Here is a 57,671-nt window from a genome sequence, read left to right on the forward strand (position 1 = left end):
AAAAGCGGGCGACATTGGTGAACTGGTGTTTGTTGAAGCCATTTACGACCGCCACAGCGCACAGGGAGCGTGGCAATATTCGATTCCGCCCGATGCGTCTCCCCAAACGGTCGACTGGGATACCTATCTGGGTAGTGCGCCCAAACGCCCCTGGGACCCACTCCGCTTTTTCCGGTGGCGGAATTATATCGATTACGGGACGGGTATTGCCGGTGATTTGTACGTCCACCTGCTAACCTCGCTCCACTGCATCACCGGCTCCAAAGGCCCTACGCGGGTATACTCTACGGGTGGTACACGCTACTGGAAAGATGGCCGCGACGTGCCGGATATTCAACTGAGTATTTACGATTACCCCAAAACAGCCGAACACCCCGAATTTAACCTGACGACCCGCTCGAATTTCGAAGATGGTGGCGGTGGTAATTACCTGGTTCGACTGGTAGGTACCGAAGGCGACCTGTCGCTGGGTTTTGATAGTCTGACGGTTCACCGGAACAAATTCCCGAAAGAACCGGGCATGTCGATTGACAATTTCCCGAAAGACCAGAAAGAGCTGTACATCGCTGAATACAACAAACTGTATCCGCAAAAGCCCGAACTGATTGGCCCGAAGGAGTTTAAATACTCGTTCCCGAAAGAGTATAAGGGCGACCGCTACGAGCACTTTGTCAATTTCTTCAACTCGATCCGAACGGGTGCTCCGAATGTAGAAGATGCCACCTTTGGCTTACGCGCCTGCGGACCGACCCAGTGTGGCAACATGAGCTATTACCAAAAGAAAATTGTTAGCTGGGACCCGATCAACATGAAAATCAACGGGGCGGCTTAATCGAAATTAATTATCAGACAATGGCCTTCGGCTTCCTGACTATTGGAAAGCCGAAGGCCGTTTCTTTTTTGTCTGTTTAAGCCTGCTACGACCAGAAGCGTACCGTCGGCTAACCAGGTACGCTTGTATAATTACGCCGAAACTCGTTGGGAGTCATACCGATATTTTTCTTGAAGAACTGACTGAAGTTAGGCTGATCGGCAAAACCAATACAATACCCAATATCCTGCAATGTCCAGTCGGTTTGTAGTAACAGCGCTTTACTTTCGTCCAGCAGGCGATTTTTGATGTGCGTACTAATCGGCTGGCCTGTATGCTTTTTTAGCAGTGCATTCAGGTGATTCGGATGCAGTTGAAGCAGTTCGGCAAACTCTTTAGCCGTCCGTATCCGCAATGGCTTATTATAATTGATACTGGCCGTTTCGGTTTCGAGCAGATGAAAGAAGTCATGTACGTGCCGATAGTCGTCCGAAACCGCATCCGGCTCGGGAAAATTAGCTTCCTTCATGCTCTCGATCATGATCAGTTGCAGATAGGCCTGCATGGCATCTTCAGCCAGATTCCCACCTGTTACCGACTCTTCCTGCAGTTTTCGAAACAGATTGTTGACGGTAGAAGCGGCCCCTGGTTTCAGACGAATAACACTCCTGTTCGGATCGGAGAATAGTCGGTATTTATCCATGACCGATCTCAACAGTGGATGCAGATCGACATAGCGCTTCTTGAACAGACAATAGTGTTTTGTCCACCCGTCAGATAAGTTTCGCCAGGAGATAATCTCATTAGGATGCATAAACACAATACACGACTCATCAACGTAGTAGCTGTGCATACCCATACTAAATACGCCGGAACCACCGGTAACGAACATGACCTTGTAGAAATCCCGTCGATTGGGCGACAGGTAATTACTACAGACACTGTCTTCTGCGGCCCGGATGTTCCAGTTGGCGTAATAATGCCGTTCAACCGGTGTTACGGTTGGAAGGTCTGCCAGGAGGGTAATTTGCTTGCTAGCTGCCGTTGATCCAATCATGCGTTTGCGTTATAAGGTTGCCATGTCGATAACGAACCGATACTGAATATCGCCTTTAAGCATCCGGTCATACGCCGTATAGATATCCTTCATGTCGATCAATTCAATATCGGATACAATATCATGTTCGGCACAAAAGTCCAGCATTTCCTGCGTTTCGGGTAGTCCTCCGATCATTGATCCAACCAGACTTTTTCGACCGGGAATCAAACTGAAGGCACTGATGGCCGATGGTGTTGGCGGTGCACCTACGCAGATATGTACACCATCGGTTTTAAGTAGGTTCAGGTACTGGTTGTAATCGTGTTCGGCCGATACCGTGTCCAGAATAAAATCAAAATAACCCGTTACTGACTCCAGTTGAGCAGGGTCGCTGGTTACAACAAATTTATGGGCACCAAGTTTCCGGGCATCAGCCTCTTTCTTAGGTGATGTACTAAGAACAGTCACCTCAGCTCCAAAGGCCACACCAAACTTTACGCCCATATGCCCTAAACCACCCAGCCCCAGAACGGCCAGTTTATGCCCTTTTCCGACTTTCCAATGGCGTAGGGGCGAATAAGTTGTGATACCTGCGCACAACAGGGGGGCTGTAGCTGCTAAATCCAGCTTTTCGGGAATACGCAGAACAAAATCTTCGTGAACCACAATGGTGTTGGAATACCCGCCATAGGTTGGTGTTTTCTTATCCTGCTCCAGTCCATTGTACGTTTGCGAATGGCCGTTGGTACAGTATTGTTCCAGACCATGCTGGCAATTGTCACACACCCGGCACGAATCGACCAGACAGCCCGTACCTGCCAAATCGCCAACCTTAAACTTTGTTACGTGACTCCCAACAGCCACTACGCGCCCAACAATCTCGTGGCCTGGCACCATTGGAAAAATTCCCCCACCCCACTCGTCTTTGATCTGGTGGAGGTCAGAATGGCAAACGCCACAGAAGTCAATATCAAATTGAACATCATGAGGGCCAACCTCCCGGCGTTCAAAATTCCAGGGGGCCAGATTCGTATCTTTCGTTTGAGCAGCGTATCCTTTTGTCGCTATCATAGGTTTGTAAGGGGATGAAGTTCGTATAAACAATTCATTTTATTCACCTTACAAAGTTGACCGATACTTATCAGCTACTTTATAGCCATGTCAAAGCAAATTATATGAAAATCAAAGATGGCGACTAGAAGGACTTAGACCTTAATTATGCAAAAATCCAATTCTACCATATATTTATAGGCAATACAACCAATCATCAAAATATACTTTCTTAACTCACATGAACTTCTTCACAAAAACACTTCTAACCTTTTTTCTGATACCAGGCCTGCTGTGGGCGCAGGGAAAAGGCCAAAAAGCGGCCGATAGCAAGCTGGAGTCGCTTAAACAGGAAGCCATAAAGGCTGTTGAGCAGCGTAAAGACCAGGCCCAGCAAATCAACGACATGCTGTTCAGCTTTGCTGAACTGGGTTTTCAGGAAGAAGAATCGTTAACGTATCTGACCGGAATCCTCGAAAAAGAAGGGTTTACCATTCAGAAAGGAATCGCGGGTATGCCCACGGCCTGGATTGCTACCTGGGGCTCAGGCAAACCTGTTATTGCCATTGGCTCCGATGTCGACTGCATTCCCAAAGCCAGCCAGAAACCCGGCGTTGCCTATAAAGACCCCATTGTGGAAGGGGCTCCCGGCCATGGTGAAGGTCATAACTCCGGCCAAGCCCTGAACATTGTGGCCGCACTGACGGTGAAGCAGTTGATGGAAAAGAATAAGCTGTCGGGCACACTTATGCTCTGGCCAGGGGTTGCCGAAGAGTTGCTGGGAGCCAAGGCGTTTTACGTTCGCGATGGCTACTTCAAGGATGTCGATGCCTGTATTTTTACCCACGTAGGCGACAACCTGAGCGTAGCCTGGGGCGACATTGGCTACAATGGCATGGTCTCGGTCAAGTTCTCGTTTGAAGGCCAGGCGGCTCATGCAGCAGGTGCCCCCTGGCGTGGTCGAAGTGCCCTCGATGCCGTTGAATTGATGAACATCGGCTGGAACTTCCGTCGCGAACACCTCGAGCTAACCCAACGCTCGCACTACGTAGTTTCGGATGGTGGCGACCAACCCAATGTAGTTCCCTCTAAAGCATCGGTCTGGTATTACTTCCGCGAACGCTCCTACCCCAAAATCAAAGCCCTGTTCGATAAAGGCATCAAAATGGCTGAAGGCGCTGCGTTGATGACCGACACTAAGTTCACCTACGAAATTCTGGGTTCGGCCTGGCCGGGCCATTTCAACAAGCCCATCGCTGTCGATATGTACCAGAATATCAAGCGGATTGGATTACCGACCTGGTCGCCCGAAGATCAGATGCTGGCGAAAGCAACCCAAAAAGAACTACAATCGCCTAATCTGGCGGGTCTCGATACGAAGCTCGATACACTAGGTACACCCATTGCCAGTGCGCCAACCGTAATGATGGGAGGGCAAAATATGGTGCCCCTAACCGGCGGTTCCGACGATATTTCTGACATTTCATGGTCGGTCCCTACGGTTGTGCTGGTCTATCCATCCAATATTCCGGGTTTACCCGGCCACCACTGGTCAAACGCTATTTCGATGGCAACGCCGATTGCACACAAGGGTGTAGTGGCTGGTGCTAAAGTAGAAGCGATGACCCTGCTGGATATGCTCCTAAAACCCGAACTCATTCAGCAGGCGAAAACCTACTACACCGACGAACAAACGAAAGAGACTAAATACGAACCCCTGATTTCGTCGAAGGAGATTCCGGCCATTTACCTGAACAAGAAAATTATGGCCGAATTCAAGCCAAAGCTGGAGAAATTCTACTACGATCCGTCAAAGTATAAAACCTATCTGGAGCAACTCGGCATCAAATATCCAACCCTCCGCGACGATCAACGGGCAGAATTGGAAAAGAAAAATACAGGAAAATAGGTGAATCGTTTTCTATACTTCCGACGAAGCGGAGCGATCAGCTTTGTCGGAAGTACAAAAAATTGACGATAGTTTACTCTACCACTATACTCCCTCGTCCTACACCCGGTTTGCCATCGACAGTTGCGCCTTCTACCCGTAGACGGACGGTTGTTTTCGCATCGGAGGTAAAAAATGAGAGCGTCGCCTTGCCTTGTGCATCAGTTTGAATCATCGGTGCCCAATATAAAGTTGTTCGGTAGTCGGGTCGGACATGCTCTGGCTTCTGGACATCGTATCGAGGAGCGTAAAACTCCCGAACAGGCGCGTACCCAGGCAATTTGGCGATTAATGTTCCGGGCGTTACATCTTTCGTATAATCATAATTCGGCGCTCCTCGCTTAGTCAGAATCGAGATGACACCGCCCGAAGCCCGTGAACCATAAATAGCCGCCGATGCGCCTTTCAGAATATCGACCCGGTCGACGTCCTGCACCGAAATCCCCATGATAGCCTGCAAATCCATCGGCATACCATCCAATACGAAGAGCGGATCGACCGGACCGTTGAAATTAGCTGCTCCCCGAATCTGTACACGGGCATTAAAGCCAGAGCCTATCACATTTACACCCGCAACCCGGCCCTGAATTACATCCAGAATAGTCATTCGCCCCGACGTATTCATTTGGTCGAATTTGACGCTGGCATCGGGCGTACCGTAAATAACCCGCGAATCGAACTCTTTCTCTTTCCTGGCTTTAACCGTTACAGCCTGCAAGAGTACTTCTCCATTTCGGCGAATCTGCTCTTCAATTTGCTGGTATTCTTTTGTTCGCCGGATAAATTCCGCCAGCTGGTCCTGCCGAAACTCCAGTGGATTATAGGGCACTCTGGTCAGGGTTACTTTAGGCGTCAACAGTTGATCGAGCGTAATAGACACCGAACGGTTCGCCTTCCCTTTTATGCCCTGAATCATAACGGTTGTGGTGTCTGTAAAATCGAGATTATAGGCCCCATAACGCCCTGTCCCATCGGTTTCACCAACCAGGAAATCACGAGTGCTGTCCCGTCGTATCAGCATAAATGTCAGATTGACGGGCCCACTAACGTCTTTCTGATTTGGGCGAAGCACTTGACCAGTCAGGGATAGCCCACCTTCGGCAGAGTATTTCATAGGAGGAATCGTACCCGACAGCACATCGTTCCAGGCAAATCGTCGCCAACCCTGCGTCATCAATAGTAAGTCCAGGTGTTGCCAACGATCCGTATGGCGTGGATCGAAATAGTAGCCGGGTTGTTCAATCGTACCCGTCAGATCAGATGATAAAAGCAGATGTGACATGATGGTGGCACTATTTGAGTCCGCTTCGGGGGCTAATCGGGTATCTACAGCCGCCATTGACAGATTGGCTGATACAGGCTGCCCCTGCGCATTAGTGGTATTGATGGTCAGTTCAACTTTTTCCCGGTTTTTATACGACTTCCTATTGGGCGTGATCGCCACTGTAATCTGGTCATTTTTAGGGCTAAAAATCAGGCGTTCGCAAATGGGCTTCTGCGTTTCATCGAATAGCGTCAACTGTGCGATACCTTCAGGAAACTCCGCTTTTGCCAGTTGAACGACGGCCCCTTTCTTACTCAGTGGAATCCGGGCAACCTGGATAATCTGACCACGTGTTTGCGCAAAGAGCGTCAGGGCATTGGTAGGGTCCGTACTGGTTTTATTATGGCGTATATACACTTTGAGCTGGTCTTTGTTGCTCAGGTTATCCACCTGCATGACGGCCCCCTGTGCGTGTACTGTCGGGAGTGCGTACGATTCCATTTGCCCATCGGGCGGTTTGACAAAGGCTGTGTATACTTGACCCTTTTCGGGTTTGAACGTGAAGTAGCCCATACCCAGGTGCGTACTGTTAAACCCAATCACCGTATCTTTTTTAGCATCGAGTACAAAACCTTCAACGGTTCTGCTTCGCCCTTGTTTATCAACGGCTTTGAAGGCAACCCGGCTCTCGATACCCTCTACCAGTTGCCCGCCTTCGGGTAGAAACTGCACATCAAGTTTCCCGGCATCAGTTTTTGCTTGGGTAGCGATGGAGCCATCGGTCCGGAGTATCGTCAGTGTCTTGTAGAAGTAATAGTCTTCGGGTTCATTCCGCATAAAACCCGTATAGCCTCGTAGCTGGTAGCTCCCGGCGGGTATCGAATCGGGCACGAAAAGTTGGCCCGGCGCGTAGCCATTGGTAGCTCGAAGTTGCGTTCGGAGCCGTACCTGACGGGCTACTGGATCAACCAAATCAACGTAGAGTACCCGGCTTACGGTATCGGCCTCGTGATTGGTACCATTGACCAGATACCCCTTCAGCCAGATGGTCTCACCGATCAGGTACGCGTCCCGGTCAGTATGAATATAAACTTTCTCCGTAGGCCGAGCCCGATTATAGGCGCGAAACAACTCAATTAATCGTTTACTAAATTCATCGTCGGCCCATTGAAAGGCAAAGATCGATAAGGCCGATAAGCCAACAAACAGGATGATTGAACGAGAAAAGGCTGGATACATAAAATAGATTTCAGGCAGTTGTACCTTATTAACGAATCAAAGTCACTAATTTAGTAAAATACCCTCTCTACCATGACTACGCCCAGCCCCAAAACAGCTTTAGTGATCGGTGCCACCGGCCTGATCGGTAATCTTCTTACCCACCGCCTGGTCGATTCATCTTTTTACTCAAATGTTAAAGTACTGGTTCGCAAGTCATTAAACTGGCAACACCCGCGTTTACAGGAAGTCATTTTCGATTTCGATCACCCCAATGGCTTACTGACCCAGGCCGATGATGTTTTTTGCTGTCTGGGAACCACTATTAAAAAAGCAGGATCGAAAGACGCGTTTCGAAAAGTAGACTATCAGTATCCACTCGATATTGCCCGACTCAGTTTAGCCAGTGGAGCCAGCCAGTTCGCTATTGTTACGGCTCTGGGTGCAAAGGCCGATTCTTCAATCTTTTATAATCGGGTCAAAGGAGAAGTTGAACGCGACCTGACGGCGCTGAACTTTCCTACGCTCCTTATTTTCCGACCCTCACTCCTATTAGGCGATCGGTCCGAATCCCGATTGGGTGAACGCATTGGCGCAGGGGTTATGCGGTTGTTTGGCCCCTTGATTCCGTCAAAATACAAAGGCATCGATGCCTCGAAAGTCGCCAACGCCATGCTGGAAACAACTCAGCAAGGATTGACCGGAAAGCATGTATTCGAATCCGATGACCTACAGAAATTTTAGCATTCCTACTTCAGCCCATTCAGATTTGTATGCAGGAGCCGTTCGGCTAGTTGATTGAGTAGTGAGTCTGGGCCTTGTACGTGAAACGTGGTATGGCGATGGCGCTGTTTGGCTCCGGGTGCCAGACTAGCCGCTGGAGACGAAGATTCCAACTCATAAAAATGACCCATCTGTGGCTGGCCGGGCTTCATTGGTCCGTCGTTATAGGCATTCAGCACATCGCCCGAAAAGGGGTCTTTTTGTATTTCCCAGGCCGAATTTACATACTGATGGTCGGCTGGGTTGAAGTCGTACGTCACGAGCGTCAATGTTTTCGTGGCTGCGTCATAACTCCCGACCCAATTGGTAGCACGAGTGGGCGAAACTCCGATTTTACTCCGGTAAGCAGCATCGGCCTTAAAAAAAGCAACCGTTTTGTCCATTTTTAATCGATCAGCCGGGACTTTCCCAAAATACGCATCATTGACAGGCTGGCCCTCTCCTTCCCGATAGGGCACAATGATCGTAGACGTAGGCGAAGCATTCATCATGCCCAATATCCAGATCGACGGCATACCCACTTGTGCCGTCCAGGCCTGATTTCCCTTATTGACGATTGAGTTATCAGACTGAATACCAACTACTTTCAGCGAATCGCTATGAATGGACAGGTATCGTTCGATGTCGGCTTTATCCAAAAGCTTAACGGTCCGTTCAATGCCAATGTCGAGTCGCGTGCCAGAATAGTTCGTCAGTGATACTGTTCGGGTGAACGTAGCCGATGTTTGTGATGAATCAACAACAGCAAACGATTCGGAGTCGATGGCGGCCGGGGTTTGCCAATGATCACCGTCGAACGGATCACCTTTTTTAAAGTATAAGGCAAATTGCCCACCTTCGGGGCCTAACCAGAAACGGTCTTCGCCCCCGAACGCATTCATATGAGGCAGCAGTTTACCCGACTTGATCAGGTCATAATTAATCCAGCCGTAGCTGGTTTCGCCATCGGCCGTACTGGTCATGACCCGTCCCTGGTAGGCCGGGCAAATCAATGCACTGGCCTTACCTAGTCGCAACTCAATAAGGTCGGGATGGTGGTCCCGTAAAAATTGGCGGTCGTTAACGTACAAATTTGGGGTTGTCACTTGCGAACTCGTATCAATTTGATTGGATGATTCGTCGTTGGTTGTCTTTCGGCCCGAACAGGCGAGAACGAAACTACTCAGTATCAGAAGTGCGATTTTGTGCATACAATAACGACGAACCGACGGAAAATAACGAACTTAATCGAGTATTTTTCGTAAATACTCTCTCTATAAATAACCGTGGCACTCTAATCTACTTTCGTGAATACTGTACAGATACGGCCTGCCCACATAACCGACGAAGCAACTATTTATCAGTTTATCTGCGACCTGGAGGAAACAACGCTGGACCAACCTTCTTTTCAGGGTGTTTATCGACAAAATCTGATCAATCCAGCCATTCATTACTTAGTAGCCGAACAGCAAGGAAACGTAGTTGGGTTTGTCAGTTGCCATGTCCAAATGCTGCTTCATCATGGTGGTAAGGTTGGTGAAATACAGGAGCTTTTCGTTCAGCCATGCGCTCGGAATCAGGGCATTGGCCAGCAACTGGTAGCCGCGTTGAAAGCAATTGGTGTGCAGGAAGAATTCGTCAACCTGGAAGTAACCACCAATCAAAAACGTACCGATACCATCCGGTTCTACGAACGTGAAGCCTTCCATCATACTCATATTAAGTTAGTTTACCCTATGCTAATGCGACTTATTCTTGTTCTCCTGCTTTTCAGTTGCTCTGCTCTACCCGTTTCTGCTCAGTCAACGCCTAAAAACGAAGCTCGTCTGGAACAAAAGCTCCAGTCGGCACTCGCTGGCTTCCGGGGTAATGCAGGTGTGTACGTATACCATATTCGTACTGGCAAACGTGTCTCGATTAATGCCGATACCCTATTCCCCACGGCCAGCATGATCAAAATTCCCATTCAATGTGGGCTGTTCGACAAAATTCATAAGGGTGAGCTTAGCTACAACCAGGAACTGGTTTACAAAGACTCGCTTCACTATGATGATGGCATTGTGGGGTCATTAAAAGACGGCGCCAGGATTACGCTCAGTAAGGTAGTTATGCTGATGGAAACGATCAGTGACAACACAGGGAGCCTCTGGTGTCAGGCATTAGCTGGTGGAGGAACGGCTATCAATACCTGGCTCGAAACCAACGGCTTTCACCAAACGCGTGTAAACTCCCGAACACCCGGTCGGGAAGCGAACCGGGGCCAGTACGGCTGGGGCCAGACGACCCCACGCGATATGGCCAACTTACTGCTTTACATCCGACAGGGTAAAGCTGTAAGTCCTGATGCCAGCGATGAAATGTACCGAAATTTAGGTCGTCAGTTTTGGGATGGCGATGGCTTATCTCAACTTCCACCCGATGTAAAAGTGGCCACTAAAAATGGAGCTGTCAATCAGTCCCGGTCTGAAGTCGTTCTGGTTCACGCGCCCCACGGCGATTATGTCTATTGCGTAATGACGAAGAATCAGCAGGATCAAAGCTGGGAACGAACGAATGAAGGCTATGCCCTATTACGTACTGTAGGGTCGATTGTATGGCATCATTTTGAGCCTAAATCAACCTGGAAACCCGCCGACGGTTACGAAAAATGGTGGTAAATTGGTTTTAAAAACAACCCATGCCGAAGCTCTATACATTCGACGAATATGTTGCGCTTGAACGTTCTGAAGGGATTCGCTATGAATACTGGGATGGCGAAGTGGTGGCTATGGCTGGCACCACAAAGCGACACAATCGTATTGTACAATCTCTATCAAGACTATTATATCCAATTGCCCAACAGAATGGCTGTGACGTCTATGCAGAAAATGTACGTCAGAAATTGAAAACCGGACAACGGTACGTTTACCCTGACATCATTTACACCTGCGATCCAGTCGACCTGGAAAATGATATGGGCATTTTATTAAAGACTATTTACGAAGGCATTATACTTGACTCTGAGTAAAGCCCCCTTCCAATTCACACTCATATAAACGATAAAAGCCGCTCATCTGAATCAGACAAGCGGCTTTCTGTTTTGGGCAAGTTAGATTAGTTCAAAAATTTCAGACGCAGGTCGTTCAATTGACTACGAATCGACTCATCGATTTGCTGATCGCCAACGCGCAGCACGTAACCACCAACCAGTTTCGAATCGATTCTCTCGTCCAGTTCAACCAACTGGCTTCCGGTTGTTTTGGTAACCATTGCCTTGAACTGCTTCCGCAGCGCATCGGTCAGGGGTACGGTTGTAACGACAGTGGCACGCTCAACACCTTTGAGCCGATCATATTGGCTGATAAACTCTTCAGCGATGGCGTCCATGATTGGTTCCCGATTCTTTTTAGCGATGATCTGGAAAAACGACATCGTTACTGAATCAACATGACTGGCGAAAACCGCATTCAGAATAGCGCTTTTCTTTTCAGCCCGAACAATTGGGTTCTTCAGCATTAACAGAAGCGGACGGCTACCGTCTAACGTTTTTTTGAAGAACTGCATGTCTTTATACATAGTCTCGGTCAGGCCTTTTTCCTGCGCCAAATCCAATAGTGATTTGGCATACCGAGCAGCTACTGTTGCAATGGCCATGATCGAATTAGTTTAAGCTTGAGGTTGCGACCAGGTCGTTTACCAGTTTCTCCTGTGCTGATTTGTCGCTCAGTTCTTTACGAAGTACTTTTTCTGCAATATCGAGCGATAGAGAAACAACCTCTTTCTTCATCTGCATAACCAACGCCTGACGTTCATTTTGCATGGTTTCGCGAGCCTGCTCCAGAATCCGCTTACCTTCGGATTCGGCTTTATCACGCGACTCAGCAATCAATTTGTCGGCCGTTTCTTTAGCTCCGCGCAGAATAGCTTCACGCTCTGAGCGAGCCTGTGCCAGCAGCTTTTCATTGTCAGCCTTCATGGCTGCCATTTCCCGGCGAGTTTTTTCGGCCAGGTCAAGTGCCGACTGAATGTTTTCTTCACGTTCTTTCAAACTGGCCAGAATAGGCTTCCACGCAAACGAGCGCAGGATGAAAAACAGGCCCCCAAAGGCAACAATCTGCCAGAACAAAAGGCCAATATTAGGAGTAAGAAGTTCCATGGTTTGTTTTTTGTTTCAAGTTAAACCGGCACACTTAACGGCTAATCCGAAAGGTGTGCCGGAATAATGTACTACGCTATACCTATACGGGATGCAGAAGCCTAATGCTCCCACGCGCTCAGGTGTAGCGGTTTGTAGCTCTTACGAGTTAGCTACAAGGAAGCTGATAACGGCACCGAACAGGGCAACGGCTTCGATCAGAGCCGCACTCACGATCATAGCACCCTGAATTTTACCAGATGCTTCCGGCTGACGAGCGATACCTTCAGTAGCTTTACCACCGATTTGACCGATACCGATGCCAGCACCGATAGCAGCAAGACCAGCACCGATAGCAGCACCCATTTTAGCAATACCGGCGCCACTAGCAGCCGCCTGCAACAAGATAGCAGATAACATAACTTTGAACTATTTATAAACTGTGAAACAAAAATTGCGAATTAAGCGACTGGCTCAATGATGTGTTCTTCATCATAACCGATACCATGATCCATATCGTGGTTATCTTCAATAGCCGAACCGATATACATGGATGTCAGCAAGGTGAAGATATACGCTTGCAGAAACGCTACCAGTAACTCAATGAGGTTCAGGAAGAGGGTAAAGACAATCACTACCGGACTAAGACCCCAGGCAGTACCAGCTCCACCTAGTTGATTGGCGACAAAAATCAGCCCCAGCAAACTCAGGATAATAACGTGCCCGGCTGTAATGTTGGCAAATAACCGGATCATCAGTGAAACAGGCTTTACAAACAACCCGATAATTTCGATGGGGATGATCAGGGGTAATAACCACCAGGGGACACCCGATGGAAGAACAAGGTGCATCCAGTAATGCTTGTTACCACTCAGGTTCACGACAAAAAAGGCAATCACAGCCAGCACCATCGTTACAGCAATATTACCTGTGACGTTAGCCGATCCGGGTAGCAGACCCAACAGATTGTTGGCCAGAATAAAGAAGAAGACCGTCAACAGGTACGGCAGATACTTAGCGTAACCATGACCCAGGTTTGGCTTGGCCACCTCATCACGAATGAACAGAATCAGCGGTTCAATAAACCGTTGGATACCCGTAGGTTTGCCACCCCGATTTTTGGCAAAGCTGCTTTTCACCGCACCGAGAATCACAACGAGCAATACTACACTTAACAGTAATGAAGCCACATTCTTGGTAATGGAGAAGTCCCATACTTTTACCGACTCATCGGCCTTGCCTGCTGTATCGATACGGTGAACCTGACCCGTTTTATGGTCGATATGGTAGCCATTATGCGCTTTACCCTCTTCGAAATCCTTCGATGAGAAAACCTCCAGACCCCGATCGGCGGTGTAGAGAATAACCGGCAAATGCAGTTTCAAACCATGAGCAAATTCCCAACCATGTTCGTCTTTAATATGGTGCATAATCATCTCACCCATATTGAAGCCTTCTTCGGATTTGCCATGTTCGACAACCGTCGTTTCGCCTTCGTGATGTTCGTCGTCTTGTGCTAACGCAGGAACTAACGAACTAAAAACCAGAGCACTAAGTAAAAATATTCGCTTAAAAAATGAACCAGACATATGAGGAAAAACCACGTTTTCACGAATTGCGTCGCAAGTTACGACGAGACAGGATGATTTCAAAGCCGAGGTAACATAAATAAAGTACCAGAAAGGTAATGACGAACAGGTTTCGATCAGGTAGGCCACGATACAGCATTAGCCCAAAAAACAACATGCTTAGCACGAGCCGCAACACAGTAGCGATCAACGGCATCATGGCAAATATTCGGTCAGTGCGGTGATAACCAAATGCATGCAAACGGCTTGTAATGACCGACACGCTTAAAAAGAAAGCAATCAGCACACGCCACTCGGCAGTGATCCAGGGCAGATGCCAATAATGTTCACCTACGAAGAATCCAATTCCTAGTATCAGACTTAATACTAAATAGGGGCGCATAAATCAGGATTGTTTGGGTAGTCCCCGAATAAGTAGATAAATCGATCCGGCAATACTAACCAGCGCTAGTATTAATGTCCAGATAGGCGTATGATTACCCTGTCGTTCATCGAGCCACGACCCCAGCCATACACCTGCCCCAATGGTTATGAGCATTTGTAGGCCCAGGCCACTGTACTGTAAAAACGACGTGGTTTTGTCCGTAGCTTTTTTCAACGGATCATTCTCCCGAACGGGCTTTCCAGCAGCGTTGGGATCGGGTTGTTCGGGGGTGTTTTCCATAGGAATCGAGGCAGGCATGCTATTTGCCGTACAAAATTCGTTAATTTGGCCTAACGTTCCATATTGCCCAACCAACCTGTAACGTTTTAATACGAGTAACCACGTGTTATTATCGAATGTCCCGCTGCTTTTATAGTCGTCTCTTCCTATTTCTTACGGTCGTTGTTTTGCTGACCGGCGGGCTGGTTTCCTGTTCGCAATACAGTACAAAAGCCATACCTAAAGGGTATCATAATTTGACGGCCCATTACAATGCCTATGTGATCGCCCGCGACGAAATCGATCAGGCCGAGCAGTTTCTGTTCAAAAAACGCCAGGAAAATTATAACCAATTACTTCCCATCTTGTTGCCTGTCGATTCGATGCTCGTTCAGCCGGTAAAACCTCAGTTGGATGACGCTATCAAGAAAGCTTCCCTTATTCCCGAACGGCACCAGAACAGTAAATGGCTCGACAATGCCTATAATCTCATTGGTCGAGCTCGATTGCTGAAACAGGACCTGCCCAATGCTATCGAAGTATTTAAGTACGTAAACACAAAAGGAACCAACGAAGACGACAAACATACGGCACTTGTAGGGCTTATGCGCGCTTATGTCGAAGCCAGCGATTATGTCAATGCCTTAAATGTGGCTGAATACCTTCGCCAGCAACCGCTAAACAAAACGAACACGCGCGATTTTTACCTGACTAAAGCCTATTTGCATGAACGACAGGGTGAATATCTGACGGCGGCCGGTATTCTGGAAGCAACTTTCCCCGTCTTGAAAAAAGGGGAGTCTACAGCACGGCTTCATTTAATAGCTGGTCAGCTTTACGATTTAAGTGGGCAACCGGCCAAGGCGGTTGAGCAATATCGGCAGGTACTCCGGTCGAGACCATCTTACGACCAGTCGTTTTATGCTAATTTATATGCCATTCAAAGCAACGGTCTGACTGGTGATCAAAAACGAGTAGCGCAATCGACGGAAACGTTTGACCGGCTATTAAAAGATCGCAAAAACGAAGACCTGAAAGATAAAATCTATTTCACGATGGGGCTACTCGAAGCTCGTCGGGGCAATACGGACAAAGCCATCAAGTTATACAGTCAGTCGATTCAGACAGCCGGTTCTGCGAATGCACAGGTTCCGTACACCTATCTCGAAATTGGTAAGCTGTATTTTGACAAAAAAGCTGATTACACCCATGCGAAAGCGTATTACGACAGCGCCCTGGCGTTAATGCCAAAGCAATCGGCCGACTATACCGCTTTGCTGAACCGTAAAAAAACATTAGATGAGTTCGTCCAGTACAAAACGACCATTCAAACCGATGACAGCCTCTTGCATCTGGCCCAATTAGATCCGGCAACATTAGACAAAGTACTGGACAAAGCCATCGATCAACGGGAAAAAGAAGATAAAGCACAGGCAGCATTAGCCCAGCAAATCATTGACAAAGCTACAAATGGGAACATCAGCGCTGTTCCGGGAGCCACCAACTCTAATTTACAGCCTACTGAACGCTGGGCTTTATACAATCCCGTTGCTTTAAGCCAGGGGCGACAGGAGTTTTCGGTTCGCTGGGGTAACCGGCAACTTGAAGATAACTGGCGCCGTAGCAATAAAGAAGCGTCCATTGCGCTTCCCGGAGCTAATAGCCCCGTTGTTGGTGCTTCGCCTGCTAACTCCATTAACCCCAATGCGCCGTTAGCACAATCTGAAGCAGCTCAGGCAACAGCCGCTACGACTGGTATTTCAACTAGCCGAAAAGCCCAAAAAGAGGCCATGATAGCGAAGATACCGTTCAGTAAAGAAGCACAACTCGCAGTCAATCAGCGGATTGAAACAGCATTATACAAACTTGGAAAGCTATATAAGCTTCAATTCAACCAGCCTGCCGATGCCATTCCTACATTTGAACAATTGCTGACTCGCTATCCAAACACACTTCAGAAACCGGAAGTATATTATTTATTGTACCTTAGTAACGAGCAACTCGGCAAAACTTCGAACTGGAAAGATAAACTGTTGGCAGAGTTTCCGAATACGTCTTACGCCCGACTGACCGGCCGCGCTGCTGCCCAAACCAGTGATTCAGAAGCCCAGGCATTGAAAGCATATACCGCTATTTATGAGCTTTATCAAGCTAACAATTTAACCGAAGCTCTGGCCCGTGCCGATGCGTCGATAAGTAGCTTTTCGGGTTCTCAACTGGAAGATAAGCTAGCGTTGTTACGGGTTATCCTGATTGGCAAAGTGCAAAATGTGGAAGCCTATAAGCGAGCACTAGCCGAGTTTATTCGCGATTATCCGGCCAGTCAGTTGCTACCACGTGTCAAAGAAATGCAGACAGCAGCCGAAAAAGTAACGGCAAAACGGCAATAAAATCGGTTTAGGGTATTTGGCGTATGATAGGCTCACGCAGTAACTATTAACGTGTCAGCCTATCACATGCCAAATACCCTAAACCGTAAACCCATATATTTCACTAATGATTGAATTCACCTCTGGTCCTTACCGGAAAATTATCCGAAATCTCTGGCGGTTTACTTTGATTGGCATAGCTATGCTAATCTTCTACGTAGTTGCGGTTAGCTACAACTTCCTGTGGCTTTTCGGAGGAATGCCAAGCTTAAAAGCCCTCGAAAACCCCAAAAGTGAGGAAGCATCCGAAGTATATACCTACGACCGTAAGCTATTAGGCAAATATTACGTCGAAAACCGGACGCCCATCGAGATTTCGCAGGTATCGCCTAACGTAACGTCAGCGTTGCTTGCTACTGAAGATGCTCGTTTTATTAAACACTCTGGTATTGACCCGCGCTCCCTGTTCCGGGCTGTAGGTGGCTTTCTGACCTTTCGGGATGCTTCAAGTTCGGGCGGAGGTAGTACGCTGACCCAGCAAACAGCTAAAAACCTGTTCGATACTCGTCAGGAGGAGCTACGGGGCGTTCTGGGCAACATACCGATTATCGGTCTGATCATCGCCAAAACAAAGGAGTGGATTCTGGCTGTACGGCTGGAACGGAATTATACCAAACAGGAGGTCATGATGATGTACCTCAATACGGTATCGTTTGGCAACAATACATACGGGATCAAAACAGCGGCCAAAACGTATTTTAGTAAAGAGCCCTGGAACCTAAACGTCGAAGAAGCGGCTATGCTCGTTGGCATGCTCAAAAACCCGACGCTCTACAATCCCCGAATGTTTGAAGAGCGGACTCGCGAACGTCGTAACGTCGTATTGGGGCAAATGAAAAAATACGGTTTTCTCAATGATGAACAGCTTTTTACATATAAACGGAAGCCTCTGAAACTTGATTTCAGCGTCGAAAATCAGAATACGGGGATGGCTGCTTATTTCCGATCCGTCATAAAAGATGATTTAAAGAAATGGATACGGGAATATAACGAAGAGAATCCGGGGGCTGAACTGGATTTGTACACCAGTGGCCTGAAAATTTATACGACCATTGATTCTCGGATGCAGACCTATGCCGAAGAAGCAGTTATGGCTAATATGCGCGATCAGCAGAAGAAGTTTTATGAACACTGGCGCGGTCGAAACCCCTGGGTACAGAAAGACCAAAAAACAAAAAAATACGTTGAAATGCCCAAATTCATCGAGGGTGTAGCGCGTCGGACTATTCGTTTTAAGCAGCTTAAGGCAGCTTACGGCGATGATGAGAAAGCGATTTGGCAGGAAATGCGCAAACCCATCAAGATGAAAGTGTTTGTATACGGCGGAGGTCGGAACGAAAAAGACACGACCATGAGCCCCCTGGATTCAATTCGGTATTATAAACGACTGCTTAACACAGGTTTCATGTCGATGGACCCGCGTAATGGACATGTCAAAGCGTGGGTGGGCGGTATTAATTTTAAATACATGAAGTTCGACCACGTTCGACAGGGCCGTCGGCAACCGGGGTCAACCTTTAAGCCTTTCGTTTATCTAACTGCCATGGACCAGGGATTCGTGACGCCCTGTAGCCACCTGACTGACCAGCCAACAACCTTTGCACATGGCGAAGATAATAACGGTGGCCCTGCCTGGACGCCTAAAAACTCAACTGGACGCTATAGCTATCAGAGTTTATCGTTACGGGAAGCGTTAGGCCAATCGATCAATACGGTCAGTGCACAGTTGATCAAGAAAACCCGGGCCGAAGAAGTCATCAAATACGCCCACGAAATGGGTATCGAAAGCAAAGACTTGCCTGAAAACCCAACGCTGTGCCTGGGGACGGGAGATGTTTCTGTTTACGAAATGGTAGCAGCCTACTGCGCCTTTGCCAATGGCGGTATGCGCGTACGGCCCATGATTCTTACCATGATTACGGATAAGAATGGCAATGTTTTAAAAAATTTCTCGGTCGATGCCAAGCAAGTAATCAGTGCAAACCGTGCATACGAAATGCTGTATCTGATGCGGGGAGCCGTTGAAGAACCTAATGGAACGGCACAGCGGTTGCGAACCCAGTATAAATTGCTGGAAGGAGGCAACGAAATTGCGGCCAAAACCGGAACGACATCCAATTACTCCGACGGCTGGTTTATGGGGATGACCCAACATTTGGTATCAGGCCTGTGGGTTGGTGGCGACGACCGTTCTATTCACTTCCGGGACATCTCGTTAGGCCAGGGTGGTCGGTTAGCTATGCCAGCCTGGGGCATGTATATGCAGAAAATCTATAAAGACCCTACCTTATCTCAATATCGCCCAGAACCATTCCGCAAACCAAATAACTTTAAAATCGATTGTGGAGGCTATCACATTGATTCATCGCAACGGTACATTCCGCCTAAAGTAGTACCAGAAGATGAAGATGAGATTTTGCAATGATTGATTGAGTATTACACAGAGGTCCACAGAGAAAGCCCAGAGATACACAGAGAATATAGTTTAGCTCTGTGTATCTCTGGGCTTTCTCTGTGGACCTCTGTGTAACAATTTTGTGTACGTCAACCTTTACTGGTTCTTTTTTGTTTTAAACTACGGCCAGTTACCTTTCACAACCTTTTATATGCCAGAATTTGATTATAAACAGGAATTAACAAAAGTACCGCACGAACCCGGTGTATATCGTTATTTCGATGCCACGGGCGAGGTTATTTATGTAGGAAAGGCTAAAGATTTAAAAAACCGCGTCAGTAGTTATTTTACGAACTCGAAAGGGCATGACCGCAAAACTTTGCGCCTGGTCAGCCAGATTCGGAAAATCGAGTTTACCATCGTTCACACCGAATTTGACGCGTTGCTACTCGAAAATCAGCTTATCAAGCGCTATCAGCCCAAGTATAATATTCTGCTGCGTGATGATAAAACCTACCCATTCGTTTGTGTAACTAACGAGCATTTCCCACGTGTACTCACAACCCGACAGATTGATCGAAAGCTGGGAACATATTATGGTCCCTTCGCCAATCTGAAGCCGATGTACACTGTGCTGGATATGTTCAGCCAACTGTTTACAATCCGCACTTGCAACTATAATCTGGCTCCTGAAAATATTGCGGCTGGCAAATACAAAGTCTGCCTGGAATACCATATCGGCAATTGCAAAGGCCCCTGCGAGGGACGCCAAAACGAGGCCGATTACGAAAAGGACATTGAACAGATTCACCACATCCTGAAAGGAAATCTGAAACCGGCCCAGGAATACTTTAAAGGTCGCATGCTGGAATCAGCCAGCGAATTAGCCTTTGAGCAGGCTCAGAAATACAAGGAGAAAATAGATGTATTACAGCGGTTCCAGAGTAAATCAACCGTTGTCAACCCAAAAATTGCTGATGCTGATGTATTTTCGATTGCTTCTGATGAGTTGTCGGCCTACATCAATTTTATGAAGGTTGTTAATGGCACTATTGTACAGACACATACCGTAGAGGTCAAGAAAAAACTCGATGAAGCTGATCCTGATTTGCTGGCTATGATGATCGTTGAATTTCGGGAGCAGTACGGAAGTCAGGCCAAGGAGATCATTACCAATATCCCGTTGGATGTTGATTTAAAAGCGGAAATCACAGTTCCCCAGATTGGCGACAAGAAAAAACTGCTGGACATGTCGTTGAAAAACGTACTGTATTTCCGACGTGAACGCCAGGAACGGGTAGCAGCCGAGGCTACAGCGAACGCCAGCAAAAAAGATCGGGTCCTGATCCGACTCAAACAGGATTTACAGTTGAAAACCATTCCAAACCGAATCGAATGTTTCGATAACTCGAATATTCAGGGAACGAACCCCGTGTCGGCCATGGTCTGTTTTATTGGTGGTAAGCCAGCCAATCGGGAGTATCGCCATTTTTCCATAAAAACTGTAGTTGGCCCGAACGATTTTGCCAGTATGTATGAGGTCGTCACACGTCGATACAGCCGTGTTCTGACTGAAGGCACCGATATGCCTGATTTAATTGTCATCGATGGTGGTAAAGGGCAATTGAGTGCCGCCTGCGATGCGCTGAAAGCGATGGATTTATATGGCAAAGTACCCATTATCGGTATTGCCAAACGGCTGGAAGAGATTTATTTTCCCGAAGACAATCTGCCACTTTACATCGACAAAAAATCTGAATCCCTTAAACTAATTCAACGCATCCGCGACGAAGCCCACCGATTTGCTATCACCTACCACCGGGATAAGCGCAGCCGGAATAGCCTGATTAGCGAGTTAGAAAATGTAGAAGGTATTGGTAAAAAGACAGCGGCTAAACTGCTGAAGCATTTTAAAGGAGTCAAAAAAATTAGGGAAGCGAATTTTGATGAAGTTGCCGAAATTGTTGGAAAAGATCGTGCTCAAAAACTGAAAGAATATTTTGAAACAATTGAGCAATAAACGTAAGTCGGCAGGAAAGCCGCTCTGGATTTAAAATAGTAGGCGGTTTTCCTGCCACCTTACACAAACAAAAAAAGCGGCTGTACAGCCGCTTTTTTTGTTTCCGTTATGCTTAGTATTCCCAGAGGCCATGTTCAGTTTCCATCAGTTCATACTCTGTTTGGTACGACTTAATCAGGCCTTCCCGATCACCATACATACCAATTAAGTCCTGATCGCCTGGGTTAGCCACTTTTGTGATACGACCATAGAATAAACGCAGGTCGAAAGCATCAGCCAGATTTTTGTGTTGGGCCTGGTTTTGTGGGTTATACCAGATAAATTTCTTCGGATCGCTGCGGAACAGTTTATCAAGATCCTTGTACTTGAATGAAGCGATTGGCTTTTCAAAACCAGCCTCATTTTTGTCAGCGGGCAGTAGAAGCGTAATCGTTTGAATATCGTAGTACAACCGAGAGCGTTTCCGGTCAAATATCCAGTCCTCTTTTACCTCAAGAATATTAAGCTCTTTGGGGAAATACTCATCCCCAGAGAATGCAGGAGCTTTCGCAACAGCCACGGTATCTTTTTTCGGAGCTTCAACTGGCGGAGCAACAACCTGCTTACCTTTCTTACCTTTGGCATTTTTAGCTACCGTCTTTTTCTTGGGCGCTCCCCAACCATCATCAGCAGGTTGAGCCGCGGCAGCCGCTTTTTTAGGCGAACCCCAGCCGTCGTCTGCCGTTTTTTTATCTTCTTTCTTTACAGGATTTCCCCAGCCGTCATCCTTAGCACCGTTCTTACCATCTTCAGTAAAACCAGCTGCTTTTTCTTCAGCTGAAAGACCACCACCCGTATTTGGTATCAACAAATTCTCATGAAACTTCTCAGGAGAAATCTTTGTCGTGCAGGAATCGTTCGTATAGGCATCAATTAAACCAGCCTTTACCGCTTCCATCAAATACTTTGAAATCTCATTATTCTTTGAGAACATCGACTGATTCTGTTTCTCCTTCAGGTCGATCCGACGCCAAAGGGTCTTTTTCATCATAATGTCGTTCTCATTAATCGGCCGAATCGAATTCGGATTCGTACCATTATTTGCTTTTTCCTGAGCCAGGGCTTCTCCTCCTGCCAGGGCCAGCGCAGCTATAGCCAGCACACCGGCGTATCGTATCGTTCTTGCTTCTGTCATGGCTCTTTATTTGTTGTCAATTCAAGATGTTAACGGCTTAATGACCAGTTTAGTACATTAATAAAGCGAAACTTGCTGTAATGGATTACCCATTGGAACATCACTGATTTCACCTCGGAAATTCTGGCGTTGTACACCGTCAATCTGAATGACGAGTCGATCACCAGGCTGAGCTTCAGCAGCCAGATCAGCAATAGATCCTCCTCCTGCACCCACCTGAGTAAATTTCACACGTCGTGTACCACGAACCAACGATACAGTAGCACCTGTAGTCCGGAATTTAGCATCATCTGGCGAATAAGCGGCAAAACTTGGATCGGCAACCGCCTGAATCCGCACGCTACGTGCCGATGATACAGGAACGCCCCTAGGGTCATTAGCCCGTGTGCCGCCTACGAAAATTTCCAGGGTTGGCCGAGGGACTTTATTCACTTTGAAATGTTCGGTACCCAGCAAACTACCTGAATTACTAATATTCAGTGATACATTAGCGGAGTTGGGAACAACGGTAATTTTACCCTTTTCACCCGATGAAACCACAGAAGCGCCATCAGCCGAGAAATTGGGATTCCACAAAGCGCCTAACTGGGGGCTTTGAATACTTAACTTATTGGCACAGCCCAGGTATAAAGGAGGCATGGTTCCTGTCTCAATCTGATAAGATGGCTTTGCCACAAAGTATTCTGCCGATAGCGGAACAGTCTTTAAACCAGCGGGCGTCTGATAGGCAATAGATCCTGTTAATACCCGACGAGAAAGACCATTTTTATCGTAAGTGCCTCCTTGAGCCGTAAATTCAACAATACCTTGTCCATCCTGCATCCGAACAGGTCCTCCATTCAGGCTCATGCGAGGTTGAATACCCGACGACGACGCAGCCAGGAACATTTGCCCCTTAAACTTCGTACCGGCAACGACCACTTTTGAATCCATGCTCAACATGGCAATAATTTTATCGAACTTAACATCCTGAGCACCAACCTTACTAGCCAATACATCAAGCACCTCGCCTTCAATCCGACGGATATCAGCCTGCTTCTGGCTTAATACGGCTAGAGCCGCTGGTACAGGTGTTTGTGCAAAGTTCAATTCGGCAAAATCCTTCCGACGCTGATCTGGAGAACGATTGGCGATTGGATCATCTTTACCATCCAGAGCTAACGGCGCATATTTGGTACCTGCATATTTCGAGATATTATCGACATACGTATTCAGGTCATTTTTCAGTTTGAAGGCAGCACCATTACGGGTAGTCCCAATCATCAGTTGAGCTACTTTCTCTTCTTCGCTCAGGTTTTTGATATTTCCCGACTCATCACGGCCACCGCCAGCATCAACGATCTGCTCTTTCAGCTTATCGAGTTCACCGATCATATCGGAAGTAAGCTTCCGAACATCCTCGGCCTGCTTCACGATTGCAAGATCAGTGGCACGGTTACCCGACTTTTCAACAGTTCCCCGAATATTATCGACGGTCGCCTGGTTAACCTTATTAACAGCTAGGGTGGACTGCTCCAGGCTATTATTTATAAGTACAAATTTTTCCAGAATTGCCGATGTGACCTGTAAAGCCAGCATTGCGGTCAAAACCAGATACATCATCCCGATCATCTTCTGACGGGGTGTCTCTTTTGTGCCTGCCATAAACTATGGTAGTATGAATAAAGGAAGTTGTGTAGGTATACAGTTATAGAGTTGCAAAGTATTCTGAGAACCAAGGCTTTTTATAAGCAAAGCCAATACAATTCCACAACCTTACAACTCTACAACTAACTAGTTTTAGTTGCCACGCATAGCGGTCAGCATGCTGCCATATACGTTATTCAGCGAGGCCAGATTGCCAGTAAGTTTGGCGAGTTCATTTTTGAATTGCTGTGTATCCCGGCTGGCATCACTCATGTTTTCCATAGCTGCCGTCAGACTACCGTAGAAAGCATTCATAGCTTTCAGGTGTTTGCTGGTATCCTGAAGTTCCAGTTCGTAAACAGCATTAAGTGCGCCCATATTTTTAGTTACCTTCTGAAACTGATCGCGATAATCCTTCGCATCGGTGGTAGCATCGGCCATCGAATTCATTGCTGTGATCGCTGTGCCATAGGATTTGTTCATCTCGCTGATTGAACTCGAAGCCGACTTCACATTACGAGCGTAATCGTTGGTTGCTACTGTTGCGTCGGTCAGATCAGACAGCTTTGATACAGTATCATTCAGGTTACGGAAACCAGAACCCAGTTTCTCGAATACATCGGGCGTTACTTTTGCCTGGGCCAGCATTTGGTCCATATTAGCCGTCAACCCATTGGCCTGTGGCGTTGGCTTACGGGCTTCCCCTTTAAAGTCATCAGCTAGCTCAGGGTACACGCGTTCCCACGCATAATCACTTGACGCCGTTGTTGGGTTGGTAAAGCTCTGAACTGCGTAAAGAACAAAGATGACAACTTCGGTAAGAAGACCAGCTGTTAATAACCAGCCAAACTGTTCGTTGTGGGTAATTTTAGCCCATGCCCCGGCAATAACGACGGCGGCACCGGCACTATAAATGGTTGGTACTAAACGATCCCAAAAGAAATTTACTGACTTTGCTGCTGCCATGATAAGCGATTGTTGGTTGGACTAGGAAATTGACTTTGTTATGAGTTATACTTTTTTTGCGGCCGATTTTTTGCTGCTCTTGCTTTTGCTACTCCCCCCAACCCTACTACCACGAGCTGATGCTGTCCGTCCTTCCAGGTTGTCCATGATACAACGGAATCCAATGTAAGAACGCTTTTGATCTTCGTATTCGTAATACCGTGTACCCGTTTCCAGATAATAGGCGATGTCTTTCCAGGAACCACCCCGAACAACTTTACGAGGCTCATCGGCATTCTGGTTATCGGGGTTCATATCCCAAACAATAGCATTCGTATTTTCGGCGTAGGCATCCCGGCACCATTCGGCTACGTTACCAGCCATATTGTATAGGCCGTAATCGTTCGGGCTGTAGGCGGTTGCTGGAGCCGTATATGGATAGCCATCTGCATCAAAATTACCACGCTGGGGTTTAAAGTTTGCCAGATAGCAGCCTTTTCCGTTGGCTACATATGGGTTCCCCCAAGGATATTTAGCTCCATTTTTACCACCCCGAGCAGCCCATTCCCACTCAGCTTCTGACGGAAGACGGAAACCAAATGATTTGTACCCACCTTCTTTCGTGCGGAAATCATCCAGCGTATTCGTACGCCATTTACAGAAGTGGTTAGCCGCAATCCAGCTTACACCTACTACCGGATATGTATCGAATGCTGGGTGAGCATAGTAGTGCTCCAGCATGGGGTCACCATTGTGATAGGTGAAGTCATTTTTCCAGACAGTCGTATCTGGATAAAACTTCGACATGATTTCTTCTTCGCCCAGCGTCGAAACCGAATCAGCCAACAATGCATTAATGTACTGGCGGTATTCGTGGTTCGAAATTTCAGCATCGTCCATATAGAACGAACTGATTGTTACCTGACGGTTCATGTTGATCTGGGTAGCCGCCACATCTTCATCGGCCTGCCCCATGATAAACGAACCAGAAGGAATGAGCACCATACCATAGGGGGTTGGCTGCTTCCAGCCTTTACGACCTGTGGCCGTAATTTCCCCGTTGGTAACGCCAACTTCTCCTCCTTTGCCACCTTTGCTAAATTTTGATTTCAGGAAGCCACAACCTTGCATTAGCAGTACGACTGCTGCGACCATCACCATCCGGGTTGCGTTGACTGTATTATACTTCATCATCGTAGAACTTTGCTTCTTCTTGTGCGAGACCAGACTAAAAACGAAAATCTGTTTGGTTATTGTATGTAAAACCAGGACCTGAATAATTTTCTAACTCTATCCCGACTCAATGGGTCTTGTGATTTAGTCGAATTAGTACTGTATGAATCAGTCCATTCCCTCAAAAATAAGTGGCTATTTGCAAACTGCCTAACAAGAATACTGCCAAAATAGTCTGCAAACCTAAATTTTAGCCATTTTCTGTCTCTTTAATAGCGGAAACGAGGAGTTCTGATAATTGGCTTTTTCCTCGTATCGATAGTGGGTAAAGCGTACCCTAGAATAATTTCAACAGAGCTTCCACTTTTTATTTGTGTTCCACTTGTCACAATATCGAATGCTGCACCGACCCGTAATGCATTGTTTCGCATTAAATTAATACCTGCTGTTGCCATAATGGCATCTTTAACCCGATAGCCTACACCTGCCCAAATGCGGTTATCATAGGTTCCAAGTATGTTGACTGTAGCCACCGATCCAGGTAATCCTTCTCTGGTACTATATTGTAGCAACACAGATGGTTGTATATCGATATTATAACCAAAACCTAGTCGATATCCAGCGGATAGATACGCTTTGCTGTCGGATGGGTCGGTTTCATAACCGCTTGTGTAGCTGTATGTAGCTCGATTCAAATGAGTCATACTTACCCCTACCCAATAGTCGGTTGTATTATAATATAATCCAGCACTCACATCAGGCTTAAACAGGTTAATCCGCCCGCCTGGAAGCAAAGGATCACCGGGGTCAGTTGGCCGGAACTGGTTAAAGTCATACCCTCGGTTAAACATTCCCGCCTGAACACCCAGCGCCAGTGTTCCATTTTTCAACGCTAGCCTGTACGCATAGGAAAGCTGTATTGCCTGGTTGATCGATGGGCCGTATTTATCATTCATTGCATAAATCCCAATACCGCTTTTTATCTTATCCAAAGGCATTGTAAATGATAGCAACTGTGTACTCTGCGCAGCACTACCATCTCCATTCCCTATCGTTTGATATCCCAGATACTGGGTCCGATGGGTAAGTTGAACTCTGGTTACCCCTTCCGACCCAGCGGCTGCCGGGTTATAATAAAGGGGGTTGTACATATACATGCTGAACTGAGGATCCTGCTGTGCCAGAACGGTTGATACAGTCATCGTCAGCGATAAAAAGGCAAAAACGTAAAATGTGCGAATCATACGGCCTATGCAAAATTCAGAACTGCCATTGAGCGCTCTGGGAAATAAATCACAGTTTACAAGTAAACGTGCGTAAGCGCAAATTATTGGCCCATAAAAAAAGCCTAAATGCCGGAAATTAGGGGATTAACCTGATTCCGGCATTTCGTTTCGTATAACCGCTAACGGTTCTCAATTGTTAGCCTTTTTTAGATATAGGTCTAGTGCTCCTGTCATCGACGGTGCATTAGGCAATGGCGCTTCAATATCAAGCGTCAATCCAGCATCTGTAATCGCTTTAGCGGTAGTCGGTCCAAAGGCAGCCATACGAATACCATTCTGGTCAAAATCGGGGAAGTTACTAAATAACGAACTTACGCCCGATGGACTAAAAAAGGCAATAATGTCGTAACTCTTGATATCCAGATCCGACAGCTCGGTAGGGACCGTCTCATACATCACCGCTTCAGTGAAGTGCAGGCTACTAGTATCCATAAACTCTGGAATATCGTTTCGACGGATGTTGGAGCACGGAAACAGAAACTTCTCGTTCTTGTGCTTTTTAATCAGATCGAATAACTCAGTAGCCGTTTTAGTCCCATTAAATATTTTTCGCTTTCGAATAACAATGTATTTCTGGAGATAATTGGCCGTTTGCTCCGAAATACAGAAGTATTTCATGTCGGCCGGAACCTCGACTCGTCCTTCCTGGCAAATCCGGAAAAAGTGGTCGATGGCATTACGGCTGGTAAAAATAATGGCCGTGTGTGCCAGGATGTTAATTTTCTGACGCCGGAAATCCTTGTGCGACACACCCTGAATCTGAATAAACGGGCGGAAGTCGATTTGGATGTTGTACTTGCTGGCTAAATCGAAATAAGGAGATTTCTCGTCGGCGGGTCGGGATTGGGTCACTAACATCCGGTTTACTTTCGTAAGCCGGGCTTCGGCAGATTGCATGCTCGTCTCGTTCATCGAATCTCTACGCGGGTAATAGTCGGTTGGCAGTCAACAGCTTCTCTGAATAGCGCAAACATGTTCGCTAACTATCCGTTGCACTGCAGGCTGAACATTCACTCATCAGATCGCAAAACGTAAACCAATGATGAGTGGGATCAATTCAACGATACAAAGGTACGAAAATAAATAAAGATTCTTGATAGGGTCCAGACTACGGATCACAAAGTAGAGTAAAGCAAGCCGAGCGGCATAAAACACGATCAATGGTATTAGGAGCGCGTTTTGTGGCCAGTTTACCGTCGAAATATTGTAGGAAATAACGGTCAGCAACACAGCCAGAAATGTAAAAAATAATAGGGAAGATTGTAAAATTTTAAAGTAATGAACATTCACAACCTCCTCAAGTCGATACAATCCCCCCATAATCTCCAGGGCGATATACTTACCAATCAGGCTCATAAATGCAACACCACTCAGTAGAAAAAACTCGCCAATGAGCCAGCCAAAATGCTGCTCACTTAACAACAATTCGCGGGAAGCAAATACGTCGATGTTGCGGCTCTGGGCAAACACAATCAGATAGGCAATCACAAAACTCAGATTTAACACAAACAACATATTGGTGCTACTGAGTGGTCGGTTAATGAGAAACGATTCTTCCTGAGCCCGCAATGAAACCAGATCACGAAGACTGTAAAACCGTAAAAAAGCCCGATGATAAAAACTAAATAAAAAGGCATGGGTAGCCAGCAGAAATAATAAACCCATGCCCAGAAAATTATCGTAGATAGTACGAATACGTGGCCGAACGCTTAAATTATCGTCACGCAGGACCACCGGCTTCTGCGTAGCCGATTTAGGGTAGCCAATAAATAATTGCTTATCCTGAAGACCAGGAGCGCCATAAATAGTCAGAAATAGTTCGGGCTGGCGATACACTCGATACAAACTATCAATGCTCAACACCTGCCACTGCCCTGGGCGGAGCCTACGTTTAAGCGCTGCATTGATAAAAAGATAGCCATCTTCCTGAGTCGACACAAGAAGGTTATACTGCCGATTGCTTTCCAAATCAACGTATACACTCAGCGCTGTCTGGCCCGCATGGAGTTCAACAATATAAGGGACATATGCTTTCGCCCGCTCATCATACACCTGAAAGTCATCGTGAAAATCGTGAACGGGATAATATTTCCCACCAGGACCAATGCCTGTATTTCGCGACTGGCCAAATGTAAAAAGCGAAAGAGTGAAAGAGTGACAAAGTATTGCTATACAGATGACCAGTATATGCGTCCTTCGTCCTTTTAATCGTTCACTCTTTCGCTCTTTCATTCCGATTCGGCGTTCCGATTCGCTCTTTTATTTGCCTAATGCCTTAAGCATTGTGTCGCCAATAAGGGCAGGAGATTCAACTACATGGATACCACACTCACGCATAATAGCCATTTTAGCGGCTGCTGTATCATCGGCACCACCGACAATTGCTCCAGCGTGGCCCATCCGACGACCTTTAGGTGCAGTCTGTCCAGCAATGAAGCCTACTACGGGTTTACGATTCCCATCCGCTTTAATCCAACGAGCAGCTTCAGCTTCCATGCCACCCCCAATTTCACCAATCATTACGATAGCTTCAGTTTCAGGGTCATTCATCAGCAGTTCAACCGCCTGTTTAGTAGTTGTTCCAATAATTGGATCCCCACCGATACCAATCGCCGTAGACTGTCCTAAACCCGCTTTGGTCAACTGGTCGACAGCTTCATACGTCAGCGTACCCGATTTAGATACGATTCCGATCGTGCCTTTTTTGAAAATAAACCCAGGCATGATACCGACTTTGCATTCCTCGGCTGTCATAACACCCGGACAGTTTGGCCCAATGAGCCGAACATCCTTATCGGCCAGGTAGTTTTTAACAGCGACCATATCTTCTGTCGGTATGCCCTCCGTAATACAGATAATGACTTTGATGCCAGCCTCAGCAGCTTCCATGATGGCATCGGCGGCAAAAGCTGGGGGCACAAAAATGATCGAAACATTAGCCCCAGCCTTATCAACAGCCTCCTGAACAGTATTGAACACGGGCCGGTCGAGGTGCGTTTGCCCACCCTTACCAGGCGTTACGCCACCAACTACATTGGTACCATATTCGATCATCTGCTGGGCATGAAAACTGCCTTCCGAGCCAGTAAAGCCCTGGACGATTACTTTAGATTCTTTGTTGACTAAAACAGACATGATAGGTTTTAGAAATCGTTGGCGATACGGTTAACTAGAGGAAAGAAGCAAAACCATACAAAGAAGGGCGAATGCCGTTCAGATACTTTTTCTCTGTATGACTTCTTATCTCGCATCTCGTAAAAAGTTGGGCAAAAGTAGCCGAAACTTCGTAAATTACGTGATGATTTTTTCGCACATCCTTTCCGGCTCCATTTTAGTCGGGGCGGGCGTTGGGGTGTTCTGGCGCTTTTTCGGGCGTATTTCCCTTTACAATCGACTCCTATGGGGCTTTTTTTTGCTCACCACTTCGTTGGCAGCTCTTGTTGGCGTTATTCATTTTGCCGGGAATGAGTCGCTAGAGCCATTCCATCATTCGTTGATCATTTTATCTGATTCTCTGGGGGTTGCCTGCGTGGTAACAGCCGTTTACGCCTTACTTAATCAACGCACCTTATCCTGGTTAACGTTTGTCGCGACTATCGTTTTTGGCCTGTTTCTGTTTATTAATCTTTTATCACCAAACGCACAGGTTTTTACACCTATTATTCCTTCTCTTGGCATTTTGGTGCTGATGCTACTGGCCGTGTTTTCATTACTCCAACGCAATAAACGTGGTCTGTGGGTCGTACTGGCGGCTATGGCTATGGGGCTGGCCACAAAAGCCGACGCTTTCAGCAGCTTAATTCATCCCACCGATTTTTATCATTATGTCACAGCGCTGGCCTTATGGTTCTTCGGTAAAGCTTCCGAACAAAAGTATACAACTCGGTAATTGATTACGTAATACATTAACGCGATTTCTAGTATTTACATCCTGATTTACAGAACCTTGATAAGATCAAGAACTAAATTCCGATAGCCTAACGAGGCTAATTATTATTTCTCTCTGCCACGATAATTTACTCGTAAAAGGCGCTTGGTTAAAAATTTTCGTACGGGTTCGTCATACAGCTTTAAGCAAACATACGCCAATACTACAGAACCAATAATAAGCGCTATAGCGCCAGGTAATGATTGCTCGAAGGTGAGGTTTTTGTTTTTTACCCAGGCATAATACAAATAGATGAAAGGGTAATGAACCATGTACAGTGGGTACGAAATTTCGCCCAAAAAGAGGCAGAGACGGGTGGCTACAGTGTCCATTGTCTTTCCTGAAGCGCCCAGATAAACCAGCATAGGAAAGACAAAAACAACACAGACGGTATCATATACACCATTCAGCCATAGATTGTCGTTGCCACCGACTCGGGGTATGGCAGCTACACTAACAATAACCAGGCTACCTATCCAAAAAGCTCCTTTTACATGTGTAGGCTTGAACATCCGGGCCAGGAGAAGCCCGGCCGGAAATGAAAATAAAAGCCGTAGCGAGCCGCCAATTATATTTTCTTCGGTGAGGGAAAACCCAACGCATATGTCGCCAAGTGGACCCAAAATAGCAAAGGCCGCCAACCCGCAACCGGCCAGAAAAACAACTACAGAAAGCGCCCTAGTCGAAAGCGTCCGGATATAGAATGCGTAGAGAATAGTAGCGAGATATTCAAAAAATAACGACCAGCTTGGCCCATTCAGAGGGTACATTTCACCAACACCACGGATTTCAGAGTTGGTGCTTGCCGGTATTAAAAGCATGTTGATAAGCATAGCTGCCAATAGTCGGAATACCGATACAGTAGACACATCCCAGGCAGCACACCCCTGAAAATAGAACATCCCTGCTCCAATAAGAGCCCCGATCAAAACCATAGGATGCAAACGAATCAATCGACGTTTAATAAAATCGCTTATCGTCATCCTACCCCATCGATCATCGTAGGCATACCCGACAACGAAGCCCGACAGGATAAAGAAGAAATCGACAGCCAGATAGCCGTGGTTGATTCGCTGGTCTACATGACTGGTAGCAAAGGCTTCGAAAACGTGAAAACACACAACGGTCAATGCTGCTACCCCCCGAAATCCGTCAAGTATGTTATAATGAGGTTTTGTGTCGGCAAAGGCTATAGCAAGCGTTCCATCATTTTGCATTGGCTATGAGTCGGTCAGAACGTAATTGAAAAGACTGAATATTGTGCAAAGTAAGCGGCCGGTACCTGCGTATAAGTCTGTCTAGCCTCAGATTATACCGGAGTGAAGCATCCTGACCGTCGGCCCTGATTGACTATAGCCTTCTACAAGGCGCGAGAATCTTCCTGAGGCTGCTTAAGCTTACCCAAGACGTCAGATTAACCCCTGAAATACAGCCGATTGAATAAATATTAATAATTAGAGGGAGTAAACGAGTCGGGGCCTTGCCGGAATCGAATTTGGGGGATTGTTACCGTTTCATACCAGTAGGCTCGTAGTTGCTCAACATACGTCTTCCAGGCAGCATACGTAAACGGCTTGTTGGTAAATGCATTGGCTCCCCGCAGATACGACTCCCTCGCCTTACTTTCTTCCAGACTTGCCGAAAGTACAATGACTGGCACCAGTTGTCCATAGGATTGGTCGCGTAGTAGGGATAAAAAATCAAAGCCTGTCGAATCTGTTTTGAGGTCAATATCCAGCAACACCAGTCGAAACACGTCCTTATCTACATTAGCAAGAAAAGCCGCAGCCTCCGTAAAATCACGGGCATGGGCTATAGTAGCCTCAGGAAAAACACGCTCAGCAACACGCTTTAAAATGTCAGCAATTGCAGCGTCGTCATCAACTAAAAGAATCGGGAATGAAGCGAACATACACAGGCTTATAAAAGCAAAAATAGTAAATAAAATAGTTATACCAGAGTGTCTAATTACGACTACTCTGTATAGCCTATCGATTGCAGCTTTTGTACACCTATCTTTTCAACCTGTTTTTTCTATAATTTTAACCAATACGCGAATTGAATAAACTGGCGTTCACTAGCTTATAGCTTAACTCCCCAAACGGTTACCATTGGGTGCTCATACGGAATACATTACGCCATTCCCCTGGCCACTTATCTGGCTCTCGTTAGCTACGCTACTTCGGATACGTTTGTAGAATTCGGCTCTGCTTGACTGACTTACCTAAAGGCTAAGGCAACAGAGGCAATAAGACTGTAAAGTACTCCTCTTCCTCGCGAATTTCAATTTCGGTCTGCGTCAGCATTCGGTATTTGGCTGAGATGTTGGCTAATCCAACGCCATTGCTGGCATTCCGTGCGTTTTTACGTTGAAGGTTATTACGCACCCGCAGATGGCCGTTTAGGGTAGTATCGATTTCGATCAATAAAGGGCGGCTGGCAAGCACCACGTTGTGTTTTACAGCATTTTCGACCAGCAGTTGAAGCGTCAGAGGAGGGATGGAATGGTCTAAATAATTATGCGGCACCTGTGTTCGAATCGAAAGGCCGTCTCCATGTCGTGTTTGCAGCAGATGCGCATACGACTCGATAAAGGTTAGTTCGGTACTCAATAAAACCAGTTCGCGCTCATTGGCCTGGAGCAGATACCGATACATACTGGACAGTTCATCGACAAACTGGCTCGCCTGTACCGGCGATTCTTCGATCAGGGCCGACAGGGCATTTAGGGAATTAAATAAAAAATGGGGATTGACCTGGCTTTTCAGGGAATTGAACCGGGTTTGCCACTGAATCTTTATTAGTTCCTCTTTTTCCCGATGGATGTGTCGCCATTGATCCAGAATATACCAGCCTTCATAAATGCTAAAATAAACCCCATGATAGAACAGCTGAATGCCGAACGAATTAAGGTAATCGACTGTACCCAGCCACCAGGCTGGTCGCGAACCCAGCAGTATGTGTAAACCGTACCGTGAAAAAACCGCTGTATTTACAATCACAGGCGTCAATAACAGCCACATAAACAGCCGTTTCCGGGTGCGTTCCAGTCCCGGTAGCCGCTCCTGTATTTCACCAATGACCCATCGGTTCAACTGCCAGAAAACCCAGCCAGCGAATAGCCCAACCAATGTAGACTGGACGAGCGCTCTGGTTTCTGACGTTAACCAGAATGAAGATCGGAAAAACAGATTTCCGAATATAAATAGACCAATCGGACCAAACCAGCGTAGACGGGTATCCTTAACAGAGGTCATGATCCCAATCCCTCCCAGACAGGCTTCTCTGCTCGAAACAAATGGATATTACGAATCCCCTCCTCCGGTAACACTAGTTTCGATCCCCCTTTTGCTGCGTCGAGGATGAATTGGATACGGAATAATGCCATTACCAAAAAGGCAGAGATTAGTAGCGGAGGGACCATAATCGTGAAATGCACGGTAAACTAATCAGTAATTATCTCTTGGCCAAGGCTATACACTAATAAAGCCCCATTTGCTTATTAAGCGTACTGAATTGATTTAACAGACTGATACCAGTAGAAATCGTACAATATACAAACAAAACAACATACTAAAATACAATAAATATTACTTCTCTATTACAGGTTACTTAAAGGACGGTTTACGAACTTTCATAGCCTGTCATGCGCTGCTGCAACTCTTTTCTGAATCGACATACTAAGCTGGCTGACGCTGGCCGATAGTACTCTGGGTACTTATTTCCTGACCAGACTGTACACCTACGATTTCTGTGTTTTTCCTGCCCATACTATTTGTAAGGGGCTTCGGTATACTACTTATCTGTTTATCATCTCAGGCAGGTCGTCGATCAGGGCCTGCCCAAACTTAAACACTCCCTACATAAGTTTGATCTCGGATTCTTTAAACTGACGAATCAACTGCTGCAACAGCTTACTTTTCACATCGGCTTCACTATAAATGCTTTTGATCCAGACCCGAATAGTCAATTCAACGCTATCGCCACCAACGCCCGTAACCAGAACCTCAGGTGGGCGATTTTGAATCGTTCCGTCCTGCTGCGACACGGCTTTCGTAACAATGTCGTTAACAGCTTTCAGATCGGTTTCCAGATTTACCTTTAGCATAAATTCCGTTTTCAGATAGGTATCGCTGGAAGTCCAGTTAACGAGCCGATTCGATAGTAGATCACCGTTAGGAATCACAACCTCGGAGCCCTGCACAGTTATCATTTTACTTGATCGGATACCAATGTCGCGGATACGCCCTTTTTTGTCAGCGATTTCGATATAATCACCAATCTGAAAAGGCTTTTCGAAGATCAGAATAATACCCGAAACAAAATTACTGACGATATTCTGCATACCCAGCCCAATCCCGACGCTCAGCGCGCCGAGTACTACTGTTAACTTATCGACCGAAAGGCCAGACGCGGCAAAGGCCAGTAATACCCCGGCAATTACAACGACCAGACGAGTCAAGGCTAGCACTGAACTAACCTGGTCGACCTGCCCGTCGGAACTAGGAAGCTTACTTTCGCCAAAGAAAAGACCGATGTTTCGTTGCAACAGACTCGACAGATAGATAATAAGCGCAAATGAAAGCACGCTGCTGAGCGTGAATGTAATGCTCCCAAACGTGCGGGGGCGGGTCAGTATGTGACTGAAGAAGTTGTAGATACTATCAGCAACACCCAGGTTGATAAAAAATACAAGCAGCCAAACCCCAATGGCTAGCACCACCAATCCTTTTTTGAATGAACGCTGGGTATGGTTAACATTGACCCGTGAAAAAACTCCCCCCGAACAGGCGCTCAGTTTAATCTGAAGCTCAAGCGCTTCAAGGACTACCTCAATAAAAACGCCAAGGCCTGTAATCTGAACCAACCCAATAACACCCGTAATACTGAATAACTTAGCCAAACTGATTCGCCCCAAAATATTCAGTAAAACAGCCAGCCCCTGCAATACCAGGTATAGTTTAACGACTGGCCGGATCATGCGTTCACTCAGATAGCGCCGGTGTAATCGTCTGGAGAACACAATACCGATATAAAAAAAAGCCGCATTCAATACTATGAGCCAAAGACGCATGAACAGGGTGTCGCTGATCAGGGTATTCGTAATCAGCAGCAACACATACAGCCCAGCATTCAGCAGCCACATGCTGAGATCATGCTTCGAAAAGCGTTTCCAGAGATGAATGGTCAGAACAACCAGCAACAAAAACTGGGTAATTTCAATATAAATAGCAGGCGACTCAGGCTCAAACAGTGGGGTTAAATTGAGCAAAACAATCAGTGAGGCTACGATAGGCACCGGCATCAGGTTATCGAACTGGATCGGCCCGATCTTCGGCTCCATCAACGCCGTATTGGCTTTTTTGTAGTTGGTAAAAACCCAGGCAAAAAACAACCCGGTGAGCAACAGCAGCAAAAACCGATTATCCCAGGTTGAGGCAAAAAAGTACTTCAGAATTTTATCCTGCCCCTGATAGCTCGATTTCAAAATCGACTGTACATTGCCAATGGTGAAGGTAGCCGGGGCATCCCACAGATAAGGTGACTCCTTCAGCAACGCATTTTCATTCGACTTCTGCCAACGATCGCTGATAGAACCCTGCAAGTTACTGGCATTCAGGTAAGTTCCCGACACGTCAGCCAGCAACCGACTTACCGTATCCAGCCGGGCGGTTGTACGCGTACCAGCCTCCTGAAGCTGTAATCGAATATCGGTTAACTGCCCTACATACAGTTTCTTTTCGGTCGAATCATGGGCTGCTACAATCAGCAGCGAATCACCGCTCAGGCCAAGAACTTGGTCGAGCTGGCTTTGTAAATCATTATTCGATTTAGCCAGTGCAGTTCGCCAGCCCCTAAGCCGCTCCAGTGCATCGTTCAGAATCAGGCTATAATTGGCAAGACTCTTAGCGTCAACGATTTTTCTGTGGTTTCGTAAATCAGCGGAAATAGGTGCAATGTTCGCTTTCACATCGGCCAACCCTGCCCGTATACGGGCAATTCCATATCCTTTTTTATTCGTAGATCGTATCTCTGTGATAATCGACTGCGCCCGCTGAATCTTAAATAATAAGGTGTCTGGAATGGTTTGAACTGGCGTTGTTTCCTGCGTCTGAGTTGTATCCTGCGCTGACAAGATGGACCCACTGATTGTTATACACAGGCTTACCAGTATTAGCCTGCTCATACCCTTTATGGATTTCTTCATAGATTACAAATCATCGTCGAGTACCGCTTTTTGACACCTGGTTTCGACGATCATAGGCTTCCTTCAACCAGATGCTATTGTCTTTATTAACGCAATTATCCGGTTCCTGTTCGATTAGGGCAGCCATACCGCTTTCTATATACGCTTCGCTGACGCCAAACCAGTTTTGACGTAGAGCTAAACAACTCAGCAGAAATAATCGGGTCGTTTACACAATTTACTAGCAACAAAGCCCCGTTTTTTGTAATTTATCAGCACTGTAATCCTCAATTCAGCAATTGTATGGAACAACACGATACACCCAAACCCAACTCACTGGCCTTGGTCAGGACGGATGGATTTGGAAAACCCATTCATGCACTCAGCACACAACATCTGGAATTTGTCGGTAAATCTGTCAACGAGTTAGAGGCTATGCTTCAGGAAGCTATCAGCCTGGAATTGTATGAAAAGTGTGCGCTCATCCGGGATGAACTACATAAACGGCGCAAAATCCGTCTATTAACGAAACCACCTTATTAAAGGTCATAGAAGGGGCACAGAATAGAACCCATTGGTTTATGTACCATGGTTTGAATAGCACACCGCAGCTATGCTCATAGCGTTGGCTCCCACCCTTTTTGATAGTCGCGTTGCCAATAGCGCATGGCTTTAGGATTACCGATAATGTGCCCAGTAGCCGAATCGATCTGGAGCGCATCACCCGATCGATAAGCAATATTCCCCAACTGACAGAGTAAGGTACTCTTATGCCCGCTGACAATATCGGACGCTAACCGAGTTCCTTTTTTTATACCATCGAAGAAATTCTGGATATGAAAGGCATCCAGTTTCTGGGATGGATTCATTCGATCGCGAGGATCAATAGGTAAGTCATTTTTTATTTCTCTGACCAGCTTGTTTTCCAGGTCATAAATTTTGTACGAATTACCACTTTCAATAAGCAGAGATCCCGTTTCACCGTAGAAAATCACCCCGACGCTAGTGCCTTCAACGGTTCGGCCATTGCAGCTTCTACCCTCCCAGGTCATGGCTGTACCATTAGGAAACTCCAGCGTAACCACCTGTGTATCGGGCGTTTCCCAATCATCTTTGTACCGATAGCGCCCTCCCGACGAAACTACGCGTGTAGGATAGTCGACGCCTAGGCCCCAGCGCATCAGGTCGACCATGTGGGTGCCGTTGTTCAGGCATTCCCCCGTTCCCCAGTGCCAGCGCCAATGCCAGTTGTAGTGAATCAGGTTGTCTTTATAGGCCATGCGTGGAGCGGGTCCCTGCCACAAATCGTAATCGAGCCAGGACGGAACGGCTACCTCTTTACCAATACCCATAGATGGGCGGTTATTTGTATACCACCCTTTGGCAAAATAAGGTCGACCAATAGCTCCGTTTTTAACTTCAGCGATAGCCGCAGCCACATTAGGCCAGGTCCGACGCTGATTACCCATCTGGATTACATTCCTGTACTTTGCAGCAACCGCAACCAGCAGTTCCCCTTCGTGCGGGTTATGACTACAGGGCTTCTCCAGATATACATGCTTACCCGCCTTAGAAGCCAGGATGGCGGCTGGGGCATGCCAGTGGTCGGGCGCTGCAATCACCAGGGCGTCCATATCCTTATCGTCCAGCGTTTTCCGAAAATCGGGCTGGGCTTTCGGTTTCTTTTTCTGTATGCCGTCTACGGTTGCAATGCACTTATCTGCTGCTCGCGAGTCTACATCAGCAATGTACATTACCTCACAGTTCGGCTGAAGAGCGTAATTACTGGCCAGTGCCAGCCCACGGCTATTAACGCCCATGACCCCTACCTGTATGCGCTCATTAGCCCCTAAAATGCGAGCATAGCTCCGGGCACTAAATCCAGATAATACTCCTCCCACGGTCAGTGCTGTAGCGCCTGTGAGGGATTTCCGTATAAACTCTCTGCGTGAATCTGTTTTCATATCCGTCAACCCCGCTCCGAGCGAAGCCTTATTCATGATGACCGTAGATACCCATGGCAAGCTGTCCGGTCTACTGGTTGTTTTTTTTAGGGCTTTAAAATCGTACCATCGTTTTTGCGAACCGTCCAGCGTGATTTAGTACCAATAGGGTATTTGGCCGCTTCTTTCTCGTTGATGTCAATTCCTAAGCCTGGTGTCTCATTGATCTGATAATACCCGTTTTTGATCGTCGGGCAACCGGGAAATACCTCCTTAACTTTATCACTGAACATCTGCGACTCCTGAATCCCAAAATTCCAGACGGCGATGTCGATATTGTTATTGGCTGCGTGACCTACCGGCGAGGTATCGCCCGGCCCATGCCAGGCAGTCCGCACGTTGAACCATTCACCCAACCGGGCCACTTTCATAGCAGGTGTAATACCGCCAATCTGTGAGATGTGGATTCGAATAAAATCGAACAGGTGGTTGGCCATTGGCTCCTTGAACTCATTGATGTTATTAAACAACTCACCCATCGCAATAGGTACGGCCGTGGTCTGCCGTAATTGCTTGAACCAGTTCATATTTTCGGGCGAAAACGGGTCTTCAATGAAATAGGGCCGGTATTCCTCCAGACCTTTAATCATATTGATGGCATCAATGGGCTCAGTTAACTCGTGCATGTCGTGCAGGAGCTGTACATCTTCGCCACATCGTTTGCGCACGATGTCGAACATCTTAGGGACCCGTTTCAGATACGTTTTCTGATCTGAGAAATCGTCGGTTTCGCGGCCATATCCAGCCGTTTTGAAATCGGGCTTTAGCTCCTGCATAGCACCTACCCCCCCATAGCCTCCCTGCTGAATGCGGACATGTCGGAAACCCATCGCCATAAATTCCTGGACTTTATCGGCAATGGCTTCGGGTGTGGGGCCGCTGGCGTGGGTATATGTATCGACCGCAATCCGGCTCTTGCCGCCCAGAAGCTGATAAACCGGCATGTTGGCTCGCTTCCCTTTGATGTCCCAGAGCGCCTGATCAAGTCCGGAAAGGGCGTTATTCAGCACCGGGCCATTTCGCCAGTAGGAACTGACATAGGCCGACTGCCACATATCCTCGATGTTGTCGACGTCTTTGCCCACGCAAAACTCATTCAGGTAGATATTGACGGCTGGAATCACAACATGAGCGCGTTGGGTAAAGGTAGCGCAACCAAGCCCATACAAACCTGGTTCAGATGTTTCGACCTTCACAATCACCAGATTCGGGCCACCGGGTGCCGTTGTAATAGCCCGGACGTTTTTGATGGTAACAGGAGCCACGCCTTTAGCATAGGCAGGGGTTTCGTAGACCTCGGCTCGGGCTTTGGGACTATCGAACAAACCCAGAATACCAGCGGCCGACCCTAATCCGGCTAACTTTAGCGCATTTCGTCGACTGGTTTCCAACGGCTTCTCTAATTGACTCATGTTAGCGATGTAGTTAAAGGCTTAGAAAAAATGAGGTTAACCCCAAAATCATAGTGAACACAGAGAAAAAAGGAATAAGGCTTTCTCTCCGTGTTGTTGTGTTGACATTATTTTACGTAATACTGATAGGCGATTTGCCAACTGAACGTCTGCCCTGGTTCGATTTTGATTGTAACGTACGGTTCAGGGCTTACCGTGGTAGACGACGACCAGTACACCATACGGGAAATATCACGGTCGCCGGTTACGGTTACACCAGCACCTGTTTTGGTATTGTCGACTGTGATGTTGTATCGCATGGGTTGCCCATTTCCCAAATTCGGATAATAAACGCTTTCACCTTTCGTCAGATCGCTGAGGTACGCAAGCTGTCCATCCTGAAAGCGAACCCGGTCCGTAACCCCTTTTCCGCCATCAGTTGATAAGGCTGACACCGGAAATTTGATCGCGTACCCTGTGCCGGTCGGCTGTTGATCGATGACAAAAAAATTGTGATTATAGGACGTTGTTTCGATAGGTCGATTTCCAATATTTTTCAGGCTATGGGTAATAACCAGTGCCGGTTTATTTTTGGTTAGCGCCAGCGTCTTCCGATACTCATAAGCATAGGCTGTGTCGGCCAGGGTATGAACAAACTGCACCTGATCGGCCTTCTTCGTTATGGCCCAGACTCCCGGATTCGCAATTGGATAATAGGCAAAGGCATTATACGGCTTTTCGTCGGGTCGAATCAGGCTCCCCACACCGATTTTCACGAATGTACCACCTGGTTTTACGTGGGTGTAACCCAATGGGCCAAACTCCTCAACGGGCCCCATGACTGCATCATGCAGTGTAGGGCTGTATGTATCGAACCATTTGCCATGATACGTATGTCCTTTGTAGTCAAGGCTAGCGACCACCCCCGACCAGTCGAAGCGCGTACCCCGGTAGTAACCCTTCTCGGCATCGGGTAAGTAGAGCTTCGCCCGAACCAGTCCGTTGGTAATTTCCGTTTCAGGAACATCGGTCGCCGAACGCATACCGATGGATAGTATGACCAGACAACAACAAAAGGCGAAGTAACGCCGAAACGGCCATTGAACCAGTACGGCAACGGATACTGAACGAGTGGTCTTCATAAAATTCCGGCTCTATTTCCATGGAAAAAGGCCGAAAATCAGTTGAATTACTTATGCTGTCCTCAGCAAACTTCTGGCTGCACGTCGCGTTCGACCCTATGCTTTCGGGCATATTCGGATGGCGATACCCCATGAACCTGCTGGAATGACTTTCGGAAATACTTGACATCTTCCAGACCAACCAAGGCACATACTTCTGAGATACGAAGCTGACTGGAGGCCAGCAACTGAGCCGCCCGTTTCATACGTACATCGTTGATAAATTCTACCACCGACTGGCCGGTAATATTTTTAATACGTCGATAAAACACTGACCGACTCATCGCCATTTCCTTGACCAATTCCAGCACCGAAAACTCGGGTTCGCCCAGGTTCTTTTCAACAATACTCATGGCCGTTTCCAGAAATACTTTGTCGGCATCAGGAATTAAAACTTCGGTAGGCTCCAGCAAGATTTTCTGCTGATAATACTGGCGCAGTTTCAGGCGATTATGCACCAGCGTATTCACTTTAGCAATGAGCAAATCAGGGTTGAACGGTTTACTGATGTACTCGTCGGCACCTGTTTCCAACCCTTCAATTTCATGCACAACAGCTACCCTGGCTGTAAGCAGAACGACCGGAATATGCAGTGTTTTAGGGTGCTGTTTAATTTTTTTGCAGAGATCCAGTCCATCGCTGCGTGGCATCATAATGTCACTGATAATTACATCCGGCATAAGTTGCAGAGCCTGCTCCCAGCCATCGATGCCATCAACAGCCGTAAATACCTCAAATTTGGCAGCAAACAAATGTGTAATGTATTGCCTTACATCGCTGTTGTCCTCAACAATCAGCAGACGTAATGTGGCAGAGGTCAGGTCGGTTGGGATTACCGTAACCTCATCAATAAACGGCTGAGGATGCACCGACAAAGCGGGCCCTTGTGTATCGAGGGCCAGATCGGATGCGGCCAGGTGATCCTTCCCAAAAGGTAGCCGGATAACAAAGGTAGTCCCCTGCCCTACCTGGCTAGTCAGTGAAACTTCTCCCCCATGTCGTTCAATGAACTGTTTTACCAGCGATAAGCCAATACCTGTTCCTACTACCCGCATATTGGCCGTATGCGACGCCTGATAATACAAATCAAAAATACGGTTGAGTTCGTCTGGCTTTATACCGATTCCTTCGTCGCGGACGGTAATATCGAGGTAGTTAGTCAGTAATTTTTGCTGCTGAAAACGAGCCGATTGCCCTATATCGCCAACAACGCGGATACTCAAATGAACGCCATGCCCCGCCGACGTATATTTTAGAGCGTTAGAGAGTACATTGATAACTGCCACTTCGAGTTTGCTCCGATCAAAGTAAAGCATGACGGGCTCCGGAAGCGTATCGATAGTGTATTTTATTTTTTGCTCTTCCGCTTTAAGCTTGAACATCAAAAACAACTCAACCAGAAATGAAACGGCATCGCTTCTGACAGCCTGAAGCGGTATATGCTGTGATTCCATCTTACGAAAATCCAGCAATTGATTAATTAACGACAGCAGTCGGCGGGTTTGCTGGTGTACGAGCAATACCTTATCTTTCATGCCATTGAATTTCCAGGCCGATGCCGCCAGCTCCTCCATAGGACCCAGAATCAGCGTCAGGGGCGTGCGTAACTCGTGCGACACATTGGTAAAAAACTCCAGTTTCAGATCGCTAAGTTCTTTCTCCTTTTCATACTGGAAATGTTCGAAAGCAATCTTATTTTTCAAGGCCTGCTGCTGCAACAGAACCCGTCGGGCCAGTAGCAATGCCCCACTTATCAGTAGCGTGTATAATGAGTACGCCCACCAGGTTTTCCACCAGGGAGGCAGGATGGTCAATCGTAAGGCGGCCGGATGATGCGTCCATTGCCCCTCGCCATTTTCAGCTTTTACCTGAAACGTGTAATTCCCGGCGGGCAGGTTGGCAAAACTAGCCGTCCGCTGACCAGGAGCGAGTTGTACCCAGTTGTCGTTATAGCCAACCAATTGATAAGCGTAGCGGTGCTTTTTAGGGTTGGCAAAGTTCAACCCAACGAACGAAATAGAGAAGTCGTTTTCAGCCGCTTTTATCTGAAGGGTTTGCGCTTTGTTAAGTGGCTTCTGAATCAGGACCCGGCCATTTATGGACTGCCCCACACCGATTGGCTGATTGGCAATCGATAAGCCGGTAATGCGCACAAAAGGTGGGTATGGATTGGCCTGGATTGCCCGTGGCTGGAGGTAGGTAATGCCGTTGATACCACCAAAATACAGGGTTTCGTCCCTCGACTTACAGGCAGCCCCAACCTTAAACGAGTTACTTTGTACGCCATCCACAACGTTATACCGAATGACCTGATGCGTTACCGGGTTCACCCGAATCAGCCCTTCACTACCCAGCCATATATTCCCCTGACTATCTTCGATAATACTTTCAACATCACTGTCGGGTAGCCAGGTTGCACAGGACCGAATCTCTTCCTGCCCGTTTTGATTTCGGACAATTTGATGTAAACCTCCCCCAATGGTACCGACCCATATGGCTCCCCGCCGGTCTTTAAGCAGAGGCCAGGCATAATTTACCCGTAAACTGGTCGGATTGTGCCTATCATGATTAAATTGCTGAAGTAGCTCCAGCCGATCGGGCAGTACCCGTAGTTTCAGCACACCTGCATCCTGCGTACTGGCCCAAAGCACATTTTCGGCCGAATCGTACAGCAAAAAGGTAAAGCGGTCGGATGGGAGCCGACTATTCCGGCTGCTATATCTGGCTATGATCTGACCATCGCGGTTCATGCGGGTAAGTCCATAACTAAAGGAAGCCGTCCAGAGCGTACCGAATTTATCTTCAGTAATGCTCTCTATATAGTGATACAGGCCATCGTGATGTGGAAAGGTTTTAATAATCTCCCGGCCATTCTGCCGACGGATCGAAATTAACCCATCATACCGAGCGCTGAACCAGAGTGTACCATTTGAATCCTGGAAAATACAGGACACATCCATGCCTGTGACGTTGCCCGGCAACTGCCGATCAAAATAATTCCGGTAGGTTTTGGCTTTCAGATCGTAACTGGAGATTCCGTTTCGTGTGGTTATCCACAGCAAGCCTTTATCATCTTCCTTGTAAAGGGCATTGATATAATTATTCGCAAGAGTAGGATGCTCACTCAATCGCCGACTCAGATGCCCAAACGGCTTTTGGCGCAGATCGATCTTATTTAATCCTCCTGCCGATGCTGCCAACCAAAGTACCTGAAACCGATCTTCAAAAATACAATGTACCCGCCCCGAATTAATACTATTCGGGTCAGCGTCCATTGGCAGATAGGTCGTCACTTTATCGGTAAAGACTGGAGGATTGCCCGCCGAAAGTTGAACCGGAACCATGGAAAGGCCAAAGTCGGTACCTACCCAAAGCCGGCCAAACGAATCTTTATGAAGACAGCCAATACTCTGAAACGTTTGGGGCAGCTCATAGGGTCTGGCCAGGTGTTTTGTCCGCAGACTATCATTCGAAACCCAGAGAACGTGCCTATCGGTGCCGATCCACATACCATCATCATGATCGAGCGTTAGGGCCAGGATATGGGCGTCGGTAAATGGATTGGCGAGCATAGCTGTCGCAGTAGGCTGATGAATGGAAGCCACAAAAAGCCCCTCACTGTAGGTAGCAATCCAGACGTGTCCAACCAGATCAATCGTTAGGTCAGTTATTTCGGTGCGTACTGAGCCGATATTTGCCAGTTTTACCCGGCTCAACTCCTGCAACTGGCCTTCCTGATTGGCCTGGATCACAAATAAGCCATGCTGCCTGGTACCTACCCAGATTGTACCTTGACGATCAGTAGCCAGAGCCGTTATTTCGGACTGATTCAATACCTGGAGCAATGACAGACTAGTCGGTGATATCGATTGGGCTTTTAAGCGCACAAATCGATCCAGGTTCGGATTGTACACATTGAGCCCTCCCCCTTCAGTACCCGCCCACAGTACGCCCTGCTGACTTACATGCAACGTTCTGACCCGGTTGTTCGACAGACCGTTCTCATTATCGATAGGAAGCAGATAATGCTTTATTTCGTAGCCATCATACCGATTTATCCCTTTATTCGTCGCAATCCAGATAAAGCCCTGCTGGTCCTGTACAACAGCCATAGCATCACTATGGGATAAGCCTTCATTTACGGTTAAGTGTTCAAAGCGAAATGAGCTCGGGACTAGCTGAGCCTGACCCGACAGTTTAAGAAAGAAAGAAAAACAAGTGGCAATCAGGAGACTGTAGATTCCTTTCATAACCATCAGAGAAGTATTAGTTTAAGGGATAATACTCAGCCTTCAACAAACCGAACCCGTGTATACAACTAGCGTATTCTTGTACACAAGTATTAAACAACAAAATAAATAATACTAATTTTTCTACAATTAATTATTCCATTACAAAAACGCCATATGTTACTGATAATGTAAATTTATTTCTATAAAGCCGAATAAGCGAACAATTTACCCCCCTATTTCGAACAATCTCCCCCCCATTAATTGTGTTTTGCCAACATATTTTTGCAATACGATCATTTCAATAGCAAAACAAACCTTGTTGAGTAAAATTAGCTCTGACAACTATCTATTCTACTTCTGGTTAGACCACATCCATTCGCATCTGTGCGAAAGTTGCATGAATCATTACTCGCAAATAGCACCAATAGGTTTTAACAAATAGGGCAATTCTGCCTACTGATATCTTTTGATAACAGACCGCGATACCGTCTTTCTATCCGCTAAATTAACCAGTTTACATTATCCATTTTTTAATTAAACTTTATGCAAAAACCTTGTACACGCCAGAAGGTCTTCTTATCACAAAGGAGTCTCTTCCAAAGGAACGCGGCATTAACCCTACGACCTGCGTTTCATTCTCTGCTTCTGTTTTGTCTGCTTTTATCAACCGCAGCCTTCGCCCAAACGAAGGTCAGTGGAAAGGTCACTGATGCACAGGGGCTGGCTTTGCCGGGGGTAAGTATTGTGGTCAAAGGCACAACGACGGGTACGGTTTCAGCTGCTGACGGTGCCTATTCATTAAACGTACCTAGCCGAACCTCGACATTGGTATTCTCCTACATTGGTTTTGTCAGTCAGGAAATACCCCTCAACAACCGGAGTGAGATCAACATCAGCATGGCCTCCGACGATAAAATGCTGAACGAAGTCGTTGTAGTAGGGTATGGTGAGCAAAAGAAAGAGACGGTAACGGGTGCTGTAGCCACCGTAAAAGGAACCGATCTGGTTAAATCGCCAGCAGTCAACATGACCAACTCGATTGCTGGACGGATGCCGGGCGTTATTGCCACCAACGCCAGTGGTGAACCAGGTTATGATGGCTCTACGATTCGGATTCGGGGAACAAACTCGCTCGGAAACAACGATGCTTTAATTGTTATCGACGGTGTACCAGCGCGGGCCGGGGGTATTGACCGACTGAACCCAGCCGACATTGAGAGTATTTCCGTTCTGAAAGATGCTTCGGCAGCTATTTACGGATCGCGGGCTGCTAACGGGGTTATTCTGGTAACGACCAAGCATGGTAAGACCGGTAAGCCTGAATTATCGTACAGCTTCAACCAGGGATGGGCACAACCTACAGTTATTCCTAAGATGGCCTCAGCAGCTGAGTATGCTCAGTTGAACAATGAGATCAACCTATACAACCTGCCTGCCCAATACTGGAAAGACGCTAATGCCGCTTTTAATACAACGGGGAGCTACACTCGCCCCGACAACGGCGCCATTGCCAAGGCGGCCTACACACCCGACGAAATCAAGAAGTATCAGGATGGCTCCGATCCCTGGAAGTATCCGAATACCGACTGGTTTGGCGCTGCCCTGAAAAACTGGTCGCCCCAGTCACGGCATACGCTTCAGTTGTCGGGAGGTAGTGAAAACGTCAAGTACCTGGCATCGGTCAACTACCAGAATCAGGATGGTTACTACAAAAACTCGGCAACGGGCTACAAGCAGTACGACTTCCGTCTGAATCTGGACGCCAAAATCAGTAAACACATCAGCACGGTGATTGGCGTAGTAGGTCGTCAGGAGAACCGTAATTTCCCAACCGTTGGAGCAGGGGCTATTTTCCGGATGCTCATGCGTGGCTATCCTAACAAGCCTGCTTATTGGCCCAATGGGTTACCTGCTCCTGATATCGAGAACGGACAACAGCCCGTACTGGTTACGACTAGTGCTACAGGTTACGACAAAGACACTCGCTATTACCTGCAAAGTAATGCCAGCGTTAACATCACCAACCCCTGGATACCGGGCCTGAAACTCACCGGTAGCGTAGCCCTGGACAAATACCTACAGGAAGGCAAAACCTGGCAAACCCCCTGGTACGTCTATAGCTGGGATTATACTACCTACGATGCCAACAACCAACCGCTTTTGCAAAAAGTAGCCAAAGGTCCTGCGCAGGCAACCCTGAACCAGTACACCAACGACCAGTTCAACTCGCTGCTATCGGGTATTCTGTCCTACGATCACACCTTTGGCGGTAATCATGCCATCACGGTGCTGGCCGGTATTACCAAAGAGCAATCGAACTCAAACGGTTTCTCAGCTTTCCGGAAGTACTTTGCCTCGACAGCCATCGACCAACTGTTTGCCGGTGGTAGCGCCGAGAAAAACAGCAATACGACCGCTGCCTGGGAACGTGCCCGGATGAGCTATTTCGGTCGTGCCGCTTACAACTACAAAGAAAAGTATCTGGCCGAATTCCTGTGGCGCTATGATGGCTCGTACATGTTCCCGGCCAACAGCCGTTGGGGCTTCTTCCCTGGCGTATCGGCTGGCTGGCGGATTTCGGAAGAAAACTTCTTCAAGAAAAGCCTGTCTGCCATCAGTTCCCTCAAACTGCGGGCATCATGGGGTCAGTTGGGTAACGACCAGGTATATTTCAATGGCGCACTGCGTGAGTACGATTACCTGCCAACTTATGCCTACGGTGATGTTGTAAACTCAAACTGGGGTTATGTAATCGGCAATCAGGTAGCGCAAACGCTTTACGAGAACGGCGTACCCAACACGACGCTGACCTGGGAAGTAGCTAACAACACCGACATTGGTCTGGAAGGATCGGCCCTGAATGGTAAGATTTTCTTCGAATTCGACGTCTTCCTGAACAAACGGTCGAACATCCTCTGGCGGAAAAGCGCGTCGATCCCACAAACAACGGGTGCTACCTTACCGGCTACCAACATTGGGAAGGTTACCAACCGGGGATATGAGTTCCGTGTAGGTTACAACGGCCAGGTTGGCGAAGTAAAATACTCGGTGAGCGTGAACGGTGGCTATGCTAAAAACGAAATCACATTCTGGGACGAAACCCCCGGTGCGCCTGAATGGCAGCGTTCGACTGGCAAGCCCATTCCGAGCAACGTAAATGATCCGAACCAGGCCAATGGAACCCTGCTATACCAATATGATGGTATTTTCACTTCGCAGGCCGACATCGATGCCAACAAACTTGACTATAGCGGTGTAGGTGCCAGCGTATTACGCCCAGGCGATATGAAGCTGAAAGACATCAATGGTGATGGCAAGATCAATGGTGACGACCGCGTTCGGGCCGACCGTAACAACCAACCACGGTTCCAGGGTGGTTTTTCAGGTAACCTTCGCTGGAAGAACTTTGATTTCAGCGTTCTGCTACAGGCTTCGACAGGTGGCCAGATCTTCCTGCAAACCGAATCAGGTACGATTGGTAACTTCTTGAAATGGAGCTATGATCACCGCTGGACGGTCGATAACCCCAGCTCGACCGACCCACGCATTGTTGACCGCAGCAACCAATACTTCTCCAACGGAACCAGCTACTGGCTCAAAAGTACCGACTACATTCGTCTGAAAAACGTTGAATTGGGCTACACCCTTCCAGCTACGTTTGCCAATAAAATCGGCCTGAACAATCTGCGGGTGTACGTAAACGGGCTGAACCTGGCGACCTACTCGCCATCGATGAAAGGTCTGTTCGATCCTGAATCAACCAGCGGTAGCGCTCAATACTATCCGCAAGCCCGGATCATCAACACCGGTTTGTCTGTCAGTTTCTAAACGAATTTCAACCACATTATGAACTATATTATTAAATGTCTGTCCTTCTGTCTGCTGCTGGGTGTTACGCTGGTAGCCTGCAATCAGGATTTCCTCAATACAAAGCCACTCGATAAGGTATCGGGTGAAGCGGTCTGGTCTGACCAGGCTCTTGCCGACGCGTTTGTCACTGACGTATACAACGGACTGCGCGATGGAATTCTGGATCAAATGAGCTTCGACTGCCAGACTGATAATGCGCTATATAGCTTCGGCAAGCAAGATGTTAACGAAGCCAATGTAAGCCCATCCAACTTGGGAACGATAAAATCGACGATGGAATGGAGCGCTATGTATCAGCGTATCCGGGCGGCCAATATTGCGCTGGCTAACCTGGCCAAGCCTAAGTTCGATAACAGCAGCGGTGTTGCCGATCGAATGAAGGGTGAAATGTATTTCATGCGGGGTTATTTCTACAATCAGCTTCTGCGGTATTACGGCGGTGTGCCCATCATTAAAAATGCGTATACGTTGAATGAAGCCGATTTCGGTGTTGCCCGGAATACGTATGAAGAGTGCGTTAACGCGATTGTCAGCGACCTCGATTCGGCGGCTCTGCTCCTCAAAGGCAAAACTCTGGCAGCCGGTCGAGCTACGCAGGGAGCTGCTCTGGCGCTAAAAGCTCGTGTATTGATGTACGCTGCCAGCGACCTGCACGACATTCCAACGGCCAAAATTAAATCATCGGTTATTGCCAGCTTCGACAAGCCTGAACTACTCGGTTATGTTAGTGGCGACCGGACGGCCCGTTGGCAAAAAGCCAAAGATGCAGCGAAAGCGGTTATAGATCTGAATCAGTATGGCTACAAACTGAATCTGACAGCTCCCGTTACAGCTGCCGAAGGTCAGCAGAACTACATCAACATGTATCTGTCTCGCAATGGTGGTGAAGCCGATGGCATTTTCCTGAAATACTACATCCGCGCTTCATTCGACGACTGGGGCTCCTGGTATCCACGTAACAACATGCCTAATGGCTATCATGGCTGGACATCCAGCGAACCAACTCAGCAGCTGGTTGATAGCTATGAAATGATGGACGGTACAAAGTTCGACTGGAAAAACCCAACCCATGCCGCTGCGCCTTACGAAAACCGGGACCCACGCTTCTATGCATCGATCCTGTATGATGGAGCCCAATGGAAGCCCCGCACACCCGATGGAGCTGGTATCGACCCAGCCGGTCAGATCCAGACAGGATTCTACGAAGTCGGAACGGGCGGTGGCACCACTACGCCTTATGCTGGTCTGGACACCCGGAACAGCACCATCGAAAACTGGAATGGTACCTGGACCGGCTACGCTATCCGTAAGTTCATGGATCCCGACCCAACGCTGGTCGACATGAACATCCGTCAGGAAGTACCATCGATTCAAATCCGCTTCACGGAAGTTGTGCTCAACTATGCCGAGGCTTGTCTGGCACTAGGTCAGGAAACCGAAGCCAAAACCTGGATCAACCGGGTACGTTTCCGGGTAGGTATGCCAGCCATTACCGAATCAGGAAGTGCTCTGGTAGCCCGTTATCAGAACGAACGGAACATCGAAATGCTCTTCGAAGATCAGCGTTTCTACGACGTTCGTCGCTGGATGATAGCTCCTCAGGCATTAGGCAGTCAGGCTAAGATTATTGTGATCACGGGTAAACTGAAACCAGGCAAAACCGTCACGACGTACAAGTATAATAAAGACAACTACAACTATACGTACAGCGTGCAGGATTTGGGAACAGGTAAGGAAAACCGGAAGTGGAGCGATAAGATTTACTTCCTGCCGATCAGCCGCGACGAAATCAACCGGAACAATAAACTGGTTCAAAATCCGGGATATAATTAATGATTGAATGATTGAATGATTGAATGGGAGTAAATCAGCAATTCAATCATTTTAAAATGGCTGCGCAAGTCCAGACGAAAAATGCCAGCGCTTACGAGTGCTGGCATTTTTCGTTTATTTTTAGTATCAATAGTCATTGATTGTCATTGTAAGTTATTCGATGGACAGGTATACAGCTAAATGCCCAAAAATGACTATCTATGACAATTAATGATTCATTTAACGCCTACATTACGTGAAAACCACTATTTCTTTAGGGCTCCTGCTGGGAATCATTTGTCTCACGAGCTGTAAACATTCGGATTCGTCCAATAGTGCTGAGACTGATGGATCGCCCCTATTTACCTCCTTAACGCCTGAGCAAACCGGGATTACGTTCGCCAACAACCTGACTGAAGGGCTCAATACCAATGTGTTGATGTATGAGTACTTCTACAATGGGGGCGGTGTAGCCGTGGGCGACCTGAATGGCGATGGGCTGGACGATATCTATTTCAGCGGCAATATGGTTCCCAATCAGTTGTATCTGAATAAAGGTCAGATGAAGTTCACGGATGTGACGGCTGCCGCCGGCGTAGCCGGACGCGAAGGCCCCTGGCGAACGGGCGTGTCGATGGCGGATGTCAATGGCGACGGCCGACTCGATTTGTTCGTTTGCTATTCAGGTAGTTTACCTCCGCAAAAACGAATCCCGCAGTTATTTATCAATGAGGGGGCCGATGCACAGGGAATCCCTCATTTTTCGGAACAGACCACACAATGGGGCCTGGACCACCCCGGTCAGACTACACAGGGCACCTTTTTTGACTACGACCGCGATGGTGATCTGGACTTGTTTCTGTTGAACCATAACCCGCGTCTGCTACCCGTGCTAGACCCCGGCCCAACAGCCGCTCTATTGAAGCAAAGCAATCCTGAAATTGGCGTTCGTTTGCTGAAAAATACAGGCAATCATTTTGAAGACGTTACCCAAAAATCAGGCTTGAGCAGCTCTGTCCTGAGCTATGGTTTGGGGCTGGGAGTTTCAGACCTGAACGGCGATGGCTGGCCCGATCTTTATATCTCCAACGACTATACTATTCCCGATTATCTCTATCTCAACAACCAAGACGGTACGTTTACTAACCAACTTAGCCATAGCATCCGGCATACCTCTCACTTCTCGATGGGCAATGATGTGGCCGATGTGAACAATGATGCGTTGCCCGATATTCTAACCCTCGACATGTTGCCGGAAGATAACCGTCGGCAGAAACTGTTGATGGCTCCCGACAACTACGAAAAATTCGATCTCGCTGTATCCTCCGGTTTTTACTACCAGCACATGCGGAATATGCTGCAGTTGAATGTAGGAGCGAGGAGCGAGCAGTCCGACGGGTCGGAGCGAGGAGAGAGAATCCATCCGGCAGTATCAGGACGCGGCAGCCTCCACGCTCCGACCCGTCGGACCGCTCACTCCTCGCTCCTAACTCCTTTATTTAGTGAAACCGGACAACTGGCGGGTATTTCGAATACCGACTGGAGTTGGTCTCCCCTACTGGCCGATTACGACAACGATGGCTGGAAAGATCTATACGTGACCAATGGCTATGTGCGCGATTATACAAATCAGGACTTTCTGAAATTTATGACGGATTACATGCGGAATCGCCCGGCCAATTTCAGTCGTGAAGATGTACTGGAACTAGTTCACAAAATTCCATCGTCGAATGTCCCGAATTATATGTTTCGCAACCGGGGAGGTGATCCATCGAGCGAGGTCACCTTTGCGAATGTCGGAGCTGCCTGGGGCCTTACGCAGACATCCAACAGCACCGGAGCCGCCTATGCCGACCTTGATAACGATGGTGATCTGGATCTGATCGTCAACAATACCAATCAACCCGCCTTTATTTTTCAGAACGAAGCCAACGCTGAACGGAAACATCATTATCTGTCGGTAAAATTAGTCGGTGCAGGAGCCAACACGCAGGGTATTGGGGCTAAAGTAACTGTTTACCAGGCTGGTCGCCAGCAATATGTGGAGCAGATGCCCATACGCGGCTACCAGTCCAGCATGTCGCCCCGGCTGCATGTGGGCTTAGGGACCAGTGCCACCATCGACTCCGTCCGTATTGTTTGGCCAACAGGTAAAAGTCAGGTACTCAAAGGCGTAAAAGCCGACCAGATTCTGACTATTCAGGAAAAAGACGCTGGGGCTCCTTTACCCGTTAATCCACCTGCTCCCTCACTCTTTCGGGAAATCGCTTCACCTATTGCGTTTACAGACCCGATCAACCGGACCAACGATTTCAAACGTCAGATCTTGCTAGTCAACGCGCAGTCGTTCAGTGGGCCTTGTATGACCAAAGCCGATGTCAACGGCGACGGTTTGGAAGATGTGTTCATTGGCGGCAGTGGCGATCAGGCCGGGGCTTTGTTTCTTCAGCAACCAGGTAATCGATTCCGACAAGCCACACAGCCTGCTTTTATCGCCGATAAGGGAGGGATGGATACTGATGCCCTTTTCTTCGATGCCAACGCTGATGGACATACCGACCTGTACGTGTGTCGGGGTGGGTATGGCGACGTACTCCCCGGTGATCCTCGACTACAGGATCGGCTCTATCTGAACGACGGCAAAGGAAATTTTACCAAAAGTCCGAACGCTCTTCCCGCCATGCTCAGCAGTAAAAGCTGCGTACGGGCGACTGACATCAATGGTGATGGCAAACCTGATTTGTTTGTAGGTGGTCGGGTCGTACCGGGTCGTTATCCTGAAGCGCCCCAAAGTTACCTGCTCATCAACGATGGCAAAGGTCATTTTACGGACCAGACAGCCCAACTGGCTCCTACACTCGCTCAGATTGGAATGGTTACCGATGCAGCCTGGGTCGATCTGAATGCCGACCGAAAAGCCGAACTGGTTCTTGTGGGTGAATGGATGCCCATAACGGTACTGAGTCAGAGCGGTAATCAGTTTAGTGATCAGACCAAAACCTACTTCGACAAAGAGTACCGTGGCTGGTGGAACAAATTGCTGGTCGATGACCTGAACGGTGATGGCAAGGCCGATCTGGTGGTTGGCAATCAGGGGCTGAACACCCAGTGCCGCGCCAGTGATACCGAACCAGCCGAACTGATTTACAAGGACTTCGATAAAAACGGCAAAATCGATCCGATTCTGTGTCTGTACGTTCAGGGCAAAAGCTACCCCCACCCCACCCGCGACGAATTGCTCGATCAGTTAGGGATGCTACGCTTCCGATTCACTAATTACGACAGTTATTCCAATGCTACATTAAATGATGTATTCAAGAAAGAAGAACTGGAAGATGCCGCTAAATTGACGGCCAACGAATTAAAAACAAGCTTTTTTATCAGCTCTTCCAGCGGAAAACTGACTGAAAAGTCATTACCAATAGCAGCCCAGATTTCACCCGTGTTCACCATTACACCTCTGGATTACAATCAGGATGGCCATAAAGATTTATTGCTCTGTGGCAATACGTCACAGGTTCGTCTGCGTTTCGGGCGAGCCGATGCCAATTACGGTCTATTGCTGAAAGGTGACGGGAAGGGAAATTTCCAGGCTGTTCCGCAAGCTCAATCTGGCTTTCAATTAACGGGCGATGTGCGATCTGTACTTCCCTTTGGGAACACACTGCTATTCGGGATCAATCAGCAGGCGGTGCGAGCGTATCAAGTAACTGAAAAGCTAAAAAAATAGAATGCCGATCATTTTACGCCCTCTTTTTGACCATTTGCTACCCGCTCAGTTCCCTTCTGTGAGTCTAAGTTTACAGTAGCAATAGAGCACGTATTACTCCGCTTAGTCGTGCCCGGCTACCAGAATATACTACTGGTCTGAACAGGTTGTATGTTTTGTTTAGGTTAGGTTTGAGACTAGAAAGCAGGTTCTGATTAGGGCCTGCTTTTTTATGTATCGGCTCAATACGAAGAGTAGCCTGTTTGTGAGGCCTAAGTTTACTCCAACTGAAAACCCCAGAAATATCAATTAAACAATCATACGACAACTTAAATACTTAAATTAAAATACTCACCAAAGCAACCGTTCATACTGAGTATTATTTCCTACGAACTGAGTACAAAATACTACACTAATTACAAAACACCGATAATAATCTTTAAAAACGAATATCTCGTTATCAACAACTTAATCCTAAAAGATAGCATATGGTATGATTTTTCTGCAATGCAGAGAGAAACTGCTTTACTAGCTTCATTAATCTATTAATTAACATGGTTTTCAAAACGTCAAAGTATCCCCAGGACTATATATCCGAGAATCCGTATCTGGCGGGTCTGGTTACAGGGGTTGTCACTGGAATAGCTATTGGATTACTCATTGCTCCTCGTTCCGAGAAGAAACTGCGTAAAACACTTGAAGGTAAAGCGTCAGACAAAAAAGATAAACTCAAGCACCATTGGGACAAAACCCAGGAAAAGGCTGGCGAAGTGCTGGACAATGCCAAAACGCAAGCGGACAAACTCGCTCATAAGGCGCAGGACAAAATTGACGACTATACGGATACAGTCGAAAAAAAAGCGGAACAAATAGCCGATGAGACAAAGTCGGGCTTTGATAAGCTCAAAGACGTTTTCCGTTAATCGCCCCACGGCTTATTCTGATTTACTCAACTTCTATGAAACAGAGCCCCTGGTCTACATCACCAGGGGCTCGCTTTTAACAAATCAATCAATTAGGATCGCCTGCAAGACGTACCTGATATATTCTTACTCAACTATGAAACACGATCTTTCTTACTCAATGGAACAGCCACTTGGCCGTCTGAATAATTTTAAACGCATTTCCTGGAGTGCTGTTTTCGCTGGCGTATTAGTGGCGATTGTCAGCCAGATGTTACTGACCCTACTAGGATTGGGTATCGGCTTAAGTACAATAGACCCTATGTCAGAACACAACCCAACCGCAGGCCTGGGAATCGGTAGTGCACTGTGGTACATCTTCAGTAGCCTTCTGTCCTTGTTTACGGGCGGTTGGATAGCTGGTAGACTAGCCAGTGCTCCACGGCTTTTTGATGGTATTATTCATGGTGTACTAACCTGGTGCCTGGCCACGCTACTCACCATTTATTTTCTGACAACAACCATCGGCAGTATACTAGGAGGAGCAACACGGCTGGTAGGAAGTCTGGTAAACACCGCCGGAACGGCTGTAGCTGCGGCTGCTCCTGGTATTGGCAATGTAGTGGACAAGCAGCTAAAAGCGAATGGAATCGACTGGCGCTCTATCGATTTGACGGATTTAAAGCAAGAAGCGAATCAGCTCCTGCGGCAGACCGGAGATGCACAACTCAATCCAAACATGCTGGAAAATAAAGCCGAACAAGCAGGTAACCAGGCAAAAAAGGCCGCTAAAGGAGCAGCCGAAAATCCACAAGCAGCTGACGATATTGCCAGTGGGCTTTTTGATCGGCTATTCCGGCAAGGTCAGGCAACCATAAATAGCGTAGATCGGGAAGATGCAGTGAATGTCGTCATGAAACGAAGTGGCAAAAGCCGGGCCGAATCCGAACAGATCGTCGATAATTGGATC

General features: G+C 47.4%; 40 protein-coding genes and 2 pseudogenes (1 of these 42 running past the window's edge). 16 read left to right on the plus strand and 26 right to left on the minus strand.

Translation table 11 applies throughout. From position 1 onward, the window contains the following. A pseudogene (locus BGO59_RS00460) lies at positions 1-832 on the plus strand (gfo/Idh/MocA family oxidoreductase); the annotation flags it as partial. A 109-nt stretch (positions 833-941) separates the two neighbouring features. Here the strand turns inward: BGO59_RS00460 and BGO59_RS00465 are convergent. Next, the gene (locus tag BGO59_RS00465) at positions 942-1,868 is read right to left on the minus strand and encodes an AraC family transcriptional regulator (RefSeq protein WP_293679034.1); all 927 of its coding nucleotides are present in this window, start codon (positions 1,866-1,868) and stop codon (positions 942-944) included. Between the two features lie 9 nt (positions 1,869-1,877). Then, on the minus strand, positions 1,878-2,921 hold the full coding sequence (locus BGO59_RS00470; RefSeq protein WP_293679036.1) for an NAD(P)-dependent alcohol dehydrogenase: 1,044 nt from the start codon (positions 2,919-2,921) through the stop codon (positions 1,878-1,880). A gap of 220 nt (positions 2,922-3,141) precedes the next feature. On the opposite strand from BGO59_RS00470, the gene BGO59_RS00475 reads away from it, so the two are divergent. Beyond that, positions 3,142-4,809: an amidohydrolase gene (locus tag BGO59_RS00475; protein WP_293679038.1), complete on the plus strand. Its 1,668-nt coding sequence runs from the start codon at positions 3,142-3,144 to the stop codon at positions 4,807-4,809. A 73-nt stretch (positions 4,810-4,882) separates the two neighbouring features. Here the strand turns inward: BGO59_RS00475 and BGO59_RS00480 are convergent, their stop codons facing one another. Further along, positions 4,883-7,351 carry a TonB-dependent receptor plug domain-containing protein gene (locus BGO59_RS00480; protein WP_293679040.1) on the minus strand — a complete coding sequence of 823 codons (2,469 nt, stop codon included), beginning with the start codon at positions 7,349-7,351 and terminating at the stop codon, positions 4,883-4,885. A 72-nt stretch (positions 7,352-7,423) separates the two neighbouring features. On the opposite strand from BGO59_RS00480, the gene BGO59_RS00485 reads away from it, so the two are divergent. Further along, positions 7,424-8,074, plus strand: a complete 651-nt coding sequence (locus BGO59_RS00485; RefSeq protein ID WP_293679042.1) for an oxidoreductase — start codon at positions 7,424-7,426, stop codon at positions 8,072-8,074. A gap of 5 nt (positions 8,075-8,079) precedes the next feature. Here the strand turns inward: BGO59_RS00485 and BGO59_RS00490 are convergent, their stop codons facing one another. Next, positions 8,080-9,303 (minus strand): DUF6786 family protein, encoded by a 1,224-nt coding sequence (locus BGO59_RS00490; RefSeq protein ID WP_293679044.1) that lies wholly within the window; start codon positions 9,301-9,303, stop codon positions 8,080-8,082. A gap of 96 nt (positions 9,304-9,399) precedes the next feature. On the opposite strand from BGO59_RS00490, the pseudogene BGO59_RS00495 reads away from it, so the two are divergent. From BGO59_RS00495 to BGO59_RS00505, 3 genes and pseudogenes are all read left to right on the plus strand, one after another. Continuing rightward, positions 9,400-9,795: pseudogene (locus BGO59_RS00495) on the plus strand (GNAT family N-acetyltransferase); the annotation flags it as partial. Between the two features lie 39 nt (positions 9,796-9,834). Continuing rightward, complete coding sequence (locus BGO59_RS00500) at positions 9,835-10,749, plus strand: serine hydrolase (RefSeq protein WP_293680241.1); 915 nt, start codon at positions 9,835-9,837, stop codon at positions 10,747-10,749. Between the two features lie 20 nt (positions 10,750-10,769). Beyond that, positions 10,770-11,099: a Uma2 family endonuclease gene (locus BGO59_RS00505; protein WP_293679046.1), complete on the plus strand. Its 330-nt coding sequence runs from the start codon at positions 10,770-10,772 to the stop codon at positions 11,097-11,099. An 86-nt stretch (positions 11,100-11,185) separates the two neighbouring features. On the opposite strand, the gene atpH is transcribed toward BGO59_RS00505, so the two are convergent. The 6 genes from atpH to BGO59_RS00535 form a co-directional block, all read right to left on the minus strand. Continuing rightward, positions 11,186-11,725 (minus strand): ATP synthase F1 subunit delta, encoded by a 540-nt coding sequence (atpH, locus tag BGO59_RS00510; RefSeq protein ID WP_293679048.1) that lies wholly within the window; start codon positions 11,723-11,725, stop codon positions 11,186-11,188. Positions 11,726-11,732: 7 nt separating this feature from the next. Next, positions 11,733-12,227, minus strand: a complete 495-nt coding sequence (gene atpF, locus BGO59_RS00515; RefSeq protein ID WP_293679050.1) for a F0F1 ATP synthase subunit B — start codon at positions 12,225-12,227, stop codon at positions 11,733-11,735. A 141-nt stretch (positions 12,228-12,368) separates the two neighbouring features. After that, complete coding sequence (atpE, locus tag BGO59_RS00520) at positions 12,369-12,626, minus strand: ATP synthase F0 subunit C (protein ID WP_293679052.1); 258 nt, start codon at positions 12,624-12,626, stop codon at positions 12,369-12,371. Between the two features lie 41 nt (positions 12,627-12,667). Further along, positions 12,668-13,795 carry a F0F1 ATP synthase subunit A gene (atpB, locus tag BGO59_RS00525; protein WP_293679054.1) on the minus strand — a complete coding sequence of 376 codons (1,128 nt, stop codon included), beginning with the start codon at positions 13,793-13,795 and terminating at the stop codon, positions 12,668-12,670. Between the two features lie 19 nt (positions 13,796-13,814). After that, positions 13,815-14,177, minus strand: a complete 363-nt coding sequence (locus BGO59_RS00530) for a hypothetical protein (RefSeq protein WP_293679056.1) — start codon at positions 14,175-14,177, stop codon at positions 13,815-13,817. Positions 14,178-14,180: 3 nt separating this feature from the next. Next, positions 14,181-14,477: an AtpZ/AtpI family protein gene (locus BGO59_RS00535; protein ID WP_293679058.1), complete on the minus strand. Its 297-nt coding sequence runs from the start codon at positions 14,475-14,477 to the stop codon at positions 14,181-14,183. 98 nt (positions 14,478-14,575) lie between these two features. On the opposite strand from BGO59_RS00535, the gene BGO59_RS00540 reads away from it, so the two are divergent. The 3 genes from BGO59_RS00540 to uvrC all read left to right on the plus strand — a co-directional run bounded on the left by BGO59_RS00540 (position 14,576) and on the right by uvrC (position 21,282). Then, positions 14,576-16,828 (plus strand): tetratricopeptide repeat protein, encoded by a 2,253-nt coding sequence (locus BGO59_RS00540; RefSeq protein WP_293679060.1) that lies wholly within the window; start codon positions 14,576-14,578, stop codon positions 16,826-16,828. Between the two features lie 106 nt (positions 16,829-16,934). After that, complete coding sequence (locus BGO59_RS00545; RefSeq protein ID WP_293679062.1) at positions 16,935-19,292, plus strand: transglycosylase domain-containing protein; 2,358 nt, start codon at positions 16,935-16,937, stop codon at positions 19,290-19,292. A 181-nt stretch (positions 19,293-19,473) separates the two neighbouring features. After that, positions 19,474-21,282, plus strand: coding sequence for an excinuclease ABC subunit UvrC (uvrC, locus tag BGO59_RS00550; protein WP_293679064.1), 1,809 nt, complete (start codon positions 19,474-19,476; stop codon positions 21,280-21,282). A 112-nt stretch (positions 21,283-21,394) separates the two neighbouring features. On the opposite strand, the gene gldN is transcribed toward uvrC, so the two are convergent. The 8 genes from gldN to sucD all read right to left on the minus strand — a co-directional run bounded on the left by gldN (position 21,395) and on the right by sucD (position 30,621). Beyond that, entirely contained in the window at positions 21,395-22,456 is a 1,062-nt protein-coding gene (gene gldN / locus BGO59_RS00555) for a gliding motility protein GldN (RefSeq protein WP_293679066.1), read from the minus strand. A gap of 57 nt (positions 22,457-22,513) precedes the next feature. Continuing rightward, positions 22,514-24,100 carry a gliding motility protein GldM gene (gene gldM, locus BGO59_RS00560; protein ID WP_293679068.1) on the minus strand — a complete coding sequence of 529 codons (1,587 nt, stop codon included), beginning with the start codon at positions 24,098-24,100 and terminating at the stop codon, positions 22,514-22,516. A 135-nt stretch (positions 24,101-24,235) separates the two neighbouring features. Then, a complete protein-coding gene (gene gldL / locus BGO59_RS00565; protein ID WP_293679070.1) occupies positions 24,236-25,048 on the minus strand; it encodes a gliding motility protein GldL in 813 nt (270 codons plus the stop codon). A 45-nt stretch (positions 25,049-25,093) separates the two neighbouring features. Then, the gene (locus tag BGO59_RS00570) at positions 25,094-26,221 is read right to left on the minus strand and encodes an SUMF1/EgtB/PvdO family nonheme iron enzyme (RefSeq protein ID WP_293679072.1); all 1,128 of its coding nucleotides are present in this window, start codon (positions 26,219-26,221) and stop codon (positions 25,094-25,096) included. Between the two features lie 248 nt (positions 26,222-26,469). Continuing rightward, complete coding sequence (locus tag BGO59_RS00575) at positions 26,470-27,444, minus strand: type IX secretion system membrane protein PorP/SprF (RefSeq protein ID WP_293679074.1); 975 nt, start codon at positions 27,442-27,444, stop codon at positions 26,470-26,472. Positions 27,445-27,615: 171 nt separating this feature from the next. Beyond that, complete coding sequence (locus BGO59_RS00580) at positions 27,616-28,398, minus strand: uroporphyrinogen-III synthase (RefSeq protein WP_293679076.1); 783 nt, start codon at positions 28,396-28,398, stop codon at positions 27,616-27,618. Positions 28,399-28,503: 105 nt separating this feature from the next. Then, the gene (locus tag BGO59_RS00585) at positions 28,504-29,718 is read right to left on the minus strand and encodes a DUF4271 domain-containing protein (RefSeq protein ID WP_293679078.1); all 1,215 of its coding nucleotides are present in this window, start codon (positions 29,716-29,718) and stop codon (positions 28,504-28,506) included. Between the two features lie 27 nt (positions 29,719-29,745). Beyond that, complete coding sequence (gene sucD, locus BGO59_RS00590) at positions 29,746-30,621, minus strand: succinate--CoA ligase subunit alpha (protein WP_020596822.1); 876 nt, start codon at positions 30,619-30,621, stop codon at positions 29,746-29,748. A gap of 97 nt (positions 30,622-30,718) precedes the next feature. Between sucD and BGO59_RS00595 the strand changes: the two genes are divergently transcribed. Next, positions 30,719-31,375: a hypothetical protein gene (locus BGO59_RS00595; RefSeq protein WP_293679084.1), complete on the plus strand. Its 657-nt coding sequence runs from the start codon at positions 30,719-30,721 to the stop codon at positions 31,373-31,375. A gap of 104 nt (positions 31,376-31,479) precedes the next feature. On the opposite strand, the gene BGO59_RS00600 is transcribed toward BGO59_RS00595, so the two are convergent. The 4 genes from BGO59_RS00600 to BGO59_RS00615 form a co-directional block, all read right to left on the minus strand. Further along, positions 31,480-32,631: an acyltransferase gene (locus BGO59_RS00600; protein WP_293679086.1), complete on the minus strand. Its 1,152-nt coding sequence runs from the start codon at positions 32,629-32,631 to the stop codon at positions 31,480-31,482. Positions 32,632-32,861: 230 nt separating this feature from the next. Beyond that, on the minus strand, positions 32,862-33,326 hold the full coding sequence (locus BGO59_RS00605) for a response regulator (protein WP_293679088.1): 465 nt from the start codon (positions 33,324-33,326) through the stop codon (positions 32,862-32,864). A 319-nt stretch (positions 33,327-33,645) separates the two neighbouring features. Then, positions 33,646-34,671, minus strand: a complete 1,026-nt coding sequence (locus tag BGO59_RS00610; RefSeq protein ID WP_293679090.1) for a sensor histidine kinase — start codon at positions 34,669-34,671, stop codon at positions 33,646-33,648. 602 nt (positions 34,672-35,273) lie between these two features. Beyond that, the gene (locus BGO59_RS00615) at positions 35,274-37,601 is read right to left on the minus strand and encodes a mechanosensitive ion channel domain-containing protein (protein WP_293679092.1); all 2,328 of its coding nucleotides are present in this window, start codon (positions 37,599-37,601) and stop codon (positions 35,274-35,276) included. A gap of 303 nt (positions 37,602-37,904) precedes the next feature. On the opposite strand from BGO59_RS00615, the gene BGO59_RS00620 reads away from it, so the two are divergent. Continuing rightward, the gene (locus tag BGO59_RS00620; protein WP_293679094.1) at positions 37,905-38,144 is read left to right on the plus strand and encodes a hypothetical protein; all 240 of its coding nucleotides are present in this window, start codon (positions 37,905-37,907) and stop codon (positions 38,142-38,144) included. A gap of 74 nt (positions 38,145-38,218) precedes the next feature. Here the strand turns inward: BGO59_RS00620 and BGO59_RS00625 are convergent, their stop codons facing one another. From BGO59_RS00625 to BGO59_RS00640, 4 genes are all read right to left on the minus strand, one after another. Then, positions 38,219-39,601 carry a Gfo/Idh/MocA family oxidoreductase gene (locus BGO59_RS00625; RefSeq protein ID WP_293679096.1) on the minus strand — a complete coding sequence of 461 codons (1,383 nt, stop codon included), beginning with the start codon at positions 39,599-39,601 and terminating at the stop codon, positions 38,219-38,221. A 50-nt stretch (positions 39,602-39,651) separates the two neighbouring features. Then, on the minus strand, positions 39,652-41,016 hold the full coding sequence (locus tag BGO59_RS00630; RefSeq protein WP_293679098.1) for an enolase C-terminal domain-like protein: 1,365 nt from the start codon (positions 41,014-41,016) through the stop codon (positions 39,652-39,654). Positions 41,017-41,123: 107 nt separating this feature from the next. Continuing rightward, on the minus strand, positions 41,124-42,137 hold the full coding sequence (locus BGO59_RS00635) for a hypothetical protein (protein WP_293679100.1): 1,014 nt from the start codon (positions 42,135-42,137) through the stop codon (positions 41,124-41,126). Positions 42,138-42,199: 62 nt separating this feature from the next. Then, a complete protein-coding gene (locus BGO59_RS00640) occupies positions 42,200-46,288 on the minus strand; it encodes a two-component regulator propeller domain-containing protein (protein ID WP_293679102.1) in 4,089 nt (1,362 codons plus the stop codon). 663 nt (positions 46,289-46,951) lie between these two features. On the opposite strand from BGO59_RS00640, the gene BGO59_RS00645 reads away from it, so the two are divergent. The 5 genes from BGO59_RS00645 to BGO59_RS00665 all read left to right on the plus strand — a co-directional run. Beyond that, positions 46,952-50,236 (plus strand): TonB-dependent receptor, encoded by a 3,285-nt coding sequence (locus tag BGO59_RS00645; RefSeq protein WP_293679104.1) that lies wholly within the window; start codon positions 46,952-46,954, stop codon positions 50,234-50,236. An 18-nt stretch (positions 50,237-50,254) separates the two neighbouring features. After that, complete coding sequence (locus tag BGO59_RS00650) at positions 50,255-52,111, plus strand: RagB/SusD family nutrient uptake outer membrane protein (RefSeq protein WP_293679106.1); 1,857 nt, start codon at positions 50,255-50,257, stop codon at positions 52,109-52,111. 235 nt (positions 52,112-52,346) lie between these two features. Beyond that, complete coding sequence (locus tag BGO59_RS00655) at positions 52,347-55,820, plus strand: VCBS repeat-containing protein (protein ID WP_293679108.1); 3,474 nt, start codon at positions 52,347-52,349, stop codon at positions 55,818-55,820. 533 nt (positions 55,821-56,353) lie between these two features. Then, positions 56,354-56,722, plus strand: coding sequence for a YtxH domain-containing protein (locus tag BGO59_RS00660; protein WP_293679110.1), 369 nt, complete (start codon positions 56,354-56,356; stop codon positions 56,720-56,722). A gap of 136 nt (positions 56,723-56,858) precedes the next feature. Beyond that, positions 56,859-57,671, plus strand: partial view of a hypothetical protein gene (locus BGO59_RS00665; RefSeq protein ID WP_293679112.1) — the 5' portion only. It continues 225 nt past the right edge of the window; 813 of the gene's 1,038 nt are visible here — the first part of the coding sequence; the start codon lies at positions 56,859-56,861; its stop codon lies beyond the right edge, outside the window.

The organism is Spirosoma sp. 48-14 (assembly GCF_001898575.1).
Classification (GTDB): domain Bacteria; phylum Bacteroidota; class Bacteroidia; order Cytophagales; family Spirosomataceae; genus Spirosoma.

Coding starts and splice junctions, on each gene's coding strand:
- BGO59_RS00465 (WP_293679034.1), bottom strand. CDS start 1,868: ATGATTGGATCAACGGCAGCTAGCAAGCAAATTACCCTCCTGGCAGAC.
- BGO59_RS00470 (WP_293679036.1), bottom strand. CDS start 2,921: ATGATAGCGACAAAAGGATACGCTGCTCAAACGAAAGATACGAATCTG.
- BGO59_RS00475 (WP_293679038.1), top strand. CDS start 3,142: ATGAACTTCTTCACAAAAACACTTCTAACCTTTTTTCTGATACCAGGC.
- BGO59_RS00480 (WP_293679040.1), bottom strand. CDS start 7,351: ATGTATCCAGCCTTTTCTCGTTCAATCATCCTGTTTGTTGGCTTATCG.
- BGO59_RS00485 (WP_293679042.1), top strand. CDS start 7,424: ATGACTACGCCCAGCCCCAAAACAGCTTTAGTGATCGGTGCCACCGGC.
- BGO59_RS00490 (WP_293679044.1), bottom strand. CDS start 9,303: ATGCACAAAATCGCACTTCTGATACTGAGTAGTTTCGTTCTCGCCTGT.
- BGO59_RS00500 (WP_293680241.1), top strand. CDS start 9,835: ATGCGACTTATTCTTGTTCTCCTGCTTTTCAGTTGCTCTGCTCTACCC.
- BGO59_RS00505 (WP_293679046.1), top strand. CDS start 10,770: ATGCCGAAGCTCTATACATTCGACGAATATGTTGCGCTTGAACGTTCT.
- atpH (WP_293679048.1), bottom strand. CDS start 11,725: ATGGCCATTGCAACAGTAGCTGCTCGGTATGCCAAATCACTATTGGAT.
- atpF (WP_293679050.1), bottom strand. CDS start 12,227: ATGGAACTTCTTACTCCTAATATTGGCCTTTTGTTCTGGCAGATTGTT.
- atpE (WP_293679052.1), bottom strand. CDS start 12,626: ATGTTATCTGCTATCTTGTTGCAGGCGGCTGCTAGTGGCGCCGGTATT.
- atpB (WP_293679054.1), bottom strand. CDS start 13,795: ATGTCTGGTTCATTTTTTAAGCGAATATTTTTACTTAGTGCTCTGGTT.
- BGO59_RS00530 (WP_293679056.1), bottom strand. CDS start 14,177: ATGCGCCCCTATTTAGTATTAAGTCTGATACTAGGAATTGGATTCTTC.
- BGO59_RS00535 (WP_293679058.1), bottom strand. CDS start 14,477: ATGCCTGCCTCGATTCCTATGGAAAACACCCCCGAACAACCCGATCCC.
- BGO59_RS00540 (WP_293679060.1), top strand. CDS start 14,576: ATGTCCCGCTGCTTTTATAGTCGTCTCTTCCTATTTCTTACGGTCGTT.
- BGO59_RS00545 (WP_293679062.1), top strand. CDS start 16,935: ATGATTGAATTCACCTCTGGTCCTTACCGGAAAATTATCCGAAATCTC.
- uvrC (WP_293679064.1), top strand. CDS start 19,474: ATGCCAGAATTTGATTATAAACAGGAATTAACAAAAGTACCGCACGAA.
- gldN (WP_293679066.1), bottom strand. CDS start 22,456: ATGACAGAAGCAAGAACGATACGATACGCCGGTGTGCTGGCTATAGCT.
- gldM (WP_293679068.1), bottom strand. CDS start 24,100: ATGGCAGGCACAAAAGAGACACCCCGTCAGAAGATGATCGGGATGATG.
- gldL (WP_293679070.1), bottom strand. CDS start 25,048: ATGGCAGCAGCAAAGTCAGTAAATTTCTTTTGGGATCGTTTAGTACCA.
- BGO59_RS00570 (WP_293679072.1), bottom strand. CDS start 26,221: ATGATGAAGTATAATACAGTCAACGCAACCCGGATGGTGATGGTCGCA.
- BGO59_RS00575 (WP_293679074.1), bottom strand. CDS start 27,444: ATGATTCGCACATTTTACGTTTTTGCCTTTTTATCGCTGACGATGACT.
- BGO59_RS00580 (WP_293679076.1), bottom strand. CDS start 28,398: ATGAACGAGACGAGCATGCAATCTGCCGAAGCCCGGCTTACGAAAGTA.
- BGO59_RS00585 (WP_293679078.1), bottom strand. CDS start 29,718: ATGAAAGAGCGAAAGAGTGAACGATTAAAAGGACGAAGGACGCATATA.
- sucD (WP_020596822.1), bottom strand. CDS start 30,621: ATGTCTGTTTTAGTCAACAAAGAATCTAAAGTAATCGTCCAGGGCTTT.
- BGO59_RS00595 (WP_293679084.1), top strand. CDS start 30,719: ATGACTTCTTATCTCGCATCTCGTAAAAAGTTGGGCAAAAGTAGCCGA.
- BGO59_RS00600 (WP_293679086.1), bottom strand. CDS start 32,631: ATGCAAAATGATGGAACGCTTGCTATAGCCTTTGCCGACACAAAACCT.
- BGO59_RS00605 (WP_293679088.1), bottom strand. CDS start 33,326: ATGTTCGCTTCATTCCCGATTCTTTTAGTTGATGACGACGCTGCAATT.
- BGO59_RS00610 (WP_293679090.1), bottom strand. CDS start 34,671: ATGACCTCTGTTAAGGATACCCGTCTACGCTGGTTTGGTCCGATTGGT.
- BGO59_RS00615 (WP_293679092.1), bottom strand. CDS start 37,601: ATGAGCAGGCTAATACTGGTAAGCCTGTGTATAACAATCAGTGGGTCC.
- BGO59_RS00620 (WP_293679094.1), top strand. CDS start 37,905: ATGGAACAACACGATACACCCAAACCCAACTCACTGGCCTTGGTCAGG.
- BGO59_RS00625 (WP_293679096.1), bottom strand. CDS start 39,601: ATGAATAAGGCTTCGCTCGGAGCGGGGTTGACGGATATGAAAACAGAT.
- BGO59_RS00630 (WP_293679098.1), bottom strand. CDS start 41,016: ATGAGTCAATTAGAGAAGCCGTTGGAAACCAGTCGACGAAATGCGCTA.
- BGO59_RS00635 (WP_293679100.1), bottom strand. CDS start 42,137: ATGAAGACCACTCGTTCAGTATCCGTTGCCGTACTGGTTCAATGGCCG.
- BGO59_RS00640 (WP_293679102.1), bottom strand. CDS start 46,288: ATGGCTGTTGTACAGGACCAGCAGGGCTTTATCTGGATTGCGACGAAT.
- BGO59_RS00645 (WP_293679104.1), top strand. CDS start 46,952: ATGCAAAAACCTTGTACACGCCAGAAGGTCTTCTTATCACAAAGGAGT.
- BGO59_RS00650 (WP_293679106.1), top strand. CDS start 50,255: ATGAACTATATTATTAAATGTCTGTCCTTCTGTCTGCTGCTGGGTGTT.
- BGO59_RS00660 (WP_293679110.1), top strand. CDS start 56,354: ATGGTTTTCAAAACGTCAAAGTATCCCCAGGACTATATATCCGAGAAT.